Annotated in this window: 51 protein-coding genes and 2 pseudogenes (1 of these 53 cut by a window edge); 17 read left to right on the forward strand and 36 right to left on the reverse strand. The window is 71.2% G+C overall.

Annotated features, from left to right (window positions below):
* Positions 1–406 carry the 3' portion of a TetR/AcrR family transcriptional regulator gene (locus KXC43_RS37890; protein ID WP_221381047.1) on the forward strand. It extends 197 nt beyond the left edge of the window, so 406 of the gene's 603 nt are visible here — the last part of the coding sequence; its start codon lies beyond the left edge, outside the window; its stop codon occupies positions 404–406.
* A gap of 68 nt (positions 407–474) precedes the next feature.
* The gene (locus KXC43_RS37895) at positions 475–1,680 is read left to right on the forward strand and encodes a glycoside hydrolase family 3 N-terminal domain-containing protein (protein WP_255645523.1); all 1,206 of its coding nucleotides are present in this window, start codon (positions 475–477) and stop codon (positions 1,678–1,680) included.
* A gap of 33 nt (positions 1,681–1,713) precedes the next feature.
* Here the strand turns inward: KXC43_RS37895 and ileS are convergent, their stop codons facing one another.
* Both ileS and KXC43_RS37905 read right to left on the reverse strand, forming a co-directional pair.
* Positions 1,714–4,827: an isoleucine--tRNA ligase gene (gene ileS / locus KXC43_RS37900; protein ID WP_221381048.1), complete on the reverse strand. Its 3,114-nt coding sequence runs from the start codon at positions 4,825–4,827 to the stop codon at positions 1,714–1,716.
* A gap of 289 nt (positions 4,828–5,116) precedes the next feature.
* Positions 5,117–6,109: a LacI family DNA-binding transcriptional regulator gene (locus KXC43_RS37905; protein ID WP_221381049.1), complete on the reverse strand. Its 993-nt coding sequence runs from the start codon at positions 6,107–6,109 to the stop codon at positions 5,117–5,119.
* Positions 6,110–6,208: 99 nt separating this feature from the next.
* Between KXC43_RS37905 and KXC43_RS37910 the strand changes: the two genes are divergently transcribed.
* Both KXC43_RS37910 and KXC43_RS37915 read left to right on the forward strand, forming a co-directional pair.
* Complete coding sequence (locus tag KXC43_RS37910; RefSeq protein ID WP_221381050.1) at positions 6,209–7,369, forward strand: Gfo/Idh/MocA family protein; 1,161 nt, start codon at positions 6,209–6,211, stop codon at positions 7,367–7,369.
* A gap of 13 nt (positions 7,370–7,382) precedes the next feature.
* Positions 7,383–8,384: a sugar phosphate isomerase/epimerase family protein gene (locus tag KXC43_RS37915; RefSeq protein ID WP_221381051.1), complete on the forward strand. Its 1,002-nt coding sequence runs from the start codon at positions 7,383–7,385 to the stop codon at positions 8,382–8,384.
* An 18-nt stretch (positions 8,385–8,402) separates the two neighbouring features.
* Here the strand turns inward: KXC43_RS37915 and KXC43_RS37920 are convergent, their stop codons facing one another.
* Both KXC43_RS37920 and KXC43_RS37925 read right to left on the reverse strand, forming a co-directional pair.
* Positions 8,403–9,635, reverse strand: coding sequence for a hypothetical protein (locus KXC43_RS37920; RefSeq protein WP_221381052.1), 1,233 nt, complete (start codon positions 9,633–9,635; stop codon positions 8,403–8,405).
* 76 nt (positions 9,636–9,711) lie between these two features.
* Positions 9,712–10,191 (reverse strand): hypothetical protein, encoded by a 480-nt coding sequence (locus KXC43_RS37925; protein WP_221381053.1) that lies wholly within the window; start codon positions 10,189–10,191, stop codon positions 9,712–9,714.
* A 115-nt stretch (positions 10,192–10,306) separates the two neighbouring features.
* Between KXC43_RS37925 and KXC43_RS37930 the strand changes: the two genes are divergently transcribed.
* The 3 genes from KXC43_RS37930 to KXC43_RS37940 are packed head-to-tail and all read left to right on the forward strand — an operon-like array spanning position 10,307 to position 11,697.
* A complete protein-coding gene (locus KXC43_RS37930; protein ID WP_221381054.1) occupies positions 10,307–10,624 on the forward strand; it encodes an ArsR/SmtB family transcription factor in 318 nt (105 codons plus the stop codon).
* Positions 10,621–11,091: an SRPBCC family protein gene (locus KXC43_RS37935; RefSeq protein ID WP_221381055.1), complete on the forward strand. Its 471-nt coding sequence runs from the start codon at positions 10,621–10,623 to the stop codon at positions 11,089–11,091. The genes KXC43_RS37930 and KXC43_RS37935 overlap by 4 nt, the downstream gene beginning before the upstream one ends.
* A gap of 36 nt (positions 11,092–11,127) precedes the next feature.
* Positions 11,128–11,697 carry an AAA family ATPase gene (locus tag KXC43_RS37940; protein ID WP_221381056.1) on the forward strand — a complete coding sequence of 190 codons (570 nt, stop codon included), beginning with the start codon at positions 11,128–11,130 and terminating at the stop codon, positions 11,695–11,697.
* Between the two features lie 17 nt (positions 11,698–11,714).
* On the opposite strand, the gene KXC43_RS37945 is transcribed toward KXC43_RS37940, so the two are convergent.
* Genes KXC43_RS37945 through iolC form a run of 11 tightly spaced genes read right to left on the reverse strand, consistent with a single transcriptional unit; the run spans position 11,715 to position 23,461 of the window.
* Entirely contained in the window at positions 11,715–12,578 is an 864-nt protein-coding gene (locus tag KXC43_RS37945) for a sugar phosphate isomerase/epimerase family protein (RefSeq protein ID WP_221381057.1), read from the reverse strand.
* Complete coding sequence (locus KXC43_RS37950; protein WP_221381058.1) at positions 12,575–13,591, reverse strand: Gfo/Idh/MocA family protein; 1,017 nt, start codon at positions 13,589–13,591, stop codon at positions 12,575–12,577. Before KXC43_RS37950 ends, KXC43_RS37945 begins: the two co-directional genes overlap by 4 nt.
* A 5-nt stretch (positions 13,592–13,596) precedes the next feature.
* A complete protein-coding gene (locus tag KXC43_RS37955; protein ID WP_221381059.1) occupies positions 13,597–14,412 on the reverse strand; it encodes an ATP-binding cassette domain-containing protein in 816 nt (271 codons plus the stop codon).
* A gap of 3 nt (positions 14,413–14,415) precedes the next feature.
* Complete coding sequence (locus KXC43_RS37960; RefSeq protein ID WP_221381060.1) at positions 14,416–15,483, reverse strand: ABC transporter permease; 1,068 nt, start codon at positions 15,481–15,483, stop codon at positions 14,416–14,418.
* A 13-nt stretch (positions 15,484–15,496) separates the two neighbouring features.
* Positions 15,497–16,489 (reverse strand): sugar ABC transporter substrate-binding protein, encoded by a 993-nt coding sequence (locus KXC43_RS37965; RefSeq protein ID WP_221381061.1) that lies wholly within the window; start codon positions 16,487–16,489, stop codon positions 15,497–15,499.
* The gene (locus KXC43_RS37970) at positions 16,486–17,430 is read right to left on the reverse strand and encodes a TIM barrel protein (protein WP_221381062.1); all 945 of its coding nucleotides are present in this window, start codon (positions 17,428–17,430) and stop codon (positions 16,486–16,488) included. Before KXC43_RS37970 ends, KXC43_RS37965 begins: the two co-directional genes overlap by 4 nt.
* A gap of 12 nt (positions 17,431–17,442) precedes the next feature.
* Positions 17,443–18,939: a CoA-acylating methylmalonate-semialdehyde dehydrogenase gene (locus KXC43_RS37975; protein WP_221381063.1), complete on the reverse strand. Its 1,497-nt coding sequence runs from the start codon at positions 18,937–18,939 to the stop codon at positions 17,443–17,445.
* Positions 18,940–18,947: 8 nt separating this feature from the next.
* Complete coding sequence (iolD, locus tag KXC43_RS37980) at positions 18,948–20,801, reverse strand: 3D-(3,5/4)-trihydroxycyclohexane-1,2-dione acylhydrolase (decyclizing) (RefSeq protein ID WP_221381064.1); 1,854 nt, start codon at positions 20,799–20,801, stop codon at positions 18,948–18,950.
* Positions 20,798–21,688: a 5-deoxy-glucuronate isomerase gene (iolB, locus tag KXC43_RS37985; protein ID WP_308129440.1), complete on the reverse strand. Its 891-nt coding sequence runs from the start codon at positions 21,686–21,688 to the stop codon at positions 20,798–20,800. Before iolB ends, iolD begins: the two co-directional genes overlap by 4 nt.
* The gene (locus KXC43_RS37990; protein ID WP_221381065.1) at positions 21,685–22,542 is read right to left on the reverse strand and encodes a Cgl0159 family (beta/alpha)8-fold protein; all 858 of its coding nucleotides are present in this window, start codon (positions 22,540–22,542) and stop codon (positions 21,685–21,687) included. Before KXC43_RS37990 ends, iolB begins: the two co-directional genes overlap by 4 nt.
* Positions 22,535–23,461 (reverse strand): 5-dehydro-2-deoxygluconokinase, encoded by a 927-nt coding sequence (gene iolC, locus KXC43_RS37995; RefSeq protein WP_255645526.1) that lies wholly within the window; start codon positions 23,459–23,461, stop codon positions 22,535–22,537. Before iolC ends, KXC43_RS37990 begins: the two co-directional genes overlap by 8 nt.
* Before the next feature lie 230 nt (positions 23,462–23,691).
* Here iolC and KXC43_RS38000 point away from each other — a divergent pair, with 230 nt between their 5' ends.
* A complete protein-coding gene (locus tag KXC43_RS38000) occupies positions 23,692–24,447 on the forward strand; it encodes a GntR family transcriptional regulator (protein ID WP_221381067.1) in 756 nt (251 codons plus the stop codon).
* 175 nt (positions 24,448–24,622) lie between these two features.
* Positions 24,623–26,404, forward strand: coding sequence for a serine/threonine-protein kinase (locus KXC43_RS52445; RefSeq protein WP_308129441.1), 1,782 nt, complete (start codon positions 24,623–24,625; stop codon positions 26,402–26,404).
* A gap of 49 nt (positions 26,405–26,453) precedes the next feature.
* Here KXC43_RS52445 and KXC43_RS38015 read toward each other — a convergent pair whose 3' ends face one another.
* From KXC43_RS38015 to KXC43_RS38025, 3 genes are read right to left on the reverse strand one after another with little or no spacing between them, the layout of a single operon-like run.
* On the reverse strand, positions 26,454–27,056 hold the full coding sequence (locus KXC43_RS38015) for a GNAT family N-acetyltransferase (RefSeq protein ID WP_221381068.1): 603 nt from the start codon (positions 27,054–27,056) through the stop codon (positions 26,454–26,456).
* Complete coding sequence (locus tag KXC43_RS38020; RefSeq protein WP_221381069.1) at positions 27,053–28,576, reverse strand: APC family permease; 1,524 nt, start codon at positions 28,574–28,576, stop codon at positions 27,053–27,055. Before KXC43_RS38020 ends, KXC43_RS38015 begins: the two co-directional genes overlap by 4 nt.
* Before the next feature lie 51 nt (positions 28,577–28,627).
* Positions 28,628–29,278, reverse strand: coding sequence for a GOLPH3/VPS74 family protein (locus KXC43_RS38025; RefSeq protein WP_221381070.1), 651 nt, complete (start codon positions 29,276–29,278; stop codon positions 28,628–28,630).
* 543 nt (positions 29,279–29,821) lie between these two features.
* On the opposite strand from KXC43_RS38025, the gene KXC43_RS38030 reads away from it, so the two are divergent.
* Positions 29,822–30,823, forward strand: coding sequence for a TerC family protein (locus tag KXC43_RS38030; protein WP_221381071.1), 1,002 nt, complete (start codon positions 29,822–29,824; stop codon positions 30,821–30,823).
* A gap of 58 nt (positions 30,824–30,881) precedes the next feature.
* On the opposite strand, the gene KXC43_RS38035 is transcribed toward KXC43_RS38030, so the two are convergent.
* The 3 genes from KXC43_RS38035 to KXC43_RS38045 form a co-directional block, all read right to left on the reverse strand.
* Positions 30,882–31,139, reverse strand: a complete 258-nt coding sequence (locus KXC43_RS38035; RefSeq protein ID WP_221381072.1) for a hypothetical protein — start codon at positions 31,137–31,139, stop codon at positions 30,882–30,884.
* Positions 31,140–31,309: 170 nt separating this feature from the next.
* Positions 31,310–34,042: a helix-turn-helix transcriptional regulator gene (locus KXC43_RS38040; RefSeq protein WP_221381073.1), complete on the reverse strand. Its 2,733-nt coding sequence runs from the start codon at positions 34,040–34,042 to the stop codon at positions 31,310–31,312.
* A 115-nt stretch (positions 34,043–34,157) separates the two neighbouring features.
* Positions 34,158–34,349: a hypothetical protein gene (locus KXC43_RS38045; RefSeq protein WP_221381074.1), complete on the reverse strand. Its 192-nt coding sequence runs from the start codon at positions 34,347–34,349 to the stop codon at positions 34,158–34,160.
* Positions 34,350–34,434: 85 nt separating this feature from the next.
* Here KXC43_RS38045 and KXC43_RS38050 point away from each other — a divergent pair, with 85 nt between their 5' ends.
* Positions 34,435–35,139 carry a hypothetical protein gene (locus KXC43_RS38050; RefSeq protein ID WP_221381075.1) on the forward strand — a complete coding sequence of 235 codons (705 nt, stop codon included), beginning with the start codon at positions 34,435–34,437 and terminating at the stop codon, positions 35,137–35,139.
* A gap of 90 nt (positions 35,140–35,229) precedes the next feature.
* On the forward strand, positions 35,230–36,660 hold the full coding sequence (locus KXC43_RS38055) for an epoxide hydrolase family protein (protein ID WP_308129442.1): 1,431 nt from the start codon (positions 35,230–35,232) through the stop codon (positions 36,658–36,660).
* A 134-nt stretch (positions 36,661–36,794) separates the two neighbouring features.
* Here KXC43_RS38055 and KXC43_RS38060 read toward each other — a convergent pair whose 3' ends face one another.
* The gene (locus KXC43_RS38060; RefSeq protein WP_221381076.1) at positions 36,795–37,349 is read right to left on the reverse strand and encodes a helix-turn-helix domain-containing protein; all 555 of its coding nucleotides are present in this window, start codon (positions 37,347–37,349) and stop codon (positions 36,795–36,797) included.
* Positions 37,350–37,614: 265 nt separating this feature from the next.
* Between KXC43_RS38060 and KXC43_RS53355 the strand changes: the two are divergent.
* A pseudogene (locus KXC43_RS53355) lies at positions 37,615–38,058 on the forward strand (cupin domain-containing protein); the annotation flags it as partial.
* 194 nt (positions 38,059–38,252) lie between these two features.
* Complete coding sequence (locus KXC43_RS53360) at positions 38,253–38,519, forward strand: helix-turn-helix transcriptional regulator (protein ID WP_369076974.1); 267 nt, start codon at positions 38,253–38,255, stop codon at positions 38,517–38,519.
* Positions 38,520–38,547: 28 nt separating this feature from the next.
* On the opposite strand, the gene KXC43_RS38070 is transcribed toward KXC43_RS53360, so the two are convergent.
* The 7 genes and pseudogenes from KXC43_RS38070 to KXC43_RS38100 all read right to left on the reverse strand — a co-directional run bounded on the left by KXC43_RS38070 (position 38,548) and on the right by KXC43_RS38100 (position 45,818).
* Entirely contained in the window at positions 38,548–39,075 is a 528-nt protein-coding gene (locus KXC43_RS38070; RefSeq protein ID WP_221381078.1) for a hypothetical protein, read from the reverse strand.
* Positions 39,076–39,084: 9 nt separating this feature from the next.
* A complete protein-coding gene (locus KXC43_RS38075; protein ID WP_221381079.1) occupies positions 39,085–40,272 on the reverse strand; it encodes an ABC transporter permease in 1,188 nt (395 codons plus the stop codon).
* Positions 40,269–40,973 carry an ABC transporter ATP-binding protein gene (locus KXC43_RS38080; RefSeq protein ID WP_221381080.1) on the reverse strand — a complete coding sequence of 235 codons (705 nt, stop codon included), beginning with the start codon at positions 40,971–40,973 and terminating at the stop codon, positions 40,269–40,271. Before KXC43_RS38080 ends, KXC43_RS38075 begins: the two co-directional genes overlap by 4 nt.
* Positions 40,970–42,124 carry an efflux RND transporter periplasmic adaptor subunit gene (locus KXC43_RS38085; protein ID WP_221381081.1) on the reverse strand — a complete coding sequence of 385 codons (1,155 nt, stop codon included), beginning with the start codon at positions 42,122–42,124 and terminating at the stop codon, positions 40,970–40,972. Before KXC43_RS38085 ends, KXC43_RS38080 begins: the two co-directional genes overlap by 4 nt.
* Positions 42,105–43,687: pseudogene (locus tag KXC43_RS38090) on the reverse strand (sensor histidine kinase); the annotation flags it as partial. The gene KXC43_RS38085 and the pseudogene KXC43_RS38090, both read right to left, overlap by 20 nt.
* 1 nt (position 43,688) lies before the next feature.
* Positions 43,689–44,414 (reverse strand): response regulator transcription factor, encoded by a 726-nt coding sequence (locus KXC43_RS38095; protein WP_255645554.1) that lies wholly within the window; start codon positions 44,412–44,414, stop codon positions 43,689–43,691.
* Between the two features lie 63 nt (positions 44,415–44,477).
* Positions 44,478–45,818 (reverse strand): efflux RND transporter periplasmic adaptor subunit, encoded by a 1,341-nt coding sequence (locus KXC43_RS38100; protein ID WP_221381084.1) that lies wholly within the window; start codon positions 45,816–45,818, stop codon positions 44,478–44,480.
* A gap of 183 nt (positions 45,819–46,001) precedes the next feature.
* On the opposite strand from KXC43_RS38100, the gene KXC43_RS38105 reads away from it, so the two are divergent.
* Positions 46,002–46,595 carry a hypothetical protein gene (locus KXC43_RS38105; RefSeq protein WP_308129443.1) on the forward strand — a complete coding sequence of 198 codons (594 nt, stop codon included), beginning with the start codon at positions 46,002–46,004 and terminating at the stop codon, positions 46,593–46,595.
* A 159-nt stretch (positions 46,596–46,754) separates the two neighbouring features.
* Here KXC43_RS38105 and KXC43_RS38110 read toward each other — a convergent pair whose 3' ends face one another.
* The gene (locus KXC43_RS38110) at positions 46,755–47,231 is read right to left on the reverse strand and encodes a hypothetical protein (RefSeq protein ID WP_221381085.1); all 477 of its coding nucleotides are present in this window, start codon (positions 47,229–47,231) and stop codon (positions 46,755–46,757) included.
* Between the two features lie 93 nt (positions 47,232–47,324).
* Positions 47,325–48,320 (reverse strand): LacI family DNA-binding transcriptional regulator, encoded by a 996-nt coding sequence (locus KXC43_RS38115; protein ID WP_221381086.1) that lies wholly within the window; start codon positions 48,318–48,320, stop codon positions 47,325–47,327.
* 33 nt (positions 48,321–48,353) lie between these two features.
* Here KXC43_RS38115 and KXC43_RS38120 point away from each other — a divergent pair, with 33 nt between their 5' ends.
* Together KXC43_RS38120 and KXC43_RS38125 are read left to right on the forward strand one after the other, a co-directional pair.
* Positions 48,354–50,732 (forward strand): beta-glucosidase family protein, encoded by a 2,379-nt coding sequence (locus KXC43_RS38120; RefSeq protein WP_221381087.1) that lies wholly within the window; start codon positions 48,354–48,356, stop codon positions 50,730–50,732.
* Between the two features lie 65 nt (positions 50,733–50,797).
* Positions 50,798–51,460, forward strand: coding sequence for an FHA domain-containing protein (locus KXC43_RS38125; protein ID WP_221381088.1), 663 nt, complete (start codon positions 50,798–50,800; stop codon positions 51,458–51,460).
* Positions 51,461–51,466: 6 nt separating this feature from the next.
* On the opposite strand, the gene KXC43_RS38130 is transcribed toward KXC43_RS38125, so the two are convergent.
* From KXC43_RS38130 to KXC43_RS38150, 5 genes are all read right to left on the reverse strand, one after another.
* A complete protein-coding gene (locus tag KXC43_RS38130; protein WP_221381089.1) occupies positions 51,467–52,561 on the reverse strand; it encodes a hypothetical protein in 1,095 nt (364 codons plus the stop codon).
* Positions 52,558–53,088 carry an RNA polymerase sigma factor gene (locus tag KXC43_RS38135; RefSeq protein ID WP_221381090.1) on the reverse strand — a complete coding sequence of 177 codons (531 nt, stop codon included), beginning with the start codon at positions 53,086–53,088 and terminating at the stop codon, positions 52,558–52,560. The genes KXC43_RS38130 and KXC43_RS38135 overlap by 4 nt, the downstream gene beginning before the upstream one ends.
* A gap of 47 nt (positions 53,089–53,135) precedes the next feature.
* The gene (locus tag KXC43_RS38140) at positions 53,136–53,336 is read right to left on the reverse strand and encodes a hypothetical protein (RefSeq protein WP_221381091.1); all 201 of its coding nucleotides are present in this window, start codon (positions 53,334–53,336) and stop codon (positions 53,136–53,138) included.
* Positions 53,337–53,421: 85 nt separating this feature from the next.
* Complete coding sequence (locus tag KXC43_RS38145) at positions 53,422–53,712, reverse strand: MFS transporter (RefSeq protein WP_221381092.1); 291 nt, start codon at positions 53,710–53,712, stop codon at positions 53,422–53,424.
* A 54-nt stretch (positions 53,713–53,766) separates the two neighbouring features.
* Positions 53,767–55,557, reverse strand: a complete 1,791-nt coding sequence (locus KXC43_RS38150) for a laminin G domain-containing metallophosphoesterase family protein (RefSeq protein WP_221381093.1) — start codon at positions 55,555–55,557, stop codon at positions 53,767–53,769.
* Positions 55,558–55,779: the final 222 nt, after the last annotated feature.

Here is a 55,779-nt window from a genome sequence, read left to right on the forward strand (position 1 = left end):
GATGGCGATGGACCGGGCGCTCGACGGCCTCTTCGAGGCGGCCGACCAGGTGCGGGCGTTGGACACGCCGGCCCTGGAAAGACTCGAGCAGCTGATCCGGCGCAGCGTGCTGGTGCTGTCCGAGCGGTTCGAATACGTGACCGTACTGCTGCGGGTGCGCGGCAACACCGAGGTCGAGCAGCACGCGCTGGCGCGGCGGCGCGAGTTCGACGCCGTGGTCACCGAGCTGGTCAAGCAGGCTCAGGCCGAGGGCGGCGTACGCCCCGACGTCGACCCGGCCACCGCCGCCCGCCTGCTCCTCGGCATGGTCAACTCGCTCACCGAGTGGTACCGCCCCCGCCCCGGCAGCGCCGAGGTGATCGCCGACGCGGTGACCGCCCTGGCCTTCGACGGCCTGCGCACCTGACCCCCTTCACAAGATCTCCCCCGACCGCACACCACCTGACCCGCTTTGATTGGCTAGCGTTGCCGTCGATGAAGCGAAGCCTGGCCGCCGCGACGGTCGCCACCCTCCTGGCCGGCTCGGTGAGCGCATGCACCACCGAAGACTCACCGGTGGCGGCGCCGGCTTCCAGCGCCGCCGCTCCCTCGTCGGCTGCACCCTCGTCGGCTGCCCCTTCGTCGACGGCCCCGTCCTCGTCGCCGCCGCCCGACTGCGTGACGGCGACACTCGACGGCCTCGACCTTCCGGAGCGGGTCGGCCAGTTGCTGATGATCGGCGCCGCGGTGAACGCGCCCAGCGGCCTGGGCGACACGGTCCGCCGCTACCACCTGGGCGGCGTCTTCTTGCGCGGCCGAAGCACCCATTCGGCCGCCGAGCTGAAGTCGGACATCGCCGCCCTGCAGAAACAGGCCCCCATGCCGATGCTGCTGGCCGTCGACCAGGAGGGCGGCAGCGTGCAGACCCTCAAAGGCTCCGACTTCCCGCGGTTGCCGTCGGCTCAACGGCTCGGCGCCGGGCCGGCCGCGAACCTGCGCGACACCACCCGTACCAGCGCCCGCCGCTTGAAGGCGATCGGCGTGAACCTCAACCTGGCCCCGGTGGCCGACACCGTGCCCACCAGCATCGGCACCGGCAACCCGCCGATCGGCGCCTTCCGCCGCGAGTTCGGCTCCGACCCGGCGAAGGTCGCGGCGGCGATCCGTACGGTCGTCCCCGCCTCCCAGGACGCCGGCGTTCTGACCACGCTGAAGCACTTCCCCGGCCTGGGCCGCGTGCGCGTCAACACCGACGTCTCCCGGGGTGCGACCGACACCGTGGCCACGGTCAACGACCCCTACCTGGGCCCGTTCGAAGCCGGCATCGAATCCGGCACGGCGGCCGTGATGATCTCCTCGGCCCGGTATCCCAAGATCGACCCGGACGCGATCGCCGCCTTCTCGAAGCCGATCATCACCGGTCTGCTGCGCGACAAGATCGGCTTCGCGGGCCTGGTGATCTCCGACGACCTGGGCGCGGCCCGCGCGGTCACGTCCGTCTCCCCCGCCCAGCGAGCCGTTCGGTTCGTGGCCGCCGGCGGCGACATGGTGCTCACCATCGTGGCCGCCGACGCCGCCCCCATGGCCGGCGCCCTCATCAACAAGGCCGAAAGTGATCGTTCCTTCCGCGCCCGGGTCGACGAGGCCGCCCGCCACGTCCTGGAGGCCAAGAAGCGAGCCGGCATCCTCCCCTGCCGCTGACCCCGGCGCGGCCCGCGCCGGGGTGCCGTCCGATCAGGCCTTCCGCAGCCAGAACGTCAGGCCGATCGACTCGTCGGTGAACTCGCGGGCGTCGGGCCAGGTCGCCGTCCCGCTCTCGTAGCCCGTGGCCAGCACCTCGTCGGCGACCAGGGTGGCGTGCTCGGCCAGGGCCTGCGCCGTCTCGCCCTCGGCGGACCAGCACAGGTCGATGCGGTCGGAGACCTCGAGGCCGCTCGCCTTGCGGGCCTCCTGGATCTGCCGCACGGCGTCGCGTGCGATGCCGGCCCGTCGCAGCTCCGGCGTGAGCGAGAGGTCGAGCGCCACCGTGCCGCCCGAGTCGGAGGCCACGGCCCAGCCCGCGCGCGGCGTCTCGGTGATCACGACCTCGTCGGGGGTCAGGGTGATCGGCTCGCCGTCGAGGTCGAGCGACGCCGTTCCCGCCGTACGGAGGGCGTCCTTGAGCTCGGCGGCGTCGGCCGCGGCGATCGCCTGGGCCACGAGTTGCACCTTCTTGCCGAAGCGCCTGCCCAGCGTACGGAAATTGGCCTTGGCCGTCGTGTCGACGAAGGAGCCGGCGACCGGGCCGACCTCGCCCACGTTGAGCTCCGCGGCGATCTCGGCCAGCAGGCCGGGCGGCAGGTCGCCGAAGCCGTTGGCCGAGGCCAGCGCGCGCGACAGCGGCTGGCGCACCTTCATGCCGGACTCGGCCCGAGCCGCCCGGCCCAACTCCACCAGCCGCCGGACCAGCGACATCTGCGTCGACAGGGTGGGATCGATCAGCGACTCATCGGGCTCGGGGAAGGCCGCGAGGTGCACCGATTCGGCCGCACCGGGATCGACCGGAGTGACCAGATCGCCCCACACCCGCTCGGTGACGAACGGGGTCAGCGGAGCCATCAGCAACGTGACCGTGCGCAGTGCCTCGTGCAGGGTCGCCAGCGCGGCCGGCTCCCCGCGCCAGAAGCGGCGGCGGCTGCGGCGCACGTACCAGTTGGAAAGGTCGTCGACGAACGCGGCGAGCAGCCGGCCCGCCTCCTGGGTGTCGAACGCCGCGTACGCCGTGTCAACCTTGCCGACCAGGGCGTTCAGCTCGGACAGCACCCAGCGGTCGAGCAGCGGGCGGTCGGCCGGCGCCGGATCCGAAGCGGACGGCTGCCAGCCCGCAGCCCGGCCGTAGAGGGCCTGGAACGCCACCGTGTTCCAGTACGTCAGCAGGGTCTTGCGCACGACCTCCTGCAGCGTGGTGTGGCCGACCCGGCGCGCCGACCAGGGCGAGCCCACGCAGGCCATGAACCAGCGGACGGCGTCGGCGCCGTGCGTGTCCATCAGCGGGATCGGCTCGAGGATGTTGCCGAGGTGCTTGGACATCTTGCGGCCGTCCTCGGCGAGGATGTGGCCCAGGCAGACGACAGCCTCGTACGAGGAACGGTCGAAGACCAGCGTGCTGATCGCCATCAGCGTGTAGAACCAGCCGCGCGTCTGGTCGATCGCCTCGGAGATGAACTGCGCGGGGAACCGCCGCTCGAAGAGCTCCTTGTTCTTGTACGGGTAGCCGAACTGGGCGAACGGCATGGAACCCGAGTCGTACCAGGCGTCGATGACCTCGGGTACGCGGGTGGCCGTCCGCTCGCACTGCGGGCAGGCGAAGGTGACCTCGTCGATGTAGGGGCGGTGCGGGTCGAGCCCGGACAGGTCGCGCCCGGCCTTGTCGCCCAGCTCGGCCAGCGAGCCGATGCAGGTCAGGTGGCCCTCGGGGCACCGCCAGATGGGCAGCGGCGTGCCCCAGTAGCGGTTGCGGGACAGCGCCCAGTCGACGTTGTTGGTGAGCCAGTCGCCGTAGCGGCCGTGCTTGACCGTCTCGGGCTGCCAGGTGGTCTGCTCGTTCTCGCGCAGCATTTTTTCCCGTACGGCGGTGGTGCGCACGTACCAGGAGGGCTGGGCGTAGTAGATCAGCGCGGTGTGACAGCGCCAGCAGTGCGGGTACTGGTGCTCGTACGGGTCCAAGCGGAACAGCAGGCCGGTGCGCCGCAGCTCCTCGACGAGCGGCTCGTTGGCCGTACGGAAGAAAAGGCCGCCCACCAGCGGAACCTCGGGCTCGAAGGTGCCGTCGCGCAGGATGGGGTTGACCATGGGCAGCCCGTACGCGCGGCAGCTCGCCAGGTCGTCGGCGCCGAACGCCGGCGACTGGTGCACGAGGCCGGTGCCGCTGTCGGTGGTGACGTAGCCGGCCAGGATCACGATGTGCGCGTCGGGCACCTCCACCAGCTCGAACGGCGGGCGGTAGGTCCAGCGCTCCATCTGCTTGCCGGTGAACGACTCCCCGGTCGCGCGCCATTGTTCGCCCAGCACCTGGGCCATGAGCGGCTCGGCCACCACCAGCTGCTCGTTGCCGTCGGTCGCCACCACGTACGTCACGTCGGGGTTGACCGCGACGGCCGTGTTGGACACCAGCGTCCACGGCGTGGTCGTCCAGACCAGCAGCGACGCCTGGCCGGCCAGCGGGCCCGAGGTGAGCGGGAAGCGCACGTAGACGGCCGGGTCGACGTCGGTCTCGTAGCCCTGCGCGAGCTCGTGGTCGGAGAGCGTCGTCTGGTCGCGCGGGCACCACGGGGCGACCCGGAAGTCCTCGACCAGCAGGCCCTTGTCGAAGATCTGCTGCAGCGACCACCAGACGGACTCGATGTAGTCCGGGTCCATCGTGCGGTAGGCGTCGGCCGTGTCGACCCAGTAGCCCATGCGCTCGGTGAGCTCGGCGAACGCGTCGGTGTGCCGGGTGACGGAGGCCCGGCAGCGGTCGTTGAAGGCGGCGATGCCGTACGCCTCGATGTCCTGCTTGCCGCTGAAGCCGAGCTCCTTCTCGACGGCGAGCTCGACCGGCAGGCCGTGGCAGTCCCAGCCGGCCTTGCGGGCGACGTGGAAGCCCTTCATCGTGCGGTAGCGCGGGAAGACGTCCTTGAAGACGCGGGCCTCGATGTGGTGGGCGCCGGGCATGCCGTTGGCCGTGGGCGGGCCCTCGTAGAAGACCCATTCGGGGCGGCCCGCGGACTGCTCGAGGCTGCGCGCGAAGATCTTCTGTTCCTGCCAGAACCGCAGGACGTCGTGGTCGAGCGCGGGCAGGTCGACCTGCGCGGGCACCGGGCGATACACCTTGTGTTCCTCCGTCGGACGTTGTTCCGTCATCAACAGAGGGACGAGACCTCATCGGCCCCGCGGTACCACCCTCTTTGGCCGTGAAGCCACGGCCCACTCGAAGTGGGTGCAGTCGGTTCTAATCGGCCCGGGGGCCTTTCCTCCGACGGCTCCGGGGTGATCTTCCGGCCGCGCACGCCCCCGGGCTTCCACCGTCCCCGGGTCTCTCGTGACTGCGTGCGACCGTACTCGTCCCCATCAGCGCCTCGCTCCGACGATGGTACCGGCCTGGGTGCGGCGGCAGCCATCAGGTTTGCGGCGCGGCGGTGCTGCCCCTCACGACCAGGTGCGGCACCAGGACGATCTCGCTCGGGAGCGTACGGCCGTCGTCGAGGCGGGACACGGCGGCGAGCACCGCCTCGCGCGCCTGGGCCGGCGCGTCCTGGTTGACCGACGTCAGATCGATGTGGGCCAGGTGAGCCAGCGTGCTGTCGTCGTAGCCGACCACGGAGACCCGGCCGGGCACGTCGACGCCGGCGCGGACGAACGCGTCCATCAGGCCCACCGCCAGGCGATCGTTGGAAGCCACGACGGCGGTGGGCAGGTCGCCCCCGTCGGCCAGCCGGCGGCCGGCGCGCACGCCGCCCTCTTCGGTGTGGTCGCCCGGCAGCACCACGGCGGCCAGCCCGGCCCGGCGCATCGCCCGGCGGTAGCCCCGGCGGCGGGCAGCGGCCACCGCACCCCGCCCGCCGTCGAGGAAGGCGATGCGGGTGTGACCGAGACAGATCAGATGATCGAGGGCGGCGTCGACCCCGACGTCGTCGGCCGGGCGCACCACGTCGACCGCCACGCCGGGGGCCGTGCGGCCGACCACCACGCAGGGCACCTGGGCCGCCAGCCGGCCGAGCTCGTCGTCGGGCGCGTCGGGGCCGAGCAGGATCAGCGCCTCGCACCGGAAGTCGAGCAGGGTCTCGATGGCGCGGGGCTCGTCGTGACTGCGGGTGAGGGTGGACAGCACGACCTCGTAGCCGGCCCGGTCGGCCTCGACATGGATCTCTTCGGCCAGCTCGGCGTGGAACGGGTTGCGCAAGTCGAGCAGGACGCCCAGCAGGTGGCGCCGGCGGCGGGCGAGCAGGCTGGCCGTGCGGTCGGCCCGGTAGCCCAGCTCGGCCGCGGCCGCCAGCACGCGCTCGCGGGTCTCGGAGCTGGGACCGGGCGCGCCGCGCAGCACGAGGGAGACCGAGGCCGGCGAGACGCCGACGCGGGCGGCCACGTCGGACAGTCGCGGTCGCTGATCCACTCTTTCACTCCTCGTGCACACCTTGACACTCACCGAGATCAACATTGATAGTACAGGAGTTCTTAAAGCGCTTTAAATCCTCGATCGAGGCAGGTCCGCATGACACTTGGAGTCGCCGTGATCGGCGCCGGCATGGTCGGCCGGGCACACGCCAACGCCTACCGCCAGGCCGCCACCGTCTTCGGCCTCGACCAGCCCGCCCCCCGCCTCGTCGCCATCGCGGATGTGCACGAGCCGTTCGCCGCCGACGCCGCCGCGCGCTACGGCTACGCCCGCGCCGAGACCGACTGGCGAGCGGTCGTCGAGGCGCCCGACGTCGACGCGGTGAGCGTCGCCGTCGCCAACAGCCTCCACCGCGAGGTCACCGAGGCCGCCCTCGCCGCCGGCAAACACGTGCTCTGCGAGAAGCCCCTGGCCCCGAACGTCGCCGACGGCGCCGCCATGGCCGCCGCGGCCGCCGCCGCTCCCGGCCTGGTCGGCGCGGTCGGCTTCACGTTCCGCCGCTCCCCCGCCCTCAACGCACTGAAGCAGCAGGTCGAGGGCGCGCTCGGCCCGGTGCGCCACTTCGTCGGCAACTACTGGTGCGACTACGGCTTCGACCCGCAGCGCCCGATGAGCTGGCGCTACCAGGGCGGTCCCGGCTCGGGCGTGCTGGCCGACATCGGCAGCCACCTGACCGACCTGGCCGAGTTCTTCTGCGGCCCCACCAGCGGCGTCCAGGGCACGACGATGGCCACGCTGGTCACCGCACGCCCCCGGCCGCTGGGCGTCGCCGTGGGGCACGCCGGCGGCGTCCAGGTGAGCGACGAGCTCGTGCCGGTCGAGAACGAGGACGTCTGCACGTTCACCACCAGCTACGCGAGTGGGGCGGTGGGCACGTTCTCGCTGTCCCGGGTCGCCTTCGGCCACGCCAACACGCTCCGGGTCGACCTGTTCTGCGAGCGGGGCACCGCCTCGTTCGACATGACCCGTCCGGCCGAGTTCGGCATCATCGACGCGACGCCCGAGGTGTCGGTCAACGGCGCCCGCACTGTCTACATCGGCCCGTGGCACCCCTACGTGGCGCGCGGCCTCCCCATGGATTTCCCCACCGTCGGCCACGGCCAGAACGACTTCTTCGTCTACCAGGCCCGCGCCTTCCTCGACCAGATCGCCGGCGTCAAGGGCCTGCCGCCCTGCCCCGACCTGGCCCACGGCCTGCACAACCTGCGCGTTCTCGAGGCGGTCGTGTCCGCCACCGGCAAACCCACAACCCTCTGAGGAGACCCCTGCCATGCGCCTCGGTGCCTACACGGCGTGCCTGCACGACCGCTCCCTCGACGAAACGCTGAAGATCCTCGGCGAGCTCGGCCTGACCAGTGCCGAGATCAACACCGGCGGCTTCATCGCCGCGCCCCACATCCCCATCGACGACCTGCTGGCCAGCGCCGGCGCCCGCGAGGACTACCTGGGCCGCTACACCCAGGCCGGCATCACGCTGACCGGCCTCAACTGCAACGGCAACCCGCTCAACCCCGACCCGCTCGTCGGCCCGAAGCACGCCGATGACCTGCGGCGCAGCATCGAACTGGCCGCCCTGCTCGGCGTCCGGCGGGTGGTCACCATGTCGGGCCTGCCCGGCAGCGACGCGCGCGCCTCCGTGGCCAACTGGGTGGTGAACCCGTGGGACAGCCAATTTCTCGACGTCCTCGACTATCAGTGGCAAGAGGTGGCCGTGCCGTTCTGGCGCGACATCCAGGCCCGCGCGGCCGACGCCGACGTCAAGGTGTGCATCGAGATGCACCCGCAGAACCTCGTCTTCAACCCGCCCACCCTGCTGCGCCTGATCGAACAGACCAACGCCACCCACGTCGGCGCCGAGATGGACCCGAGCCACCTGTTCTGGCAGGGCATCGACCCCGTGGCCGCCATCAGGCACCTGGGCGACCGGGTGTTCCACGCCGCCGCCAAAGACACCCGCATCAACGACGACAACGTGCGCCTGTTCGGCGTGCTCGACGACCGTTTCACCCGCACCCCCGCCGACCGGAACCCGCTCAGCCTGGGCGGCGACAACACCCTCAACCAGTGGCCCACCCAGCCGTCCTGGCAGTTCGTGGCCGTCGGCCGCGGCCACGGCGACGACTTCTGGGTGCCCTTCCTGCAAGCCCTGCACGAGGTCGACCCCGACATGGCCGTCAACATCGAACACGAGGACACCGAACTCGACCAGATCGAGGGCCTGCGCCTGGCCGCCGAAAACCTCCTCGCCGCCGCCCGGAAAGCCGGCATCTGACCGAGGGACCCGAACCCCTCAACGCGGGCGGGGCGGCTCAGGGCGGGTGAGGGCAGGAAACGCCCGCAGGATCTCCGTTCGGAAGGCTTTGTAGAGGCTGCCATAGGTGCCGGTGGCGGCCCGCATCGCCTCCAGCGCCTGGAGTGCGGCGCGCAGCGGATCCGGGTTACCGGCGGCCCACAGGGCCGGCAGACCCAGAGCCCAGGGATTCAGAGACCGGTCGGCGAGCAACTCACCCGGGTTGCCGGTTCCCTGCGTGAGCACCATCCTCGCGGCGGGGGCGACGGAAGGCTCGTCGGCCAGCCTCGACAGCATCGCGCTGGTGACGGTGAATTCGGCGGGTAGGGGCTCGCCGCGGTCCAGCGCGGCCCACGCGGGTGCCAGCCAGTCGAGGTCCGCGATGCCGCCGGCCGTGAGTGCGCTGCGGGCGGCCCAGATCGCGATCTGCCGCTGGGCAGCATCGCCCGCCTCGACCACGGCGTCGACCAGGTCCCGGTCCTCCAGGGCGAAGCCGCGGACACTGTTGCCGAGCGCGCGCAGACGGTCGCTGGGCAGGCGGCCGCCCCAGCTCCGCAGATCGTCGTTGTGCCTGCGCTCCTTGACGCGGCGCAGACGCTCCTCCTGGACGCGGCTCTCGGCCTCGACCTGTTCCCAGAGGAATGCCGGGGCCGATGTCGAGGCCGCGTACCCGTGCCAATAGGCGGCCGCCTCACTGGTCTGCCGCACGATCACGTCAGGCGGCCGCGGGTCCAGGTCCGTCAGCTTGCCGCCGGCGCCCACCGGCCAGAACGCCAGCAGGTAGCGGTCGGGGCGGTGGTCCGTCTCGGTGTAGTCGCCGTCGGCGGTCTCGTCCGGGCCCCCCGGGTATTGCGCCTCGTCCATGCCGAGAGCGCAGTAGCGCACGCGGAAGGCCGGCAGCACCAGGCCGTCCGGCGCCAGGGACAGCGAGGCCAGGGCGCTGTCAGCCCACGGCACGAGGTCGACGGTGGCGGCTCGCGGGCGAAAGGGTACCTCGACGACCTCCTCCCATGCCGGGCCAGCGGCGGGCGGTTCGCTCTCATGCAGCTCGACCGTGAACCGGACAAATCCGGAGTGCGTTCCGGTCATCAGGAACAGTCCGCCCGGCACGCCGGCCCCGCAGAGCCCGTTCACCTGCCCGGCGAACGCGGCGGTCATGTCCGGCGCCTCGAAGCTCGTCACGTAGGCCTGGCTGTACGCGACCGGAACCAGGCCGTCGAAGAGAACCCGCACCGGCCGATCGTGCCATCAAGTAGTCACCCCGTGCCGGTGAAAGGCTTGACGCCGTCATCAATAGGTCGTGTGGCACTCACGCGGCCGAGTCGTCGAGCGCGGCGCGAGCAGCGTCGAGGAAGGCCAGCCGGGGCGGGTCCAGGCCGTCCCTCAACTCGAGCCCGCTGGGGGCGCCCTCCCAGACCGCGCCGTTCAGCATCAGGAAGTAAGTGCGGGCAGCATCGTGGACGGGTGGCGGGAACAGCAGGCGGATCATGCGCTCGGCCACCCAGAAGCGATTCATCACGTCCTGGGCCAGGGCCGGCCACTCATCTCCGTCCTGCCAGTCGCCGGGCCGCGAGAAGGCGCAGCGTTCTGCTTCGGCGGCCACGCCAACAAAGCGCTCCAGCAAGGCAAGCCGTTCGGCCCGGCGTGCCTCCGTGCGGGCTGTCGCCTGCTTGCCCTCCTCGATGCGGGCCGTCATGCGTTGCGTCGCGCGTTGCACCAGATACGACAGTCCGCCACCGAGAGCCACTCCCCCGAGCGACGTGAGAGCCGTCCATGTCTCCACCGCCATGCGGGCATGATCGCCGACCGTCTTCGTGCCGTCGACCCCAAGTTCGCGCCACGTCCGAGAATCGCCGAGCAGGGAGGGGTTGACGGCTCTATCGGTAAGTCGTAGCTTACCGTTCGTGGCCACTTACCAAGAGCCTGACGGGTGGGAGATTCTGGGGGATCCGAGCCGGCGCGCGATCGTCGAATGTCTGGCTGTGCGGCCGCGTGCCGTGGGTGAGCTCGCGGACGAGCTGCCGATCAGCCGGCCGGCGGTGTCGCAGCATCTGCGCGTGCTCAAGGACGCGGGGCTCGTCGAGGACGAAGCGGCCGGCACCCGGCGGGTCTATCGGCTCAATCCGGCGGGAGTCTCCGCGCTCCGCGACCAGCTCGACATGTTCTGGCGGCGGACCCTGGAGGGTTTTCAAGAGATCGTCGAGGACGAGGGGAAGTCATGACCGAGACAGTTCAGCGAAATGTGGTTGTGCAGGCGCCGCAGGCCAAAGCGTTCGAGGTGTTCACCGGGCGGTTCGGTGACATCAAGCCGCGCGAGCACAACCTGATGAGTTCGCCCATCGTCGAGACGGTGCTCGAGCCCCGGGTCGGCGGCCGCATCTACGACCGTGCCGAGGACGGCAGCGAGTGCGCCTGGGCGCGCGTGCTGGCCTACGACCCGCCGGTTCGGGTGGTCTTCAGCTGGGACATCGGCGTGCAGTGGACCTTGGAGGAGGACCCGCGGAACACCAGCGAGGTCGAGGTCCGCTTCATCGCCGAGGCGCCTGACCGCACCCGGGTCGAGCTCGAACACCGCCACCTCGACCGGCACGGGCCAGGCTGGGAGTCGTTGAACGACTCGCTGGGCAACGACCAGGGATGGCCGCTGTACCTGAGCCGCTTCGCCGCCCTGTTCCCGAGCGAAGCCTGACGGAGACCGAGTACGGGCTGAGGCGGAGGGAGCGGCATGGCGGAGCGCGTCGTTCTGGTCAACGGGTTGCCCGGGTCGGGCAAGACGACTCTGGCGACGGCGCTGGCGGCCGAGCTGGCGGTGCCGCTCATCTCGAAGGACGCGATCAAGGAGGCACTGGCGGCGGCCGTGCCGCAGGTTCCGGCCGCCGCCCTCGGGCGTACGGCGTCCGAGCTCATGTGGACGCTGGCCGCCGCCGTCCCGGGCGGCGTCGTGCTGGAGTCGTGGTGGTTCCGGCCGCGCGACCTGGCATTCGTCCGGGAGGGTCGGGGCCGGACGGGGGCTCGCCAGTTCGTTGAGGTGTGGTGTGACGTCCCGGGCGAGGTCGCGCGGGAGCGGTATGCCCGGCGCGCGCGGCCCGCCTTCTACGAGGACGAGCGGCACTTGGCCGAGTCGTGGGGGCGCTGGGTCGCCGAGGCCGCGCCGCTCGGTCTCAGCCTTGAGGTGCGGGTCCGCACCGACACCGCCGTCGACATCCCCGGACTGGCCCGGGCGGTGACCCGGTTGCACGAGCTGGTGCGCGCGGCAGACGAAGCTCCGGACGAGAGGCCCTCGGCGGCACGGTAGCGCCGGGGGCCTCGTCCTCAGTGGCCGGCGTGTTTCTCGACGTACTGGTTGATCTGGGTCAGGTTGAAGCGGGCGCTCTCCTCGGCTCGCTCCTCCCACGCGAAGACGCACACCGTGGCGATGCCGTCGAAGCCGACCTCGTTCAGCGTCGCGAAGAAGAGGTCCCAGTCGACCTCGCCCTGGCCCATGTCGAGGTGCTGGTGGACGCGGGCCGTGCTGCCGGGCGGGTTGACGATGTAGCGCAGGCCCGACGACGCACGGAAGTCGAACGAGTCGGCTATGTGGAGCTGGGTCAGCAGCGGGCCGGCGTAGCGGATGATCTCGGCCAGGTTGCCGCCCTGGTGGAACGTGTGCGGGCAGCAGTAGAGGAACGAGACCAGCTCGCTGTTGATGCCGCGGATCAGGTTGACCGCTCCGATGCCGTCCTCGAGGAAGTCGTCGGGATGGGGCTCGAGGACCAGGCGTACGCCCTCGCGCTCGAAGATCGGCAGCAGCTCTTCCATCGAGCGCCAGAACTGGGCCTCGCTCTCGGCGGCCAGCGAAGGGCGGCCGTTGAACTCGGAGTTCATGACGTTCACCCCGAGGTCGACGGTGATCTCGATGGCCCGCTTCCAGTAGCGGACCGCCGCCTGCCGCTCGTCCTCGTCCGGGCCGGACCATCGGTAGAGCGGCAGCACCGACGCGACGGACACCTCGGCGGCGGTGAGCTCCTTGCGGAAGGCTGCCACGCCGGCCTTGTCCACGCGTGGGTGCAGGAAGAACGGCAGGAAGTCGTCGCGCGGCGAGAGCTCGATGTGGTGGTAGCCCAGCTCGGCGACCACACGTGGCAACTCGAGCAACGGTGTCCGGCGCAGCATGTACGGGTCGAGAGCGATCTTCACGCGGCTACCTCCATCCCGTACAGCTTCGGGCGCTCCGCCAGAACCACCGGCACTCGTTCCCCGCTCCGCAGGGCGAGCACCCCGGCGTCGGAAACCACGGCGGCGGCGTACCCGTCCCAGGCGCTCGGGCCCACCGGCCGGCCGCCCGACCGCAGCGCGTCGATCCACTCCTGGAACTCCACGTCGTACGCCGCCAGGAACCGTTCGCGCCAGTCGGCCGGCACCGGGTCGGCGGACAGACCGGCCCGCCGCACGTGCACGGGACTCAGGGAACCCAGGGCGGCCGTCCCCTCCTCTCCCACGATCTCGCCGCGGATGTCGTAGCCGTACCGGATGTTGACCGACGTCTCCACGTCGACCAGCACCCCGGAGGAGAGCTCGAACAGCAGCATCAACGGGTCCTGCAGGTCACCGCCGAGACTGCTGCGGCGCGGCGTCAGCACCCGGACCGCCGTGATCTCGTCGTCGAACATCCAGCGGACCATGTCGATCTCGTGCACCGCGGTGTCGGTGATCGCCATTTCCTTCTCGTAGAAGCCGGGCACGCTGGCGTTGCGGTGGGCGCAGTGCATCATGAGCGGCGCCCCGATCTGACCCGTGGCGAGCACCGACTTCAGCGCCCGGTACGACGCGTCGTACCGTCGCATGTAGCCGACCTGCACGAGCCGGCTGCCGTGGGCCGCCTCCGCCTCGAGGATGCGCAGGCACGCCTCCTGCGTGGTGGCCAGCGGCTTCTCGCAGAAGACCGGCTTGCCCGCCGCGATCGCGGCCAGCACGTACTGCTCGTGGGTCGGTCCCCACGAGCAGACCACGACCGCGTCGACGGACGGGTCGGCGATGAGCGCCTCGCCCGACTCGAAGGCGGGCGCGCCGACCCGGGCGCCGACCGAAGCGGCGACGGCTGTGTCCACATCGGCCACGGCCGTCACCCGCACCCCGGCCAGCACCGACGTCATGCGGCGGATGTGGTCCTGCCCGATCATGCCGGTGCCGATGACTCCGACCTGCAGCATTCGCATCACCGCTTCAGCTCGTGGGACAGCTCCGTGAGCTCGTCACCGCCGGCCATCTGCCGGGTCAGCTCGTCCAGGCTGACCTGGCTGCGGTTCTTGTCGAGCGTGGTCGCGCCCAGCTTGAGGATCACGAAGTGGTCGCCGACCAGGTAGGCGTGGTGCGGGTTGTGCGTGATGAAGACGACGCCCAGCCCGGCGTCGCGGGCCGCGGCCACGTACTTGAGCACCACGCCCGACTGCTTGACGCCGAGAGCCGCGGTCGGCTCGTCGAGGATCAGCACCCGCGCGCCGAAATACACCGCCCGGGCGATCGCCACGCACTGGCGCTGGCCGCCGGACAGCGTACCGATGGGCTGGTTGATGTCCTTGACGACGATGCCCATCTTGCGCAGCTCGGCGTCGGCGATCTCCTTCATCTTCTTGATCTTGAGTCCGGCCAGCGGGTACTTGCCCGCGGTCAGCTCGGAGCCGAGGAAGAAGTTGCGCCACACCTCCATCAGCGACACCACGGCCAGGTCTTGATAGACGGTGGCGATGCCGTGGGAGAGCGCCTCGCGCGGCGACGAGAAGGAGACCTCCTTGCCGTCGACCCGCAGGCTGCCGTCGTTGTGCGGGTGCAGGCCCGACATGATCTTGATCAGGGTGGACTTGCCGGCGCCGTTGTCGCCGAGCACGCAGGTCACCTCGCCCGCGTTGACGCGCAGGTTGATGCCGCGCAGGGCACGGATCGCGCCGTACGACTTGCCGACGTCGTCCATCTCGATGAGCGGCTCGCCACGGTTGAGGTCCCGGTCGGCGTGCGAGGCCAGGGTGTCGGTCATCGCCTAACCCACCTTCCTGGTGGTGGACATCTTCTTGACGTAGAGGTTGACCAGCACCGCGAGCAGCAGCATGACGCCGAGGAAGGCCTTGAACCAGTTCGGGTCCCAGCCCGCGTAGATGATGCCCAGGCTGGTCATGCCGAAGATGAACGCGCCGATCGCGACGCCGACCGCGTTGCCGAAGCCGCCGGTGAGCAGCGTGCCGCCCACCACCGCGGCGATGATGTAGAGGAACTCGTTGCCGACGCCGCCGCCGGCCTGCAGCGTGTTGAACCGGAAGAGCTGGTGCATGCCGACGAACCAGCCCAGGAACGACACCGCCATGAAGAGGCCGATTTTCGTACGCACGACAGGCACCCCGACGGCCCGGGCGCTGTCCGGGTTGCCACCCACCGCGAAGATCCAGTTGCCGACGCGGGTGCGTTGCAGGGTCCAGGCCGCGAGCGCGACGAACAGGATCCACCACAGCACCGATGTCCAGACGGTCACCGGGCCGATCTTGAAGCTCGACGCGAAGATCTTGCCGAGGGAGTCGAACCCGTCGATGTTGCTGATGTCGGGCGACGACACCGTGCCGGTGACCAGCTTCGTGACGCCGAGGTTGGCCCCCTGCAACACGAAGAACGTGCCCAGCGTGATCAGGAAGCTCGGGATGCCGGTCCGCATCACCAGGTAGCCGTTGAGGAAGCCGATCAGCAGGCAGAAGACCAGCGACAGCGCCGCGCCGAGCCACAGGTTCACCCCGTAGTACCAGCAGAACATCGAGGCGAACAGGCCGGCCGTGTAGACGATGACGCCGGCCGACAGGTCGAATTCGCCGCCGATCATCAGCAGGCCGACGCCGACCGCGACAATGCCGATCACCGAGGCCTGGTAGAGCACGGTGAAGAACGACTCGGCCGAGCGGAACGACGGCGCGAGGGCCAGGAAGAAGATGAAGATGATGATCGCCGCGACCAGGGCGCCGATCTCGGGCCGGGCCATCAGACGGCTGGCCAGCCCGGCCCGGACACGGCCGGGCGGTTCGGATGAAGGAGCGGGCGCCGGCGCCGCCTCGACTGTCTGACTCATGACGACACCCCCGTCAGCGTGTGTTGTTCTTGGTGAACGGAATGATCTTGTCGATGTTCTCGCTGTCGACGAAGGAGGGGCCGGTCAGCACGGCCTTGCCACCGCCGATGTCGTTGCCGTTCTTCAGGTTCAGGTAGAGCGAGGTGACGGCCATGTAGCCCTGGACGTACGGCTGCTGGTCGATCGAGAACAGGATGTTGCCGTTCTTGATCTCCGTCGCGGCCTGCTCGTTGAGGTCGAAGGTGACCAGCTTGGCCTCGCTGCCGGCCTGCTCCTTGGCCTTGATCGCGTCGAGCGCCTGCGGGGCGCCGAGCGTGACGATGGCGTCGATCGACTTGTCCTGCGCCAGCTTGGCCTGCAGGGTCGAGGTCACGGCGGCGTCGTCGGCCCCGTTGACCTGGATGTTCTCGGTGCCGGCGACGGCCGACTTCACGCCCGCGCACCGCGCCTCGAGCGCCACCGAACCGGTCTGCTGGATCACGCAGAGCGGGTGCTTGGCGCCCTGCTGGGCAAGCCGCTGACCGGCGGTCGTGCCGGCGAGGGTCTCGTCCGAGCCGAAGTACATCAGCGCGCCCAGCTTCTGGTACTGGTCGAGGCCGGAGTTGAAGCCGACCACGGGGATGCCCGCGTCGGTCGCCGCCTTGACCGAGCCGGCCAGCGCGTCCGGGGTGACCAGCGTGGTGGCGATGCCGTTCACCTTGGAGTCGACCGCGTTCTGGATCAGCACGGCCTGCTTGGGCGCCTCGGGGTCGTTCGAGTACTTGAGGGTGACGCCCGTGTCCTTCGCGGCCTGGTTCGCGCCGTTCTTGACCTTGTCCCAGAACGTGTCGCCGGGCGTCTCGTGCGTGATGAAGGCGATCGTGTAGCCCGAGCTTCCGGCCGCGTTGCCGCCGCCGGCGTCGGTATCTTCCTCTTTCGCGCGGCCGCCACCGCTGCATGCCGTGGCGGCGACCAGCACCGCCGCCGAGGCGGCGAGTATCCGGAAGGTGCGTGTCCGAACGGTCATATCTTCTCTCCTGTGGCTGGACGGGGATCGGCGGCGGCCCGGGAGTGGAGGCCGACGGAGTTCAGGTAGGTGCGGGTGCGCTGCGCGATCGGCAGCGGCACGTCGAAGTCGACCGGGTACATGTCCTGCTCGACGACGACGAACAGCTCCGCGTCGAGTTCGCTCAGCGCGCCGAGGACGGCGGGGATGTCGGGCTCGCCGGCCGGGGGTTCGACGCTCGCGCCCTGAGCCACGGCCCGGCCGAACGCCAGGTCCTCCTTGACCGCGCGCTCGGCGATCACGGGGTCCATCTGCTTGATGTGCACGTAGCCGATGCGGTCGGGGTAGGCCCGGATGATGCCCGGCACGTCGGCCTTGCGGTAGGCCAGGTGGCCGGTGTCGAGGCAGAGCGAGACGTACCGGGGATCGGTGTCCTGCAGGAAGCGCTCGGTCTGCGTCTGCGTCTCGACCTGGTAGTCCGCGTGCGGGTGGAAGCGCATGTGGACGCCGTACTCCTCGAGGAGCACGCGGCCGAGCGTGTTGCTGTTGCCGACGAGCGCGCGCCACGCGTCCGGTTCGAGCTCGGCCGGCTCCAGGTAGGCGTTGGTCACGTCGTCGCGGTAGCCCGGCACGGGCACGAACACGACGTTCTTCCCGCCGACCGCGGCCGTCAGCTCGGCGACCTTCCGCGTCTCGGCGAGCACCGTGCCGAAGTCCTTGTGCGGCCCGCCCGCGCCGGCCACCGTGCCTCCGGCCACGGACAGGCCGCGGGCGGCCAGCTCGTCGTTCAGCTGGGCCGGGTCGGTGGGCAGATAGCCGTACGGCCCGAGCTCGAGCCAGGAGTAGCCGGAGGCGACCATCTCGTCGAGGAAACGGTTCCAAGGCGTCTGCTTGGGGTCGTCGGCGAACCAGACGCCCCACGAGTCGGGGCAGCTGCCCAGTTGCAGGTGACGAATCTCCATGAACAGGGGCTCCTAGCTCGCCGTGGGGAATTGCAGGGACGCGTCGTACGCGTGGGAGATGTGCGGCCATCGGGAGGTGACGACCTTGGCGCGGGTGTAGAACGAGACGCCCTCGGGCCCGTGCACGTGCTTGTCGCCGAACAGCGAGTCCTTCCAGCCGCCGAAGGAGTAGTAGGCCATCGGCACCGGGACGGGCACGTTGATGCCGATCATCCCGACCTTGACGCCCCGCTGGAACCGCCGCGCCGCCTCGCCGCTGCTGGTGAAGATCGCGGTCCCGTTCCCGTACGGGTTGCTGTTGATCAGCTCGATGGCCGCGTCCACGGTGTCGGTCCGCACGACCGAGAGCACCGGACCGAAGATCTCCTCCCGGTAGACCTCCATCGACGGTTCCACCTGGTCGATGACGGTCGGCCCGACGAAGAAGCCGTCCTCGAACCCGGGCACGGTCAGCCCGCGGCCGTCGACGGTGACCTTCGCCCCCTCCCGTTCGCCGCTGTCGATCAGGCCCTCGATGCGCTGCTTGGCCGCCGCCGTGACGACCGGTCCCATCTCGCTGGCCGCGTCCCGGCCGCTGCCGACCACCACCTCGCCCGCCTTGCGGTTGACCAGGTCGACCAGCGCGTCGCCGGCGCCCCCGACGGTCACCGCGGCCGAGATCGCCATGCACCGCTCCCCCGCCGACCCGAACGCCGCCGCGGTCAGGTGACCCGCCGCGAACTCGAGGTCGGCGTCGGGCAGGACGATCGCGTGGTTCTTGGCGCCGCCCAGGGCCTGCACCCGTTTGCCGTGCGCGTTGCCCTGCTCGTGGATGTAGCGGGCGATCGGCGTGGAGCCCACGAAGGACACCGCGGCCACGTCCGGGTGGTGCAACAACGCGTCGACGGCGGTCTTGTCGCCGTGCACGACGTTGAACACGCCGTCCGGCAGTCCGGCCTCCTGGAGCAGCCCGGCCACGTAGTTCGACGCCGACGGGTCGCGCTCGCTCGGCTTGAGCACGAACGTGTTGCCGCAGGCGATGGCCACCGGGTACATCCACATCGGCACCATGGCCGGGAAGTTGAACGGCGTGATGCCCACGCACACCCCGAGCGGCTCGCGGAAGCTGAACACGTCCACGCCGGTCGACGCCTGGTCGCTGTACTCGCCCTTGAGCAGTTGCGGGATGCCGCAGGCGAACTCGATCACTTCGAGGCCACGTTGCACCTCTCCCGCCGCGTCGGAGAGCACCTTGCCGTGCTCGTCCGAGATGATCTCGGCGATCTCCGTGACCCGGGCGTTGACCAGCTCGCGGAAATTGAACATGACCTTCGTGCGCTTGCTCAGCGAGGCCTGGCCCCAGCTCTCGAACGCCGCACGGGCCGCGGCCACGGCGGCGTCCACGTCGGCCGAGCCGGCGAGCACGACGTCGTGCTGCTGCCGGCCGGTGGCCGGGTTGAAGACGGGACCGGTCCGGTTGCCGGAGCCGGCGGTGAACTCGCCGCCGATCCAGTGCTCGATGGTTGCCATGACAGTCCTTACAGATAGGGGCGTTGGAGACGCTTGGCGGCCTCGTACACCGTGTGCGCCTCCTGAGTCGAGGACAGAGCGGAGACCTGCGGCACCGGCACGTCCCACCACGATTCGGAGGACGGCACCGGGGCCAGGGGGTCGGTCTCGATGTGCACGACGGTGAGGCGGTCGGCCTCCCGCGCGCGTTTCAGGCCGTCGGCCAGGTCGGCGATCGTCCGGCAGCGGATGACGTTCGCGCCGAGGCTCTCGGCGTTGGCGGCCAGGTCGACGGGCAGGTGGGCGCCGTCGTAGTCACCGTTGGCGCTGCGGTAGCGGTAGCTGGTGCCGAAACGCTGCGAGCCCAGCGACTCCGAGAGCGCGCCGATCGAGGCGAACCCGTGGTTCTGGATCAGGACGACGACGAGCTTGATGCCCTCGGCCACGGCGGTGACGATCTCCTGCGCCATCATCAGGTACGAGCCGTCGCCGACCATCGCGAAGACCTCGCGGCTCGGGTCGGCCAGCTTGATGCCGAGCGCGCCGGCGATCTCGAAGCCCATGCACGAGAAGCCGTACTCAACGTGATACTGCTTCGGGTCCCGCGCCCGCCACAGCATCTGCAGGTCGCCCGGCAGGCTTCCGGCCGCCTGCACGACGACGTCGCGCGCTCCGCACGCCTCGTTCACGGCCCCGATCACCTCGGTCTGGGCGGGCAGGGGTCCATGTCCCAGGTGGTACGCGTGGTCGACGGTGGCCTGCCACGTCACGACATCAGCCTCGAAGTCCGTCTCGAAGCGCCGGCCGTCGAGCGCCGCGAGCAGCGCCGACAGGCCGGACCGGGCGTCGGCCACGATCGGGTACGCCGACTCCTTGGCGGCGTCGAACGCGGCCACGTTGATGTTGACGAACGCGACGTCCGGGTTCTGGAACGCCGTACGCGAAGCAGTGGTGAAGTCGCTGTAGCGCGTGCCGACGCCGATGATCACGTCGGCGTCGCGGGCCAGGCGGTTGGCCACCGGGGTGCCGGTCGAGCCGACGCCGCCCACCGAGTTCGGGTGGTCCCAGCTCAGGGCGCCCTTGCCGGCCTGGGTGTCGGCCACCGGGATGCCGGTCTCGCGGGCGAACTGGTCGAGCTCGCCCGCGGCCTCGGAGTAGACGGCGCCGCCGCCCGCGATGAGCAACGGTCGGCGGGCGTTCCTGAGCACGGCCGCCGCGCGCGCGACGAAGGCCGGCTCGGCCAACGGGCGCGCCACGTGCCAGACGCGCTTGTCGAACAGGGCGTCCGGGAAGTCGTACGCCTCGGCCTGAAGATCCTGCGGCAGGCAGACGGTGACCGCACCGGTCTCGGCCGGGTCGGTCAGCACCCGCATCGCGCCCAGCAGGGCCGACGGCAGCTGCTCGGGACGCCACACGCGGTCGAAGAAGCGGGACAGCGGACGGAACGCGTCGTTGACCGACACGTCGTAGCCGCCCGGATCCTCCAGCTCCTGCAGCACGGGCGAGGCGGCGCGGGTGGCGAAGATGTCGGACGGCAGCAGCAGCACGGGTAGCCGGTTGACCGTCGCCAGTGCGGCGCCGGTCAGCATGTTCGTCGAGCCGGGCCCGATCGAGGCCGTGCACGCGTAGGTCGACAGGCGGTTGCTCATCCGCGCGAAACCGGCCGCGGTGTGCACCATCGCCTGCTCGTTGCGGGCCAGCCGGTACGGCAGGTCGGCCTCGCCGGTGCGCTGGGCCTGCAACAGGGCCTGACCGAGGCCGGCCACGTTGCCGTGCCCGAAGATGCCCAGGCAGCCCGCGACCGCCCGGCGCTCGACGCCGTCCCGCTCGGTCCACTGGTTGGCCAGGAACCGCACCACGGCCTGACCGACGGTGAGTCTCACGAACGCGTCCTCTCGTTGCGGGAAGTCAGCGGCAGTCGCGGGTCCACGGGCACGCCGTTCCAGGAGCCCCGCACCCAGCCGTGCGCCGGGTCATCCCGTACGAGCCATTCGCGCTCGCCGGGACCGGCCATCACGTTGAGGTAGTAGAGGTCGTAGCCGGGCGCGGCCATCGACGGACCGTGCCAGCCGTACGGGATGAGCACGACATCGCCCGTACGCACCTCGGCGCACACCTCGATCGGGCGGTCGGCGTGCCCGTACACCCGTTGGTAGGCGCTGCCCGCGGTGCCCGACGGCGCGGCGGCGACCTCGAAGTAGTAGATCTCCTCCAGTGCGGACTCGCCCTCGCCCTGCTCGTCGTGCTTGTGCGGCGGGTAGGACGACCAGTTGCCGCCCGGCGTCAGCACCTCGCAGGCGATCAGCCGGTCGGCCTCGAACCGCTCCGGCGTGCAGAAGTTGTTGACCTGCCGGCTGGCCTGCCCGGCCCCGCGCAGCTCGACCGCGACGTCCTCGGCCGCGCCGTAGCGGAACGGCAACCGCCGGGTCGCGCGCGCGGCGGGCAGCGCGAACCGCCCGCCGTTGGGCGCCCGCACGGTGACGGTGGAGTCGCGCGGCAGATAGGCGAAGTCGGTCACCCGGGTGAAGACCGAGCGCCGTCCGGTGAGCGTCATCCGCTCGTCGTCGCAGGTCACGTCGCAGCCGCCGGAGAGCGGCAGCACCAGCATCTCGTCGTCGCCGGTCATGAACTTCGCGCGCGAGCCCACCGCCAGGTCGAGGATGCGCAGCCCGCTGTAGCTCCAGCCGGCGTTCTCGGGCGTCACCACCACGTCGAACGGCCTCTCGGCGGTGCTGCCGTGCGGCATGACCGGGTTGACTCGGGTGCTCACAGCAGGCTCACCGCCCGGTCGACCGCGTCGGTCACGGAGCCGCTCGCCGGATAGAGCAGGGAACGGCCGATCACCAGCCCCTGCACGGTCGGCAGGTCAAGAGCCTTGCGCCATTCCGCGTACGCGGCCTCGCCCTCCCCGCCGAGGATGAGCGCCGGCAGCGTCGTCGACGCCATGACCTTGTCCATCTCGCGGACGACCGGCACCTTGAGCCACGTGTAGGCCGAGGTCGTGCCCAGCCCGGCCGCGACCGTCATCGCGCGGATCATCGCCTCGGCCGTCAGCTCGTTGCGGACCCGGCCGTCGACGCGGTGCGAGATGAACGGCTCGACCATCGCCATCCGCCGCCGGGCGGCCAGTTCGCTGACCGCCGCGCCGCACGACTGGAGCGTGGCCACGGTGCCGGCGTCGTCCGGGTCGATGCGCAGCAACATCTTGCCGCCCTCGAAACCGGCCGTGGCGATGCTCTCGGCGTCGTACGCGGTGAACCTGTCGTCGATCTCGAACGACGTGCCGGCCAGCCCGCCCCGGTTCATCGAGCCGATCACGACCTTCTCGTCCAGGGCGCCCAGCAGCAGCAGGTCTTCCAGGATGTCGGGGGTGCCGAGGACGCCGTTGACGCCCGGACGGGCCAGCGCCGTGCGGATGCGGTCGAGCAGATCGACCCGGTTCGCCATGGCCAGGGGATCGTCGCCGGCGCGCAGGGCGCCGCGGGCCGGGTGGTCGGCAGCGATGATCATCAGCTTGCCGTGCGGCCCGAACAGGCTCGTCGGCGGGCGCCGGGCCGACGCGGCGGCGGCGATGGCGGCCGGGCGGCGGGTGCGGATGTCGAGGAGGTCGTCGAGGTCAGGCATGCTTGGCCTCCCCTAGCAGGTCGCGGACTTCGGTCTCGGTCGGCATGGCGTCGGCGCACGACAGTCGCGAGGCGACGATGGCTCCGGCGGCGTTGGCGAAGCGCATCGTCGTCTCGAGCTCCCAGCCGGCGAGCAGGCCGTGGCAGAGGGCTCCGCCGAAGGCGTCCCCCGCTCCCAGTCCGTTGACGACCTCGACGGGAACCGGCGGGACCTCCACCTGGGTGGTGATGTCGGAGGCCAGGACGCCGGCCGGGCCCTGCTTGATCACCGCCAACTCGATGCCGGCGTCGTGCAGCGCCGCGGCTGCCTCTTTCGGACGGCGCTGATCGACCGCCGTGTTCGCCTCGTCCAGGTTGCCCACGGCGACCGTCGCGTACGGCAGCGCGTGGGCGTACCAGTAGCGGGCCTCCTCGCGGGACTGCCAGAACATCGGGCGGTAATCGAGATCGAAGACGGTGATGCCGGACTTCTTGCGATGCCGGAGCGCGTTCAGGGTGGCCGTGCGCGACGGCTCCTGCGACAGGCCGGTGCCGGTGACCCAGAAGATGCCGGCGTCGTGGATCGCGTCGTAGTCCAGTTCCGACGGGTGGATCTCGAGGTCGGGCGCCTTGGGGAACCGGTAGAAGTAGAGCGGGAAGTCGTCCGGCGGGAAGATCTCGCAGAACGTCACCGGCGTCGGCAGGCTGTCGACCGCAGTGACGTAGCGGTCGTCGACCCCGAAGCCGCGCAGCGCGTCGTGCAGGAACTCGCCGAACGGGTCGTCCCCGGTCCTCGTGATCACCGCGGACCGCCGGCCGTAGCGCGCCGCGGCCACGGCGACGTTGGTGGCGCTGCCGCCGAGGAACTTGGCAAAGGTGCGAACCTCCCGCAACGAGGCGCCGATCTGTTGCGGGTACAGGTCGACGCCTATGCGTCCCATTGTCAATACCTCGTCGGCGGGCATGCGTCAGCCTCCGGACCGTGTCTCGTTGGCGCGATGGGGGCACGCTGCCGCGCACCCGATGCCGTGCTCGTTACGGCGCAGTGAAAAGAGGGTGATAGCCGCCGGTAGTCACTGGGCGACTCTAGGTTTGCTGCCTTCGATGTAATAACTTGGAGCCGCGTACGTCAATACTTTGTCATGACAAACTCCAGGAGCGAGGATTCGCGGTGGCGTCCGAACTGCAGGGTCGCGTCCGTCCGCTCGAGGTGGACAGGACCAGTCCCGTACCTCTGTACTTCCAGGTCGCGACGCGGCTGCAAGAGTTGATCGAGAAGGGTGAGATCGGCGTCGGCGCCCGCATCGAGAACGAGGTCGACCTGGCCGAACGTCTCGGCGTCTCGCGCCCGACCACCCGCCGCGCCATCCAGTACCTGGTCGAGCGGGGCATGCTGATCCGCAAGCGCGGCGTCGGCACCCAGGTGGTCCACCCCAAGGTCCGCCGCCCGGTCGAGCTCTCCAGCCTCTACGACGACCTGGTGGCCGGCGACCGGGCGCCCCGCACCGAGGTGCTGCGCCTCGAGGTGCTGCCCGCCCCCGACACGATCGCCAACGCGCTCGAGATCGCCCCCGGCACCGACGTCACCTGGATCGAACGCCTGCGCTACGCCGGCGGCGAGCCCCTGGCCCTGATGCACAACGCCATCCCGCTCGACGTCCTGCCGCTCACCCGCGACGACCTGGCCGCCCACGGCCTCTACGAGCTGCTGCGCCGCAACGGCCTGACCCCTCGCATAGCCACCCAGGTGATCGGCGCCCGCTCAGCCACCCCCGCCGAGGCCCGGACTTTGGACGAGAAGCGCGGCGCCTCCCTGCTGACGATGACCCGCACCGCCTGGGACGCCGGCGGCCGCGCCCTCGAGTACGGAAGCCACGTCTACCGGGCCAGCCGCTACAGCTTCGAACTCAACCTGAGCGCGGGCTGACGCCGAGGTCATTGAGGGGTGAACGAGCCACGCCGGGACGTGGTGACGGGCGGACGGGTGGAGTCGCCTCCTGTGAGAGAACGGGCGGCCCGGTGTTGCTTGTGGAGGAATCGATCGGGACCATCGGCGGCGCGATTCGGGTCAAACAGTCCCCATAGGAAGGTTTCGACTTCACGTGCAGTCTTTCCCCTCCATGACCGGCAGCCCGCCCGGCGAGGCCGCCACCGCCGACCTCAGTGGGCGTTGCGTCGGCAACTCGTACGTCCTGGTCTGCCCGGTCGGGCACGGCGCCACCGGCACGGTGTGGCGCGGCATCGATCGGAGCACCGGCGCCGACGTGGCGATCAAGCTGTTGCACGAAGGGCTGCTGCGCCAGCCGAAGCTGGTCATCCGCTTCGTGCAGGAGCGGACGATCCTGATGATGATGCGGCACGAGAACATCGTCGGCGTGCGGGACCTGTTCAGCGCCGGCGGCTCGCTCGCGCTGGTCATGGACTACGTCGCCGGTGGCAGCCTGCGCACCCATCTGCGCGCCGAGGGCACCCTCGCGCCGGCCGACGCCGCCGACCTGCTGGCTCAGGTGGCCGCCGCGCTGGCCCAGGCGCACGAGCTCGGCGTCGTCCACCGGGATGTCAAGCCCGACAACATCCTGCTGCAGCAGAACGACGGCCGCCTCGAGGTGCGCCTCACCGACTTCGGCATCGCCCGCGTGCTCGACACGGCCGGCCTCACCACCCCGCAAGCCATCGTCGGCACTCCGCACTACATGGCCCCGGAGGCGATCCAGGGCGAGGCCGTGCCCGCGTCCGACGTGTATTCGGCCGGCATCGTCCTCTTCGAACTGCTGACCGGCGCTCCCCCGTACGCCGGGGAGCCGCTCGCCGTCCTGCGGGGTCACCTCGACGAGACCCCGCAACGCCCGGACGGCGTGCCGGAGCCCGTCTGGGACCTGATCGCCTGGTGTCTGGCCAAGGACCCGGAGCAGCGCCCCACCACCGCCGAGCTGGGCGCCGAGCTGCGGGAGCTGGCCCGCGCGACCGCCGGGGTTCCGGCCCTGCCCGCCCCCGGTGACGCCACCGTGGTCACCGGCGGCACCGCGCAGTTCGGCCTCCGGGCGGTGCCCCATCCGTCCGTACGCCCGGTCTCGTCCCGCAAGCGCCCGCGCAACGGGCCGAGGTCGTGGATGTGGCGGCGCCCGTGGGCGATGGCGGCCCTGCTCGCCGGCACCGTGGCGCTCTCCGGGGTGGGTGGCTTCAACGCGTGGCAGCTGCTCGACTCGGGCGACTCCCCGGCCGCCGCCGCGCCGCAGACGTCGGCGTTGCCGAGCGGTGGGAGCACAGCCGGCGTCGGTCCCCGGTCCGGCGTCTCGGCGCCGGCGCTGACGGCCGCGCCGCCGAGTGTGCCGGGAGGACTCTCGCTTCCTGCGGCCGGACCGCCTGGCTTGCCGGGTGGGCCGGTCGACCCGGGAACGGGTGAGGGCGTGGGCGTGGGTGCGGGCGTGGGCCGTCCGGCCGGGCCGACGGCCGGCGCCGGTGTCTCCGCCGGGCCGGTCGGTGTGGGTGCGTCGGTCGGGCCGGGCAGTGGCCGGGTCGAGGCCAAGTTCGGGCCGTGGCGCTGCGGCGACCAGTACGAATGGGATCTCGGCCATCCCGTGCTGGCGCGCCCGTGCCATGCGGTGGGCGGGGCTGTCCGGGTTGTCGGCCAGATGGAGGCCATGCCGGGGCTTCAGCTCGACATCTCGCTGACGCTGCGGGACGCCGCCGGGGACGATGTGGTCGCCGGCCCGTACACCTGCAAGGGTCTGATGTTCACGGACTTCGCGCTCAAGCACAGCTGCGGCCCGGTCGACTTCCGGCCGCCGCGCGGGCGTGAGCTGGTGCTGGTGCAGACGTGGGAGTACACGCAACGACCGCTGATCCCGGGCGGCAAGGCCCGCGGACCCGTGTTCCAGTGGTGAGGGGGCGCGACCGGACGGTGGCCGCGCCCCCTGCTCCCGCGCCCGGGAGCTAGACGGCGCGCCACATCCGGAAGAAGGGCGTGCCGTCGGGAAGCAGCATCTCGAACGGGTCCATGTCGGCGTAACCGCTACGACGGTAGAGGCGCACGTTGTTCTCGTTCGTCGCTTCCAGGTACGCCGGCACCCCGGCCGCCTCGAGCTCGCTGTGCACCGTGCGCATCAGCTCGCCGCCGAGACCGTGGTGCTGGTGGTCGGGGTGGACGGCCAGGAACGCCAGGTGCCAGTGCGCCTCGTGCGGGTGGTGCTTCTCGAAGAGCTGGTCGAGCGCGATGAACCGGTCGATGTAGCCGCCCGCCAGGGCACGCAGCCTCTCGTCGTACGCCTCGGGGTCCGGCGATTCCTTCGTGTAGTCGAACCACACACCGGTCGCGGCCAGGCCGCTGCCGTCGGGCAGGTCGACGACGTCGACCCGGCCGTACTTCTGGGCGTGCTCGGTGAGCAGCGTGAAGAAGTCGGCCATCACCTTCAGGCGGTCCTCGACCGGCGGAACGAGGTAGGCGTTCGCGTCCAGGTGGAAGAACGAGTGGCTGATCAGGTGCCCGACGGCAGGGATCTCCTCGTCACGGGCGGGGCGGATCGGAGGGAAGGTCACTGGTGGCCCTTCTGGTCGTCGGTGGAGGAGAGCGCGGCGGTGAAGCCACCGGTGCCGGCGGCGGTGGAGCTGCGGGCGCCCAGGCCGATGCCGGCGTAGACCTGCGGGCGGCTGCCGCGCAGGATGAGGGCCCAGGCGATGCCGGCGAGCAGCAGGACGGCGAAGGCGAGCGGCACGACCCAGGTCGGCTTGCTGCCGGGTTCGACGCCGAACAGCGTGGCGATGTTGCTCAGCGCCAGGTACGACATGATCACCAGCAGGATGGAGCCGAGCACGGGAGCGCCGAGGCGGTGCCAGAAGTCCTCGCCCTCGGGGTTCCGCACGAAGTAGCCGATGACCGCGAACGAGGTCAGGGTGATCAGCAGCAGAACCCCGATGCCGCCACCGCTGCCGCCCCAGAAGAACAGGTTGACCAGCGGGTCCCAGCCGGCGACGGCGTAGACGACGATGACGAGCAGGCCCAGGGCGCTCTGCACGAGCGAGCCGTTCTTGGGCGCGCCGGTGCCGGGCACGGTGCGGCCGAACGCGCGGGGCAGCACACCTTCGCGGCCCAGCGAGAACATGTACCGGGCGATGATGTTGTGGAACGAGATCATCGCGGCGATCAGCGAGGTCAGGAACAGCGCGTAGCCGAGGTCGACCGCCCGTCCGCCGAGCTGGTCGGAGGCGACGTTGAAGAACAGGTCGGGACCCTCGGCGCCGGCCCGGCCGACGACGTCGTCCCCGGCCGCCGAGATCATCGACCAGGCCGCGAAGCCGTAGAGCACGGCGATGAGGGCGATGGCGATGTAGGTGGCCCGCGGCACCGTGCGGCGCGGGTCGCGGGACTCCTCGCTGAACACCACGGACTGTTCGAAGCCGACGAAGCCGGTGATCGCCATGGCCAGCAGGGCGCCCGAGCCGGCGCCGACCAGGCTGCCCGCGTCGATCGGGGCGGACGACGGCGTGAAGCTCGGTGAGAACAGGTCGGCGAAGCTGAACGCGACGACGACGACGATCTCGGCCACCAGCAGGGTGGCCAGCACCTTGCCGTTGACGGCCACGTCACGTACGCCCAGGATCGCGGTCAGCGCCCAGACCACCAGGGCCAGGACCCACCACTGGATGTCCAGCCCGAACCACTTGTCGAACAGCGGCGACGCGATGGCGCCGAAGCCGCCGTAGGCCGCGATCTGGAACATGTTGTAGGCCAGCAGCGCCACCCACGACGCGCCGACGCCCAGCGGGCGGCCGATTCCCCGCGAGATGTACGCGTAGAAGGCGCCCGCGTTGGCGATGTGCCGGGCCATGGCCACGTACCCGACGGCGAAGATCGCGAGGACGACGGCCACCGCCACGAACGCGATCGAGATGCTGGTCAGGCCCGTGACGGCGATGCCGGTGGGCACGACACCGGCCACCACGGTGAGCGGGGCGGCGGCGGACATGACGAAGAAGACCACCGCGGCGACGCCGAGCCGGTCCTTGGCGAGCGCTGTCGACAGCTGACTCTGCGGGGGTTTTGTTGCGGTCGAAGACACACCGATCTCCAGATAGGGGGTTGAGAAGGGGGTTAGGGGTGGTGAGGGTGCTCAGGCGCGCCGGGCCATCACGGCGTCGCCCACCGCGGCCTCGGCCTGGCTGATCAGCTCGAGCAGCATGGCCGGGAGCCGGCGCTTGAGCTGGTCGAAGAGCTGGCCTCGGCCGCGGGCGTCGAGGGTGAGAAAGACGTGCTGGTCGAGGCCGGTGGCGAGAATCAGACCGGCCAGGACCAGGTCGGGGATGTCGAGCAGCTCACCGCGGCCGACGAACGTGCGGATCCGGGTGGCGGGCCACCCGGCGATCATCGAGTCGGACGGCACGAACGAGACCTTGGATCCGAACAGGCCGCGCTTCTCCTGCCGCTGCACCAGGGCGGAGCGGGCCAGACGGCGTTCGACCAGGTCGGTCGCCACGCCGGTGGCCAGGAACGAGATCCAGTCGCGGACGGCGCGATGATGCCCCTCGCGCAGCAGCTGGTCGAGGACTGCGGTGGCGGCGGGGTCGCCGGTAGGTCGGTCGTCGATGATCTGGATCTTGCCGTCCACGACGTCGACGCGGCGCCAGAGCACCAGTTCGCCGATGAGGGCGGACGCCATGCCCAGCCCCAGCGTCGCCGGGGAGAGCAGGCACTTGCCCTTGACGGAGTCATGGGCGGTGAGAAACAGGTCATCGGCGAGGGGTAGCTGTGCCGATGCGGTCACGGCACCTCTCCTCTCCACTTCGGTATGGGGTTACCTCGGCTCTCCCCGCCCGGCGATTACCGAAAGTGATGCTCGCTGCATCTAGCCAACGTTACGGTGCGCGTCCCCCAGAACGACATCGGGTAGCATGCCAGCGTGGTCAACTGAGCGCAATGTCCTCATCAGACAAAGTTTTAGTCCGATGTGGCGACATCATCGATGCATCCTGCAGCATCGCTCTGACCAGGAGTTTCAGGAAGATTTCGAAAGGCTCGTAAAGCAGTGTTAACGTTTTAATGCACGTCTATCTATGCATTTGGCGTACCTCGATTGAGGGCTGCCGATGACCCTCAGCGGCTATGACACAGAGTGCCTACCCGGTCGCCTATATACGCTGAGTAGTTGCACTGGGCAGCGACCGGGCGAGCAGCGGGAAACGGGCCGCCCGCGGCTCCGTCGCCGGTAAAGTCCCAGGTAGGCGACGGACTGCTCAGCAACCTCCCAGGGTAAGCGGAGAGGATTGATCGGTTGCCGCCCCGCTTATCGCCCGGAGGTTCCTTACCCATGCTTGAGGTCACCGCGCTCGGCTGGACGCTGACCATCGGGGTCATCGTCGCCCTGCTCGCCCTCGATCTGGCCGTCGGTGTGTTCCGTCCGCACGCCGTCGGCTTCCGCGAAGCGGCTGTCTGGTCTGTCTTCTACATCGCCGTCGCGGTTGCGTTCGGTGTGGTCTTCGGCCAGGTGGCCGGCTGGGACTTCGGCGCTCAGTACTTCGCCGGCTACATCGTCGAGAAGAGCCTGTCGGTCGACAACCTCTTCGTCTTCGTGATCATCATGAGCACGTTCGCGGTGCCCGAGAAGTACCAGCAGGAGGTGCTGACCTTCGGCATCATCATCGCGCTGGTCATGCGGGTCATCTTCATCGCCCTCGGCGCGACGCTGCTCAACCTGTTCTCGTTCATGTTCCTGATCTTCGGCCTGCTGCTGATCCTCACGGCGATCCAGCTGTTCCGGCACCGCGACGAGGACCCCGACGTCGAGGACAACGCGCTCGTCAAGGCGACCAAGCGCTTCCTGCCGGTGACCGACGACTACATCGGCGGCAAGATGATCACGCGGGTCGACGGCCGTCGCGTGGTCACCCCGATGTTCGTGGTGCTGATCGCCATCGGCAGCTCCGACCTGCTGTTCGCGCTCGACTCGATCCCGGCCGTCTTCGGCGTCACCGACGAGGCGTTCATCGTGTTCGCGGCCAACGCGTTCGCGCTGCTCGGCCTGCGCGCCCTGTTCTTCCTCGTCAAGGGCCTGCTCGACCGCCTGGTCTACCTGTCCGCGGGCCTGTCGGTCATCCTGGCCTTCATCGGCGTCAAGCTGATCCTGCACTGGCTGCACGTCGACATCAACACGTCGGTGCCCGAGATCCCCACGCCGCTCTCGCTGGTGGTCATCGTCGGCGTCCTGGCCGTCACCACGGTGGCCAGCCTCATGAAGTCCAAGAGGGACCCGGACACCAAGGCCCACGCCGGCAGCCTGCGGGCCCGCTCGGACGACCGTCAGAAACGCTGAGCGGACACGAAGAAGCCGGCCGGGGAACTCCCGGCCGGCTTGTCTGTCACTGTGGGCGTCAGCCCAGGAATCCGCCCATCCCGGCGGTCTGGCGGCTGCTGCTCTGCAGGCGCGCGGTGTCCTGGCGGTAGAGGATCTCGCGGATGAGCTCGGTCTCCTCGCTGCTGTGCCGCGCCAGGAGCTGGTCGAGTTCGGCGCGCTCGGACGTGGTGCGGAACGACGCGAGCTCGTCGGCGAGCCGGCGGTGGGCGACGCGCATGGTGCGGCGGTTCGCCAGCGCCGTGCGGACGTCGCGAAGCTTGGTCGTGAACTGCATGGCCGTCTCCTTAACGGATAGTGATGGCGATAGGCCTCGTCGCCTTCCTTTACAACACTCCACGAGGCGCGCTTCATCCCCAAATCACGCAGGTAAACAGCGAGATACGGAAGTGACGGCGACCACCGCATCCCTGTTGCCGAGGTCACCCTCCGTGGCGAAGTGGCTGGTCAGGCACTCTTGGTGACTTCGGACACCACAGTGGCCATCCGAGACGAAAGTTGCGTCCGCGACCGCACCCCGAGCTTGCGGTAGATCCGGGTCAGGGTGGCCTCCACCGTCTTCACGCTCAGGTAGAGCCGCACGGCGATCTCGCGGTTGCTGGCGCCGTCGCGCACCAGAGCCGCGATCCGCAGCTCGGTCGAGGTCAGACCCAGGTCGACCGGCGTCGTGCCGGCGGCCGACGCGCCGGCCAGGGCACGCTCGGTCTGCTCGGCCCACGGCTTGGCGTCGGCCGCCAGGAAGATCGCGAGCGCGGCCCCGATGGCGAGCCGGGCGGCCGCGTACCGGCGGCGGCGACGCTCGGCGCTGCCCTGCACCAGCAGCGCGTGGGCCTGCTCGATCGGTTGCTGCAACTGCTCGAAGTGCTGCGCCGCGGACGCCGAGAGCCGCACGGCCGAGTCGGCGTGCCCGCTCTCGGAGAGCACCACCGCCGCCGCCCGGTCGAGATAGCCGACCAGCCCCGGGTTGTCACCCAGCCGTCCGGCGGCCGTGCGCGCGGCGGCCAGGATGGCGGCGGCCTCGGCGTGCTCGCCCAGCGCGGCCAGCCCGCCGGCCAGGTCGCCGTGCCAGCGCACGATCATCGGATCGCCCCCGCCCGAGCCGGCCTCGAGGTCGCGCAGCCGGCGCAGTGCCGCCACCCCCTCGCGGGTCCGGCCCGCCCGCAGCTCGGCCTGACCCAGCGCATGCAGGTTGCGCCGCCGGTAGAGGGTGTCGCCCTCCTGCTCGGAGGCCCGCACACCCCGGCCGGCGAACCCGGCTGCCGCGGCCAGGCTGCCCCCGGCGAGCTCGGCGATGGCCGCCGTGTAACAGGTGGGACCGGGGCTTAGCCCGGCGCGCTGCGCGGCCCGCACGGCCTGGTGCGCGTAGTTGAGCGCCTCCCGGCAACGACCGGCCCGGGTGGCCACCTCGGACAGGCTGCGCAGCACGCAGACCCGGGCCTCGCCGACCCTGTCCCGCCCGGCCACGTTGAGCAGGCTGAGCAGCGCCGCACGGGCCTCGTCGAGCCGGTCGTCCATCATGGCGAAGCGGGCGGCGACGTACAGCGGGCCGTAGTGCAGCCAGTCGGGCGCGGGCGTGGCCGGGAGCACGAGCGCCTCGGTCAGCGTGTCGGACCAGCCCGGGTCGCCGCACAGCCGCTGGATCTGGGCCAGCACGCTCAACGCCATCGCCTCGGTGGCCGGATCCCCGGCCCGGCGAGCGGCCAGCGCCGTGCGGGCCGCCTCGTCCCCGGCCCGGTCCGGGTCGCCGGCCAGCAGGGACGCCCACGTCACCCGCAACCGCACCGGCGCCGACAGTGCCGGATCGTCGCCGGCCTCGGCGAGCGCGGCCGCGACCATCTCCCCCATCTCGGCCAGGCCCTGCCCGGCCAGGTCGATCAGCACCAACCGGGCGTGCACCCGGTGGCCGGCCGGCGCGTCGGCCGCGAGCACCGCTTCGGCCGCGCGCCCGGCGAGCGCGGCCGACCCCGCGCTGAGCCCGCTGCGCGCCGCGGCGACCAGCCAGTCCAACCGGTGGGCGGTGCACGTGTGCGGGCAACGGTCGGCGGCCAGCAGGAACAGCTCGGCGGCGGTGCGGCCGGCTCCCCGCGCGGCACAGCGCTGGGCAGCGGCGGCCAGCGAGCGGGCGACCGCCGCGTCCGGCACCGAGCTGCGCAGGGCCCGGTGCCGGAGCGCCTCGACCTCGTCGACGGCGCCGGCCGCCAGCGCGGTGTGAGCCTCGGTGCGGTCACCGGCCGACGCGTCCTCGGCGATGACGGTGGCCAGCAGCGGCGGGGTGAAACGGATCTGATCGCCGTCGACCGCCACCGCACCGGCCGCCGCGGCCAGGCGCAGATCCCGTACGGCATCCTCCCGTCCCGCCCGTAGCAGGACGGCGACCGTGGGTTCGGCGGCCAGCGCGGCCATCAGCAACGTGCGCCGGGTTTCCGCGGGCAGGGGCGCGAGCCGGTCGCGCAGCTGCTCCCGGGCCGGTTCGGGCAGTGGCAAGGGACGCCAGGCCGGGCCGGACGGCAGCGCCGCGCCCAGGGCGAGGGCCAGGAACGGGTTGCCCGCGCTGATCTCGTGCATCCGGCTGGCGGCACGGCACGGCAGGCCCCGGGCCTCGAGCAGCGCGGTCAGGGCGTCCGCCGCCAGCGGCGGAACCTCGATCTCGACGGCGGGCGCGGGGCAGAGCCGGACGGCCCGGCGGCGGCCGGCCGGATCGGGGTGGCGCTGCGCCGCGATCACCCGGACGCGCGGACCGGGCCGGCGGCGCATGGCGAACGCGATCAGCTCGGCCGACTCGGCGTCGAGCCATTGGCAGTCATCGAGCACGAGCAGCACGGGGCGCAGGCGGGCACTGTGCGCGAGCAGCTGCGGCAACACGAGACGGCGGACGAGCGCGGCGGCTCCGGCCCGTGGGGCCAGGCCCTGACGCAGAGCGGCTCGCTGGGCGGGTGGCAGGGCTTCGCGGGCCGCCGGCGGCAGCTGGGCCACCAGGTCGGCAATTCCCGCGTACGGAACCAGTCTCTCGCTGCGCACCGGGCGCAACCACACGACAAGCTCGCCGCGCGCAGCGGCGGCAGAAGCAGCCGCCTCGAGCAGCGCCGTCTTGCCGATGCCGGCCGGCCCGTGCAGGGCCACGCCGCCGCCCGCGACGAGGCGGCTGTCGATCGTCGCCAGAAGCTCGTCGCGCCCGAACATGTTGCCACCCCTAGGTCTGAATCGGCCTCAGCCTAGGAAGTGGCAGACACACATATCAATAGGTTCGCATATGCCAACGGGTACCTATCACCGCGGGGATGGCCCGCCGGCCGCCCTAGTCGTCGTCCCCGCCGTCGTCGTCGTCGCCGTCATCGTCATCGCCGCCGCCACCGCCCGGGCAGCCCGACAGGGTGAGCACAGTGGCCGCGCCGCCCGCCAGCAGCAGAGCCCGGCCGAAGAACGCGCGCCGGTTCAGGCCCGGCTCGCCAGGTACGGAGTCGTCTCGTTCACGAGTCGCTTCGTTCATGCCCCGCATTGTGTCAGCGGGACGACGTATCCGGGAGAGGGTCGCGGGCCCTTCAGCACCGACCCGACCCGATAACACCCGCGAGGTGACCATGCCGACCTGGATCGTCGTGCCCTGCCTGCTGCGGTTGCGAGACGAGTTCGACGACCTCGCCCCGCACCGCGACAAACGCGAGGAGGGCACGATCGGCGACGAGAACCACAACTCGACATCGGACCACACGCCCGACGAGCAGTCGCGGCACCTGAAGCACAAGGACGCCGACAGCCGCAACGAGGTGCACGCCCTGGACATCGACGCCGACCTGCGCCTGCCCGGCCTCGGCATGGAGGCGGCGGTGCAGTTCCTGCTCGCCCGCTGCCGCTCCGGCGCCGAGACACGGCTGCGCTACATCATCTTCAACCGCCGCATCTGGTCGGCCTCCGACGGCTGGCAGCAGAACAGGTACGACGGCCACGACCCGCACACCGGGCACGCGCACTTCTCCGCCCGGTACGACACCCCGAACGAGGCCTCAACGGCTTCCTGGCACCTGGAGGACATTCCCGTGGCACTGACCGCCGACGACAAGAAGTGGCTCTCCGCCGAGATCACCAAGCAGGTGCGTGGCTGCATCAACGACATCTGGGAGCACAACATCGGCCGCGCCACCGGCGGCGCCGACCAGACCGCACAGGGCGCCCTGGTCACGGCCAACATCCGGGCCGGCTCGGTGGCCAACCGCCAGCTCCCCGACCTGGCCGACACCGTCAACCGCGTGGCCGCCCAGCTCAAGACGGTCGTCCACTGACACCTACCCCGCGGTCGGGGCGCGCCCTCGCGTCCCGCCCCGGCCGCGATTCAGGCGCGCGCCGCCGTTGACGGCGCTGCCGCGTCACGGGTGGAATCGCCACCGGCCCTCGGAGACGACGTCCACCTTGTCGCCGACGACGCGGACTGCCGTCTCGTCGTCGATGAAGTAGAGGGGAAAGTCCGCGCGCGCGGCGATGCGATCAGCCCACGCGTCGTCGCGCTCCGGGAAATCGGCCGGGGCAGGCCGTTGAGCTCCAGGACGTCGAACTCTCGCCAGCCGAGGCCGTGCACCCGCACCATGTCTGCGACGTACCATCCATGGTCGCCGGGCTCAGCGCATGTATTGACCGCAGGCAGGGGAGGTTCGATGCCGTTCGACATCAAGCCGTACCAGGTGCAGGTGCCCGAGTCCGGCTTGAGAGATCTGCGAGACAGGCTGGCCCGCACTCGTTGGCCCGAGGCAGCACCCGAGCCTGGGTGGACCCAGGGGATACCGCTGGAGGTGGTGCAGGATCTGTGCCTGTACTGGGCCGACCAGTACGACTGGCGAGCCGCCGAGGCGAGACTGAACGCCGTGCCGCAGTATCTCGTCCGCGTCGACGACATCGAGCTGCACGTGCTGCATGCCCGGTCGCCGCACGCCGGCGCGTTCCCGCTGGTGCTCACGCATGGCTGGCCCGGCTCGGTGCTCGAACTGGTCGACCTGGTCGGTCCGCTGACCGACCCGGAAACCCACGGCGGCGATCCGGCAGATGCCTTCGACGTGGTGATCCCTTCGTTGCCCGGTTACGGCTTCAGCGCCAAGCCGACCGAACCGGGTTGGGGGGTCGAGCGGATCGCAGATGCCTGGGCGCAACTCATGAGCGGGCTCGGCTACGACCGCTACGGCGCTGCGGGCAGCGATTGGGGAACCAGTATCTCCAGTTGCCTCGCCGCACGCGCTCCCGAACATGTAGCAGGCATTCACCTTGTCCCGCCTCTGGCCGGTCCCGACCCGGCCCGGGGCGACGATCTCACCGACGCCGAACGACAGGCGCTCGCCGACCTGCGGCACCGCGGGCGGTCCTCATCGGCTTACTCCGAGGTCCATCGGACCGCCCCGCAGACAATCGGTTACGGCTTGCTCGATTCCCCGGCCGGCTTGTGCGCGTGGATGGCGGAGAAGTTTCTGACCTGGAGCGACCGGGGCCTGGTCGGGCTGTCCGACGACCAGATTCTGGACCAGGTGACGCTGTACTGGCTGACCGGCTCCGCAGCGTCCTCGGCTCGCCTGTACGCCGAGAGCATCGACAAGGTCTCCGACTGGCTCAGTGGCGCCGACACCGATCCGATCCAGGTGCCCGTCGGCGCGTCGATCTTCGCCGCCGAGGTGCCCCGGCCGTCGCGGCGGTGGGCAGCCCGTCGTTACCCCGACATTCGTTACTGGGCCGAACACGAGCAGGGCGGCCACTTCCCCGCCTTGGAGGTACCGGCGCTGCTGATCGCCGACCTAAGAGCCTTTTTCCAACAGTTGCGGTGACACCCGCAGACCGTTGTGGTCGGCGGAGCCAGGCCGACGGGCGACGCCTCGGAAAGCTCGGCGCCCGGTCATTCCGGTTCGAAGGTGGCAGCGAACGCGTCGAGCTGGCCACTGTCCGCCCTGCGGATGGCACTTCACCTCACCTCGGGTACGAAGCCGGCCGAGACAGCTGCCTCGTCGCGGTCGTACGCCGAGCGCTGGGCGGCAACGTACTGGGACGGCGTCACCCCGGTGTGACGTTTGAAGTCCCGGATCAGATGCGCCTGGTCGAACCACCCCAGCACCGTCGCCTTGTCGGCCCAGCCCACCATCGCGTGCACGTCGATGTCCTCCAGCAGCCGGCGCACCCGCAGGACCCGCGCCAGGGTGCGCGGGCTGAGACCGACCTGGTCCGTGAACAGCCGGTCGAGGTAGCCGTGGCTCAGTCCGAGCGCTGCGGCGATGTCGCTGACCGGCCGGTTCGGTTCGTCGATCAGGTTCCGGACCGCGACCTCGCATCGTCCGATCGCATGCCGGTCGTAGGGCTCCGGCGTCACGAGCGTCGCTTCGACGACGTCGAGGGCCGCCACCGTCGAGCCGGTCGGCGCGATGAGCTCACGCGGCTCGGCCATGCGACCACGCGCGAACCAGATCGACTCGACGAAACGGCCGGTCTGCCCCTCGACCGTCCGCGACACGTACTCGGACATCCCCCGAACGTAATGGGCGCACGACGCGCCGCGGACTCCACTGGTCGGTCAGCTACCAGGCATTCGGTGGCCCGGGCTGCGTCCTCGTGTTCGTGTCGGCTACACCCGCGTGGAAGGAGAGGTACCGATTAGAGTGGTGGCGAGGTGATGCCATTTGTCCGGGAATGAAGCCGACAGCAGGGCCCGGGCCGCCACACTGCACAGCTCGGACCTGGATGAGACCCGGTTCGTGCTCGCCGAGCACTTCTACTCCAACTTCATCGACATGCTGGAGCCGTCCAGGAGCCTCGACACCCAGATCCGGGTCGCCAAGCTCGGCCCGGTGACAATCGGTGACCTGCGCTTCGGCACGGACCTCAAGCTGAGGCTGCACGAGCTCGGCGCGTACCACGTCGACGTGCTTCTGTCCGGCCGACTTGAATGGCAGCAGGGCAGGGATGAACCCGAGGTGGCCACCGACACCAGCGGGGCAGTGTTCCAGCCGGCCGGCGACACAGTTCTGCACCGGTGGACCGGCGACTGCCGATTGCTGGCGATCAAGATCGAGCGCGAAGCCCTCGAGTTGCAGCTGGCTCGCATGCTCGACACGCCCGTAAGCTCGCCGATTCCGCTCAGCCGCCGGCTGGACCACTCCCAGGGACCCGGCCGCACCTGGACCAACATGGTCCGGCTGTTCGCCGCGGACGCATTCGGCGAGCACCCAGGCCTGACGCAAGACCCACTCGTGGCCGAGCCCCTTCAGGAGATGCTCCTGCGCGGACTGCTGCTGGCGAACGACCACCCGTACCGGGACCGGCTGGCCACGACCGGCGGACCCTACCCAGCGCCCCGCGCGATACGACAGGCGATCGACGTCCTGCACGACCGGCCCGACCAGGCGATCACGATCGCCAAATCGCGGACATCACCGGTGTCAGCGAACGGGCGCTGCAGGCGGGCTTCCAGCGCTACGTCGGCATCTCCCCCACCACGTACCTGCGTCAAGTCCGCCTTGACCGCGTCCATGAGGAGCTTCGGCAGGCGGACCCCGACCGGACGACGGTGGCAGACGTCGCACAGCGCTGGGGATTCCGACACCTCGGGCGTTTCGCGGGTTGCTACCGTGCGCGGTACGGCGTGTCACCGTCCCAGACTCTCAAAGTCTTCGCAGGCGCCGGCAAGCCTCGGTGAGCTGGTCCTGGGTTGCGGTGGTGGAACGCTATTTCGTGGCGGTCACCGCGGTGGCTGTCACGGTGCCGTCGGAGCCGGTGGCGCCCTGGACCGTAACCGACTGGCCGGCCTTCACGTCGGAGAGCTTGCTCGTGGTCGAGGTCGACACGGTTGTCTTGCCGTCGGTCCTGACGGTCACCACCGAGCCGTCGGACTTCTCGATGTAGATGGTGGCGCCGTTGACGAGCTTGACCTTGCCGGAGGTGGGAGCCGCGGCCGCAGTGGTGGCCTGGCCGCCGAAGGTCGGCAGGGCACCCGCGGTCGCGCCGTAGCCGGCCCGGTTCTGGCCACCGCCGAAGGCGCCGGGCCGGGCGGCCGCGGGCGTGTCCGCCGGACCGTAGTTCTTCTGAACCTGCAGGCCGCCGACGAAGCCGCCGGTCAGAAGGACGATCGCGCCCAGCACGACCGTGCCCTTGTCCCACCAGCGGCGCGGCGCGGCCCGGGCCAGTTCGGCGGCGAGGCCGTCGTCCCGGTCTCCGGGGGCCAGAACTACGGTGTCGTCGTTGGTCGGGGTCACAACGGATCCTTACTCGTAGCGCAGGGCGTCGATGGGACGCAGGCGGGCAGCGCGGGCGGCGGGCAGGCCACCGAAGAACAGACCGATCGCGATCGAGACGCTCAGGGCCAGGGCGACCGAGCTGGGGACGATCACCGGTTGGACGCCGACGATCACGAAGCTGCTGCCGATCAGCGCGGCCACCACGCCGAGGGCGCCGCCGATCACGCTGAGCAGGGTCGCCTCGATGAGGAACTGGGTCAGGATCGTGCGGCGGGGCGCGCCCAGCGCCTTGCGGATGCCGATCTCCCGGGTCCGCTCGGTCACCGTGACCAGCATGATGTTGGTGATGCCGATGCCGCCGACGAGCAGGCTGATCGCGGCCACCGCCCCGAGCAGGGTGGTGAAGGTGTCGGCGGTCTCGGTCTGGGTCTCGAGCAGTTGCGAGGCATTCTGGATCCGGTACGGCGTACTGGTATTGCCGCCTACGTCCAGCTGCTGGTCGAGGATCGCCGACACCTGGGACTGCACGGCGTCGACCTTGGCCGGGCCGGCCGCCTCGACCAGGATCGACGTGAGCGGGCCGTAGCCGGTGAGCACCTGCCGCACGGCGGTCAGTGGGGCCACGGCGGTGTCGTTCGCGTCCTGGAAGCCGGTCGAGCTCTTCTGGTCGAGCACCCCGACCACGGTGAACAGCGCCCCGCCCACGGTGACCTGCTTGTCGATCGGGTCGACGCCGGCGAACAGCTCCTCGGCCACGGTCTGCCCGATCACCACGACGCGCCGGCCCTGCGCCTCGTCGTCCGCGGTGAACGCCGCGCCCCGCCCGACCGGGGTGTTGGACGCGGTGAACCAGCTCGGCGTGGCGCCCACGAATGTGCTGACCTCGTGGTCGGAGCCCTCGTAGGTCACCGTGGCCGACGAGCTGACCACCGGTGACACCGACTTCACGTCGGGGGCGAGCACGGGATCGACCAGCGCGCCGGCCATCTTCTCGGTCAGCGCGGAGCCGGCGCGGCTCGTGCTCAACACGGTGATCGTGTTCGTGCCCAGCGCCTCGATGCGGTCGCTGATCGCCCGGGCCGAGCCGTTGCCGACCGCGACCAGCAGGATCACAGCGGCCACCCCGATGAGGATGCCGAGCATGGTCAGCGACGAACGCAGCTTGTTGGCCGACAGCCCGCGCAGGGCGAAGCGGACGACTTCGGAGAAGGTCATGCGACACCCACCGGGCTCTGGCGGACGTCGTGGACGATCCGGCCGTCGACGAGACGGATCAGGCGTTTGGCGCGCGCGCCGACGTCGGGCTCGTGCGTGATGATCACGATGGTGCGGCCGGCCGCGCTGAGTTGGTCGAACACCTGCAGCACGTCGTCGGTGGAGCGGCTGTCGAGGTTGCCGGTCGGCTCGTCGGCCAGCAGCAGGGCCGGCTCGGTGACCAGCGCCCGGGCCACCGCCACGCGCTGCTGCTGACCACCGGAGAGCTGGTTCGGTTCATGGCGGGCCCGGTCCGCGAGTCCGACCACCTCCAGGGCGGCCAGGGCGCGGCGCCGTCGTTGTTTCGGCTTGATTCCGGCGTACGCGAGGGGAAGCTCGACGTTGGCCAGGGCGCTCGCGCGCGGGATGAGGTTGAACGCCTGGAAGATGAACCCGATCAGCCGGTTACGGGCCAGGGCCAGCTGCCGGTCGGCCAGTTCGCTGACATCCACGCCGTCCAGCAGGTAGGCGCCCGAGGTCGGCACGTCGAGCGCGCCCAGGATGTTCATCAGGGTCGACTTGCCCGAGCCGGACGAACCCATGATCGCCACGTAGTCGCCGCGCCCGACGGTCATCGACACGCCGCGCAGCGCGTGCACGGTGGCCTCGCCCTCGCCGTACCGCTTGGTGAGATTCCGCACGTCGAGGACCGGCCGGCTCATCGCGGGCCCCCGCCGCCCGGAAAGCCCCCGGTGCCGCCGCCCGAAAAGCCACCGGGGAAGCCCCCGCGGTTGCCCGTCTCCCCCGTCGTGGTGGACGTCGTCCGCAGCACGACGCGCTCCCCCGCCGACACCCCCGAGGTGATCTGGGTGGTGCTGTCGCCCTCCAGGCCGATCTCGACCGGGCGGACCTCCTCGGCGGCGCCGTTCAGCACGGTCACCGAGTGCCGATTCCCGACCGTGGTGATCGCCGAGGAGCTGACCATCAGGGCGTTCCGGACGGTGCCGGTGGTCACCGCGACGCTCACCGTCTGCCCGGCCTTGACGCCGGCCGGCACCTTGTCGAGCGAGAGCGTGACGCCGTACGTGACGACGTCTTCGGCGGTCGTGGCGGAGGGGTCGATCGCGCTGACCCGGCCCGTGGCCGACGTGCCGTCGAGCGCGTTCCACGTGATCGTGGCCGGCTGCTTCTCCTTGAGCCTGGTCGCGTCGGCCTCGGCGAAGGCGGCCGTGATCTGCATCTTCGTCAGGTCCTGGATCTCGACGAAGCCGGTGGACGAGGACGACTCGGGCTGCGCGGCCGACGCTTGGCCGCCGCTCCCGCTGGAGCCACCCCCGGACGAACTGCCCAGCGTGCCGTTGACCGCGGTGACCGTGCCGGCCATCGGCGCCGTGAGGACGGTGCCGTCGACCGCCGCCTCGGCCTCGTCCACCGCCAGTTCGGCCTGCTCGACCTCGTTCTCGGCATCGGACGTGTCGGAGCCGGCGTCCTCGGCCCGATCGACCGCGTCCTGGGCCGCGTCGAGGTCGGCGTTCGCCGCGTCCAGCAAGCGCTGCGCGTCGGCCGGGTCCACCCTCGCGAGCACCTGCCCCTTGGCGACCTTCTGACCGACCCGTACGGAGATGGAGGTGACGGTGCCGCCGGTGGCGAAGCTCGCGGTCGCCGTGCCGGCGCTCTCGACCGTCCCATCGGCGGTCACCGTCCTGGTGACTGTTCCCTCCTGCACGGCAACCGTGCGGGTCGAGGCGGCAGCGGCCGGTGTGTCGTCCCCGGCGAGGGTCCGGTAGGCCCAGAAACCCCCGGCCAGCAGGACGACGCCGAGGGCGGTGTTGACCGCCACCGCGGGACGTCGCAGGGTGAGGCGCGCAGGCATGCCGGACACTGTGGCGGCCGGGCCTCGGAGGAGCTTCGGCGCAACCTGGGAGCCACCTCAGAGCGCGGTTGCCGGCAGCACCACCCGGAAGGTCGCGCCCCCGCCGGGCGCCGGATCGAGTTCGACCCAGCCGCCGTGGTCGTGCACCAGCGCGGCCGCGATGGACAGGCCCAGCCCGGAACCGCCGCCCTTGCCGCGGAAACGGCTGGGATCGGCACGGTAGAGCCGCTCGAAGACCCGCGGGGCGTGCTCGGCGGGAATCCCGGGCCCGTTGTCGGTCACCTCGAGCACCGCGACCTCGGCACCGACCGGCGTGACCACCCCGGAGACGACACTGCCGGGCGCCGGCGGCCGGGCGGGCATCACTCCCACCCGTACGGTGATCCGGGCGTTCTTCGGGGTGTGCTGGAGCGCGTTGGCGACCAGGTTGGTGGCGACCTGCCGCAGCGCGTGCTCGTCGCCCAGCACCGTGGCCGGGTCGAACGTGTCGTCGTCGTCGCGCAGGCCGGCCAGCAGCACAGTCCGCGCGGGCGCGCGGGCGTGCGCGTCCCGGATCGTGTCGGCCGCCACCTCGAGCAGGTCGACCGGGCGCCGGGCCAGCGGGCGCTGCTGGTCGAGGCGGGCCAGCATCAGCATGTCCTCGACCAGCACGCTCATCCGGCCCGCCTCCGACTCGATGCGGTCGAGCGCCGGGCCGGGCGTGACACCACCGCGCCGGTACAGCTCGGCGAAGCCGCGGATCGAGGTCAGCGGCGTACGCAGCTCGTGCGAGGCGTCGGCCAGGAACTGGCGCATCCGGCGCTCGGACGCGGTGCGGGCGCCGACCTCGGTCTCGATCCGGCCCAGCATCGAGTTGAGCGCCAGGCCGAGGCGGCCCGGTTCGGTGTGCGGATCCGTGTCGGCCACCCGGCCGCTCAGGTTGCCCGCCGAGATGTCGGCGGCCAGGCGTTCCATGGCGGTCAAGGGCCGCAACCCCAGCCGTACGACGAAAGCCGCGCCCAGACCGAGCAGGCCCAGCACCAGCACGCTCACGCCGAGGTCGATCAGCAGCAGGTGGTCGGTCGTCTGGTCCACTTCGGCCAGTGAGACCCCGGCCACCGTGAAGCCGTCGTCGTTCGCGTTCGCGACGGCGATCATCCGCCACTCGGTGCTGCCGTCGCTGGAGCTGACGGTGTACGGACCGTCGGTGCTCAGCTCGCTCGTCACGGGGATCGGCGGCCGGCCGAGGTCGGCCGACGAGCTGAACTCCGGGATCAGCACGCCGTTGCCGTCGCACCGGTAGATGACCTGGTCGGGGCCGAGGTTCTTCAGCGGCTTGGCGTCGTCGGGACGGGCGTACCGGGAGTAGCGGGCGCCGGGCAGAGTCGGCGAGACGGTGTAGTCGGGCGGCGGCTTGGCCAGCACGCGGGACATGCCGCGCAGCTGGTCGTCGATGCGGGCCTCCAGGTAGGAGCGGATCAGCAGCAACCCGGCGACGTTGGCGCTGAGCAGCGCGACCGCGGTGAGGACTCCCACCACGAGCACGAGGCGGGAACGAAGGGTCCAGTGGGTCCAACGCCGCATGTCAGTCGTCGCTACGCGGCAGGCGCAGCGAGTAGCCGACGCCGCGGACGGTGTGGATGAGCGGCGGGCCGACCTTGTCGATCTTGCGGCGCAGGTAGTAGACGTACGACTCGACGATGCGCCCGTCGCCGCCGAAGTCGTACTTCCACACCCGGTCCAGGATCTGCGCCTTGCTGACCACCCGGCCCGCATTGATCAGCAGGTACTTCAGCAGGTTGAACTCGGTCGGCGAGAGGTCGGCGACGCGGCCCGCCCGGCGCACCTCGTGGGCGTCCTCGTCCATCTCGAGGTCGGCGTAGCGCAGCACCCCACCGGCCGGCGCCGCGTCCGGCTCACCGTGGGTGCGGCGCAGAATGGCGCGGATCCGCAGCACGACCTCTTCCAGGCTGAACGGCTTGGTGACGTAGTCGTCGGCCCCGGCCGAGAGGCCGGCGATGCGGTCCTCCCGGGCGTCGCGCGCGGAGAGGAACAGGACCGGCACCCGCGAGCCGGTGGCCCGCAGCCGCCTGGCCACGTCGAAGCCGTCCAGGTCGGGCAGCATCACGTCGAGGACGACGAGGTCGGGCTCGAACTCCTCGACCACGACCAGGGCGCGGTGGCCGGTCTCGGCCACACGGACGTCGAACTCGACGAGGCGCAGGGTCGCGCTGAGCAGCGCGGAGATGTTGGGCTCGTCGTCGACGACCAGCACCTTGGCGGTGCGCGTCGCGGCGCGGGATTCAGTCAGCACGTCGAAGGAGTACCAACGCCGCCTAGGAATTGCCTATGAACTTGTGTGGAGTCAGCTGTATCACCACGTGCGGGCTATCTCGTCACCCGCCGACAAGCCCTTGATGATCTCGGTGTACTGGTCGCCGCGCAGCCCGATCGTCACCTCGATCGTCGCGTTGCCCTTCCGGACGACGCCCTTGTCGCCGGCCACGTCGTGAACGGCGGCGCTGGGCACGCGCAGCACCCCACTCCTGGCGCCGGTCGTCACGCGGACCGAGGCGCTCCGGCCCACCAGCAGATCCTCGGGTTTGTCGTCGAACGAGAGCACCACGCCGTAGCGAACCATCGTGCCGTCGCTGGTGCCGACGGGGTCGACCTGCACGACGGCGGCGTGGAACTCGGCGCCCGCCCGGTCGGCCAGAGTGACGACGGCCTTCTGCCGCACGGCCAGGCAGTCGGCGTCGGCCTCGGGGAAGTCCGCGCTGATCTGCATGTCGTGGACGTCGGCCAGCGTTATGAAGCTGTTACCGGCGGTGACCTGGCTGCCGACCTTGCCGCTCACGCTGAGGACACGGCCCGCGATGGGCGCCTTGATCGTCGCGCCGGCCAGGGCGTCCTCGGCGTTCTCGAGGCCCGTTCTGGCCTTGGTGACCCGCTGCTCTGCGCTGAGGATGGCGTCGCCGCCACCCTGCTGGGTGCCACCTTGCTGACCGCCGCCTTGCCGGGCACCGCCGCTCGCGGTGCAACTCGCCCCGGAGCCTGGGTTTCCGCTCGGGCTGCCGCCGGCGGACCGTCCGGGTGCCGCGGTTGCGGTCGGGGCGGCGCTTCGCGTGGGCGTGGCGCCTCCCGGGGGCGTGGCGCTTCGTGTTGGCGTGGCGCTTCGTGTCGGTGTGACGCTTCGCGTCGGTGTGGGCGTGCTGCTCGTCGGTTTCGGCATGGCGCCGGGGCTGACCGAGCGCGTCTGCGCCGTGGTGGCAGCAACATACCCTGCGGCTGTGTTCGAGCCGCAGCCGTTGCCGGTTCCGGAGTTCGCGGCATCGTCCCGAGCCTCGGCGAGCGCGTCCTCCGCGTCGTCCAGCGAATCCTGCGCGTCGCCGACCGCCTCGGCCGCGTCCGTGTCGTCGACCTTGGCCAGCACCTGACCCGCGGTGACGCTGGTCCCGGCCCGCACGGCGACACTCTCGACCGTGCCGGCAACCGAGAACGAGAGGCTGCGCGTCTGCGCCGGCTGCACCGTGCCCGTGGTCGCCACCTCGGTCGTCACCGTGCCTTTGTCCACGGCCACGGTCTCGGCCCCCTCCGGTTCGTCGGTGGCATCTGCCGTCACCGCCCGCACCACCCCGAACCCGGCGAGTGCGAGCACAACGACCGCCACCGCACCCCAGATCCAGCGCCGCCGGCCGCCCAGTGCTTCACCCATGGCCGGGAAGTGTCATGTCTCCTCCTCGCCGCCGCCTCCAACCCACCTCGAAGTTCCCTCGGAGAGGGTGGACACAGGACGCGCACATGAGGCTCCGAGGTTGCTCCGAGGCTGCGCCCACGTGGCGGCGAGGTGGGGCGGCTTAGGTCTGTGCGACATCCGCGGCCGAGGAAAGAAGGCATCGTGACCAGAGCCGGTTCTCAGGTGTACCGCCGGGCGGCGGGGCTGATCGTGGCTACTGCTGCTGTCCTGTTCGCCGCGGCCTGCGGGGGCGGGTCGGATTCCGACGGGGCCGGCGGGGGTGCTACCGCGGGCGGCGAGCGGAACAACGCTTTCACCGCGTACACCGAATGTCTGCAGAAGAACGGCGTCACCGTCACCATGCCGCCGGGCGGGTCCCGGACGCGGCCGTCGGGTGGGCCCGATGGCGCCGGCTTCCCGTCGGGGATGCCGCGGCCGGACGGTAGCGCCGGTGCTCCGCGGCCGGAACGCAGCGGCGGCTTCCCGGGCGGGGCAATGTTCGGCAAGCCGGACGGTGTCGACGACGCGACCTGGCAGAAGGCGCAGGAGGCGTGCTCGTCGCTGCGGCCCTCCGGACGGCCCGGCGGCGGCGACGGCAACCGGGGTGACGGGCGGAACGCCGCCTATGAGAACTGCCTCAAGGAGAACGGCGTCACCGACCCGTCCCGGCTGGACACCAGCGATGCCACGGTGAAGAAGGCTGTCGAGACTTGCAAGGTGCTCCGGCCGGCAGCGAGCGCCACGCCGACCGCCTGAGAATGCTCCGCGCCGGCGCTGCCGCAGGCCCCCCGTGACGGCAGCGTCGGCGCGGCCCGTGTTCGCGCTCCCTTCGCAGGCCGGCGCGCTGCCCTCGCAGGCCGGCGCGCTCGTCCCGTCGGCTCTCCCCGAAGCCGAACCGGGCCGGGGCCCGCGGTGTCAGTAGCGGCGGGACTGTTCGTTGAGCTGGGACCAGCGGCCGGCGCGGTCGCGGCGGCGGCAGGCGACCAGGTGGCCGGCGAGGATGGCGGGCTGGCCGCCGCGGACGCAGGCGTCGGCGCCGGCGGTCAGCACACCGGCCACCATTTCGGCCGGGGCCTCCTCGTCGACCAGGGCGACGATCATCGAGCGGCGCGGCAGGACGCGGCGGGCCGTCTCGACGTCGTGGACGTGGCCCGCGGCGATCAGCACGATCTCGTCGGCGCCGATGTCGTCGAGGTCGGCTGCCCGGCGCAGGGACCAGCCGGGCGGCAGGTGCTGGGGCAGGCCGGCCACGCGACCGGGATGACCGAGATAGGCCACGACGGGCAGGGCACCGGCCACGGTGGCGGGCAGGCCGGCCGGGTTGATCGGCAGGTCGGTCGCGGTCGCGGTGAAGTCGCGGTGGCCGGTGTTGCTGTTCAGCGAAACGAGCACGGAGCTCATCCCCCTTTCGGCGGGCTTTCGGTACCCCTTCACCATTCGCCCGCCGGCTGAGTCACCCATGTGCCCTGCCTGTGGGTTCGCTGTTCAGACCGATTCGCGGGCCACCACGCGCACGATGTCGGCCGCGGGCAGCGTCGGCGCGGCCCGGCCGTTCATGGCGGCCACCACCGTGGCCGCCAGGTGGGCGCCGGCCACGGCCTGGTCGGTGGTCACCGTGGTCAGCGGCGGGTCGGACAGGCGGGCCGGCACGATGTCGTCGACGCCGATCACGGCCAGGTCGCCGGGGACGGACCGCCCGGCCCGGCGCGCGCCGGCCAGCACGGCCAGCGCCACCTCGTCGTTGTAGGCGCAGACGGCCGTCACGCCGGTCGCCTGCCACCGCCGTACGGCCTCGGAAGCGGCCGCCGGGTCGAGCGGAACCGTCAGCCCGACCGGCGTCGGCAGGCGGAGGGCGGCGCACGCGGCGCGGACGCCGGCCAGCCGCGGCTCGGCGAAGAACCGCACGCGGGGGTCGTCGGGATAGGCGTAGCCGAGCCGCGTGTGCCCGGCCCGGGCGAGGTGCTCAGCCTGGCGGCGCCCGACGAGCTCCTGCGGCACGGCCAGCTCGCGCCCCCGGTCGCGGCGCGACAGGGCCACCACGAGCGCGACCCCGGCCGAGCGCATGGCCGCCGTCTCGGCGTCCGAGAAGCCGGTGTACGCGATCACAGCGGCGGGCGTGATCGCCTTCCACAGCTCGGACATCGGGCGGTCCTCGCGGTTGCCGGGATGCACGACGAGGGTGAGGCCGTGCCGGGCCAGCGCGGCGGACAGGTGGCCCAGGTTGGAGCCCACCTCGGGGCCGATCGGCCAGTCGGGCAGCAGGCACAGCACCACGTCGGAGCGGCCGGTGCGCAAGGTGCGGGCGGCGGCCGACGGCGAGTAGCCGAGCTGGGCGGCGGCGTCGCGCACCCGATCGCGGGTGCCGGGCGAGATGGTCTGGCGCGGCGTGTCGTTGAGGACATAGCTGACCGTCGCGCGGGACACTCCGGCCAGCCGGGCGACGTCCGCGCTGGTGACTCGTTTGGTGGTGGAGTCGGCCATGACAACCAAACTTACACGTGTAACCATGGGGACATGACGTCCGACCTCGCCGCCCTCGTCAAGTCGCTCGACCTGCCGGCCAAGGTGCGCCTGCTCACCGGCGCTTCGGCATTCACGCTCGCCGATGAGCCGTCGATCGGGCTGCACGAGATGCGCTTCTCCGACGGCCCCACCGGCGTACGCGGCCTGAAGTTCACCGGCGGCCGGGTGGTCACCCTCTTCCCCAACGCGACGCTGCTCGCCTCGGCCTGGGACGAGCAGAGCGCGTACGAGGTCGGCCGGCTCCTCGCCGAGGAGGCGATGGCCCAGCGGATCCACGTCGTGCTCGGCCCGACGATCAACCTGCACCGCACGGCGCTGGGCGGGCGGCTCTTCGAGGCGTACTCGGAGGACCCGCTGCTCACCGGCAGGCTGGCCGCCGCCTACGTGCGCGGCCTGCAGGACAGCGGCGTCGGCGCGTGCCTCAAGCACCTGGTCGCCAACGAGAGCGAGACCGAGCGCAACACCGTGAACTCGGTCGTCGACGCCAAGACGCTGCACGAGCTCTACCTGCTGCCGTTCGAGATCGCGATCGAGGACGCCGGCGCGTGGTCGGTCATGGGCGCGTACAACGACGTCAACGGCGTGGCCTCGACCGAGAACCACCACATCAACAACGAGGTGGTCAAGGGCGCCTGGGGCTACCCGGGCCTGATCATGTCGGACTGGTTCGCCACCAAGACGGTGGCGCCGGCCGCGAACGGCGGGCTCGACCTGGTCATGCCGGGGCCGGACGGGCCGTGGGGCGACGCGCTGACGGCCGCGGTGCGGGCGGGCGAGGTCGACGAGGCGGTGATCGACGACCACGTGACGCGGCTGCTGCGGCTGGCCGAGCGGGTGGGCGCGCTCGACGCCCCGCGCGAGTACCCGGCCGACCTTCCGGCTCCCACTTCCCTCGTACGGCGGGAGCAGTTGACCCGGCTGGCCGCGCGCGGCATCACCGTGCTCAAGAACGACCGCGACCTGCTGCCGCTGGACCGGTCGGCCGGGGTCGCGCTGATCGGGCGGCACGCGGTCGAGACGATCACCATGGGCGGCGGCTCGGCCGGCGTGAACCCGCCGTACCAGGTCAGCGTGGCCGAGGGCCTGAGCGCGCTGCTCGGCGACCGGGTCACCGTGGTCGACGGCGTGGACGTGCGGACGCAGCCCGTGCCGGCCCGGGGCGGTTTCCTGACCGCGCCCTCGAACGGGCAGCCGGGCATCGACGTCATCCTGTACGACGCCGCGGGCGGCGAGCTCGAGCGGCGCTATTGCGCGCAGGCCAAGACGATGATCGGCATGGACGACGACGGCTTCACCGGAACCGTCGCCTCGGCCCGCCTGGTGGCCGACGTGCACAGCGACGGGCCGGCCGAACTGGGCGTGATGGGTGTCGGCGACTGGACGGTGTCCGACGGGACGTCGTTCCCGCTGCGCGCCTCGGGCAGCGGCATCGGCGAGGAGGTGCTCACCCCGCCCACCCACACGTTCGTCCCGTCGACGGCGCCGGACCGCCTCGAGGCTCAGGTGACGATCGACGGCATGGGGCTGTACGGGCTGATCGGCAACGCGGCGTCGCGCGAGACGGTCGACGTGATCGACGACGCCGTGCGGGCGGCCGCGGGCGCCGACGTGGCCGTGGTCGTGGTCGGCCTCACCGAGGAGCAGGAGACGGAGTCGGTCGACAAGACCACCCTGCGGCTGCCCGGCGCCCAGGACGCGCTGGTCGAAGCGGTGGCCGGGGCGGCCCGGCGTACGGTCGTGGTCGTCAACGCGGCCACGCCGGTGCTCATGCCGTGGCTGCCCCGGGTCGACGCCGTGCTTTGGGCCGGGCTGCCCGGTCAGGAGGGCGGTCACGCCGTGGCCGCGGCCCTGCTGGGCGACATCGAACCGGCCGGCCGGCTGGTCACCACGTTCCCGGCGGCCGACGGTGCGGCCCCGGCGTGGTCGGTGACGCCGGTCGACGGCCGGCTCGAGTACGGCGAGGGCACCTTCATCGGCTACCGCGGCCACTTCGCGGGCCGCGCCCCCGAGCCGGCGTTCTGGCTGGGACACGGGCTCGGTTACGGCGAGTGGGAGTACAGCGACGTGCGGCTGGTGACCGGCGACGCGCCCTCGCTCACGGTGACCGTGAAGAACGTCGGGCGGCGCGAGAGCCGCGAGGTCGTGCAGGTCTACCTGCGCCCGGTGGAGCCGGACGAGCCCGTACGCCTGGTCGGCTGGACGGCCGTGACCGTCGAGCCCGGCAAGTCGGCCCGGGTGACCGTCCACACCGACCGCCGGCTGTGGCGCCGGTGGGACACCACGGCGCAAACCTGGTCGGACCGGCTGGCCGACGGCGGCAAGTTCCTCGTCGCCCGGGGCCTGGGAGACATCCGCGCGACAGTCTCCTGATCGTGGCGGCGCCCGCCTGGCATACTCGTCAGCTGCCGTGACGTACGAACCGTCTGGATGACGCCGTGACCGCTGCGCCCGAACGTGTGGGGCTCGAGAGGCTCGAGCCCTCTTCAGCGGTGCGCCCGGACGTCATCCTGGACGCCATGCGCCGCGAGGCCGAGCGGCACAAGGCGCTGCTGGCGGGCGGCCGCACGATGGTGCCCAACCACTACACGGTCGGCCTCTCCGCCTACGACCACCGGCGCTGGGCCCCGCACGCCGCCCGGCTGGCGCAGGAGCTGGCCACCCATCAGGCGGCGCTGATCGCCGAGCAGGCCTGGATCGTCTACGGCGACGTCTCGGTCGAGGTCTTCCAGGGCGACGACCTCGACACCGGTACGTTCCGGGTGGCCGCGCTGCTCGAACCGGACCCGCCGCCCCCGCGCCCCGCTCCGGCCCCCGACGACGCGGTCGCGACGCTGGTCAGCGCCGAGGGTCTGGCCTGGGGCCTGCCGTCGGGCCTGACCGTGCTCGGCCGCGACCGCGAGGCCGGCGTGCGCCTGCGCGACCCCGGCGTCTCCCGCCGCCACCTGATCATCGAGGTCCACGACGACCGGATCACCCTGACCGACCTCGGCTCGCACAACGGCACCCGGGTCAACGGCCACCCCATCGCCACCGTCGACCTGCGCCCCGGCGACACGATCGAGATCGGCGGCACGGTCCTCACGCTGCGCCTGCGCTGAGCGGCCTCACCCTCGCTCCCCGATGTTCTCCACCAGGCTGAAGTGGTAGAGGTCGCGCCGGATCAGGGCCGGATCCACCGTGCCGGGCGGCATGGGCGACCGACCGCCCAGAACTCCAGTCGACCTCGACGGTTCCGGGACCGCACCGTCCGCCGCGCGCGGCGCCCAGGCCGGGTCGGCGGCGTCCGACAGCACCTGGGTCCCCGCGAACCGGCCGGTCGCCGGGTCGATCAGCAGGTCGTACGACTTGCCGCCGCCCTGGCCGCCGGCGAAGGCCCCGATCAGCGCGGCGAAGCGGACGATCACCAGGCGGCGACCGTCCACCCCCGTTTCGCCGACGCTGACCGGGAGCTCCCCCAGCACCCGGTAGAGCGCGACGCGCCGCTCCACCGGAATCAGCGGGTCGAGGACTGCCATCTCGTAGATCGCGCCCCAGACCTGCTCGTCCTCGGACACCCCGGCGTAGGTCGTGATGCGGTCGATGAAGTCGCGCCGCGCCGCCGTCGGCTCGGTGGGACCGGCCACCAGCGACGTCAGCTCGAGAAAGGGCCGCTTGCCGGGCGGCGTGGAGCGATGGGGATCCTTCGCGTTCTCCGACGCCCAGGCCGGCGGAATCGGATCGGCCGGGGACAGGCTGCCGCGGGCCGAGGCGACATAGGCCGTCGTGGCCGGTTCGATCCACGTCTCCGCGCGTTCCCGGTACGGCCTCCCGTCGGCCAGGTCGATGTCGATCATCCAGCTCTCCTGGTAGATCAACTGCCCGGCCCGCGGCCGGTACGGCGTGGCGTTCCCGGCCGCGGCGATCAGGTCGTCGAACACGCGCCGCACCTCGGCCGGATCCGACGACAGCGGATGCGGCTGCGGCTGCGAGATGGTGCGCGGCCGCAGGAAGTAGAGCCCGACGCCGACCACGAGCAGCACCGCCGCGGCCGCCGCGACCGGCACCCAGATCCGCCGCATCGTCAGCTGCCAGGCGAGGCGCCGGGGCGCCGGCCGGGCGAACACCCGCTCCCGGACCCGGGCCAGCGCTTCGTCGGACGGCTCGGCGATCCCCGGGGGAAGGTCGCGGACGGCCACCAGGTCGTGATCCATGGGCTTCATCGCGCACCGTCCTCGTCGAGAGCCGCCCGCACCTTGGCCCGCGCCCGGTGCAGCGCCGACTGCACCGATCCGAGCGGAATTCCCAGCGCTTCGGCGATCTCCCCGTACTCCAGCTCCGCCACGGCGAAAAGCATCAGCACGTCGCGCTGGCGGCTCGGCAGCTTCGCGAGTACGGCGGAGAGCCGCGCCACCGACCGCTGCGCGTCGACCCGCTGCGCGGCCGCCTCGTCGTGTCCCGCCTCGTCGGCCGCCACCGCCCGCATGTTGTCCCGCAGGGCCTGGATCTCGATACGCCGGTGCCGCCGCAGAATGTTGGTCGCGATCCCGTACAGCCACGGCAGCCATTCGCCCCGTTCCGGATCGAACCTCGCCCGCCGCTCATGCGCGACCAGGAACGTCTCGGCCACCACATCCTCGGCGACCTGAGCCCCCACCCGCCGCGTGCAATAGCGCAGCAACTCGCGGGCATGCCGCTCGAACACCCCGGCAAGCTCATCGGGCGGCGCAGCGGCCCGGGTCGGCGTCATACCCGTACTTGTCGATTCACGACAGTCATGTTCCCGTACGGTCGCTGTCAGTCGCCGTTGAAACCCCATCGCCTGTCGTTCGGTCGTCGCGGAGCCGGCAGGAGCAACTCGGCCACGGCGCGGAATACGGAGCCGCCCAGGGCGGTCACGCGGTAGGTGGGTATGCGCAGGACGCTCAGGTCGACCAGGGGTTTCGGGGTGCGCCGCAGGTAGTGGACGGTGACGATCAGGGTCGCGGCCGCCGCCACCAGCAGGGCTGTCGCCAGGGGCCAGCGGGGTGCTGTTCGGCCACGCCTTCCAGGCCGGCGATCAGGGCCGCCGTGCCCGCGGCGATTAGCAGGAAGCCTCGCCAGTCGAGGCGGCTGGGGGCGTCGGGACGTCGGGGAACAGGCGGCGGGCCACGACCAGGGCGGCCAGGCCGAGCGGGATGTTGACGAGGAAAATCAGGCGCCAGGACGCGTACGTGCTCAGGACACCGCCGAGGGCGGGCGCGAGCAACGAGGCTGTGAGCGCCGGCCAGGTCAGGTACGCGATGGCGCGTACCTGACCTGCTTTGGGCGTTGTCCTGATCACCACCAGGCGGTCGACCGGCACCATGAGGGCGCCGCCGAGGCCCTGCAGCATCCGGGGCCCCCGGGCCTTCCTGTCCGTCCCCCGATCATCGGCCCTGCCCCAAGATCAGCGGAAGTGACCTCCGGGCAGGAACTGCTCCGGGCGCAGGGCCCGTCCGGTGATCCGCACATCGCCGATCCAGCCGTAGAAGCCCTGCCCGTACTTCAGGTCGAACGACGTCGCGCCGATCACGAACGGCCGGCCGAGCGTGGCGATGCCGCGCGCGGGCTGGGTGGGGTTGCGGGCGATCTTCGAGCCGTTGACGTAGACGATCGAGCGCCGGCCGTCGTTGACGACCGCCAGGTGCTGCCAGACGCCGGTCGGCAGGGCGTGGCTCCACGAGGTCGGGTTGTGGTCGCCGACCTCGGAGTAGAGCACGTACTGCAGGAACCGCTCGCCCGAGACGTTCAGGCTGCACGTGGGCTCGAGATCGGACCAGCCGCTGTGCTTGCCCGCGTCGCCGGCCCGGCCCTCCCAGCTGAGGATGCCCATCCAGGCGTGGTCGCCCTCGAACGGCTCGGGCAGCTTGACGAACGCCTCGATCGTGTAGCCGTCGAGGAACTTGGCCGTGGTGATCGGGGCGCCGGCCGCGGTCTGCAGGGTGGCGCCGCGGTCAGGACCCTTGCCGCCGTCGAAGCGCAGGCTCGCGTGAGCGGGGGCGCCGGCGTGATGCTCGGCCGAGACGGTGAGCGTCTGGTCGGTGCTGTTCGCGAGACGCCGTACGGTGAGATGGTTGCCGCGACCGCTGAGGTCCCTGATCGTGGCGCCGTCGGCTACCGACTGGCCCTTCTCGTCGAACCGCCAGTAGGCGGCGGTGTGCCGGTCGACCACCTGGGCGGCCGGCCGCGGAGCGGGCTGAGCCTGCGGGAAGCGCGCGCCGAAGTCGAAGTCGAGGCTGAACCGGTCGACGTCGCTGGTCAGCTCGATCGTCTCGGCCTCGAGCGGGGTGCGCCGGGCGGGGTCGCGGGCGAGGAACCACGGCGCGAACGTCTCGACGTCGATGCGGTTGCGCACCAGGTCGAAGCGGTAGAGCCGGATCATGCCGGCGCCGCCGTAGTACCTGTCCTGGTAGTTCGTGATGTGGACGTGCACGTCGTGGCCGGCGTCGTTCTTCAGGACCGTGCGGCCGGGCGGCCAGTAGTGCCCGTTGAGCGTCAGGAAGATCTGGTCGTTGCCCTTGATGAGCTGGTCCCAGAGGCGTTGCCCGTTGCCCGAGAGGTACGCCTGTCCCCCGTCGTCCGCGTAGGCGAGGTCATGGGTCGTGACGATCGTCGGAACGCGGTGCTTGGTGAGCGTTTCGCGCGCCCAGGCCAGGCCGCTGTCCGAGATGCGCCAATCGAGCGCCAGAATCAGCCACTTCCGGCCGGCCGCTTCGAGCAGATGGGCGCTGTTGTAGCCGTCCTTCGAGGCGCCCAGGAACGTTTTCGACCGGCGCTGCCGCTGCGGCCCGAAGGTCGACAGGTACGCGCTGGGCCCGCGCTGGTCGTCCTTGGAGCCGTCGATGTCGTGGTTGCCGGCCAGCACGCTGTACGGCAGCTTGCCGTCGATCCTGGTGAACGTCTGCCCGGCCAGCACGATCTCCTGCTCGGTGCCGTGCTCGGTGACGTCGCCCAGGTGGGTCAGGAAGGCGATGTTGTCCTCGGCGCGCTGCTCCAGCAGGTAGCCGAACGTCTCGCGCAGGGGCGCGGGGTCGGCGCTGTCGGCGTCGAACAGGTATTGGGTGTCGGGCAGCACCGCGACCGCGAAGCGGGGACTGTCCTGGTCGAACCGGGCCGGCGTGGCCTGCGCGGGGGCAGCCGTGACAAGGGTCGCGGCGGGCGCGGCGACGGCGGCCCGCAGAAGATTTCTTCGTTCCACACCGGTCAATATGTCGGCCGCATCGCAACATCAGGCGGCGTCAATCCAAACCCTGCGTGATCATCCGAAGCTGATCTTCCGGAGTGCCACCGCCTCCCCCACCCACAGAGAGGATGTTGGTGAGCACCTCCCGCCGGGGTGTGACCCCACCCTCCCACTGACTTCGGGTCCTGCATGGGATTTGTCGGCTCCGGACGGGAGGTGCTCGTGCACTCACCGGAC

Origin of the sequence: Paractinoplanes polyasparticus (assembly GCF_019710575.1) — a bacterium.
GTDB classification, from domain to species: domain Bacteria; phylum Actinomycetota; class Actinomycetes; order Mycobacteriales; family Micromonosporaceae; genus Actinoplanes; species Actinoplanes polyasparticus.

Excerpts from the sequence above, each read along its gene's own strand:
- KXC43_RS37895 (WP_255645523.1), top strand. The coding sequence starts at position 475 with ATGAAGCGAAGCCTGGCCGCCGCGACGGTCGCCACCCTCCTGGCCGGC.
- KXC43_RS37910 (WP_221381050.1), top strand. The coding sequence starts at position 6,209 with ATGACACTTGGAGTCGCCGTGATCGGCGCCGGCATGGTCGGCCGGGCA.
- KXC43_RS37915 (WP_221381051.1), top strand. The coding sequence starts at position 7,383 with ATGCGCCTCGGTGCCTACACGGCGTGCCTGCACGACCGCTCCCTCGAC.
- KXC43_RS37925 (WP_221381053.1), bottom strand. The coding sequence starts at position 10,191 with ATGGCGGTGGAGACATGGACGGCTCTCACGTCGCTCGGGGGAGTGGCT.
- KXC43_RS37935 (WP_221381055.1), top strand. The coding sequence starts at position 10,621 with ATGACCGAGACAGTTCAGCGAAATGTGGTTGTGCAGGCGCCGCAGGCC.
- KXC43_RS37940 (WP_221381056.1), top strand. The coding sequence starts at position 11,128 with ATGGCGGAGCGCGTCGTTCTGGTCAACGGGTTGCCCGGGTCGGGCAAG.
- KXC43_RS37950 (WP_221381058.1), bottom strand. The coding sequence starts at position 13,591 with ATGCTGCAGGTCGGAGTCATCGGCACCGGCATGATCGGGCAGGACCAC.
- KXC43_RS37955 (WP_221381059.1), bottom strand. The coding sequence starts at position 14,412 with ATGACCGACACCCTGGCCTCGCACGCCGACCGGGACCTCAACCGTGGC.
- KXC43_RS37960 (WP_221381060.1), bottom strand. The coding sequence starts at position 15,483 with ATGAGTCAGACAGTCGAGGCGGCGCCGGCGCCCGCTCCTTCATCCGAA.
- KXC43_RS37965 (WP_221381061.1), bottom strand. The coding sequence starts at position 16,489 with ATGACCGTTCGGACACGCACCTTCCGGATACTCGCCGCCTCGGCGGCG.
- KXC43_RS37970 (WP_221381062.1), bottom strand. The coding sequence starts at position 17,430 with ATGGAGATTCGTCACCTGCAACTGGGCAGCTGCCCCGACTCGTGGGGC.
- KXC43_RS37975 (WP_221381063.1), bottom strand. The coding sequence starts at position 18,939 with ATGGCAACCATCGAGCACTGGATCGGCGGCGAGTTCACCGCCGGCTCC.
- KXC43_RS37990 (WP_221381065.1), bottom strand. The coding sequence starts at position 22,542 with ATGCCTGACCTCGACGACCTCCTCGACATCCGCACCCGCCGCCCGGCC.
- iolC (WP_255645526.1), bottom strand. The coding sequence starts at position 23,461 with ATGGGACGCATAGGCGTCGACCTGTACCCGCAACAGATCGGCGCCTCG.
- KXC43_RS38030 (WP_221381071.1), top strand. The coding sequence starts at position 29,822 with ATGCTTGAGGTCACCGCGCTCGGCTGGACGCTGACCATCGGGGTCATC.
- KXC43_RS38035 (WP_221381072.1), bottom strand. The coding sequence starts at position 31,139 with ATGCAGTTCACGACCAAGCTTCGCGACGTCCGCACGGCGCTGGCGAAC.
- KXC43_RS38040 (WP_221381073.1), bottom strand. The coding sequence starts at position 34,042 with ATGTTCGGGCGCGACGAGCTTCTGGCGACGATCGACAGCCGCCTCGTC.
- KXC43_RS38045 (WP_221381074.1), bottom strand. The coding sequence starts at position 34,349 with ATGAACGAAGCGACTCGTGAACGAGACGACTCCGTACCTGGCGAGCCG.
- KXC43_RS38060 (WP_221381076.1), bottom strand. The coding sequence starts at position 37,349 with ATGTCCGAGTACGTGTCGCGGACGGTCGAGGGGCAGACCGGCCGTTTC.
- KXC43_RS38075 (WP_221381079.1), bottom strand. The coding sequence starts at position 40,272 with ATGACCTTCTCCGAAGTCGTCCGCTTCGCCCTGCGCGGGCTGTCGGCC.
- KXC43_RS38080 (WP_221381080.1), bottom strand. The coding sequence starts at position 40,973 with ATGAGCCGGCCGGTCCTCGACGTGCGGAATCTCACCAAGCGGTACGGC.
- KXC43_RS38085 (WP_221381081.1), bottom strand. The coding sequence starts at position 42,124 with ATGCCTGCGCGCCTCACCCTGCGACGTCCCGCGGTGGCGGTCAACACC.
- KXC43_RS38100 (WP_221381084.1), bottom strand. The coding sequence starts at position 45,818 with ATGGGTGAAGCACTGGGCGGCCGGCGGCGCTGGATCTGGGGTGCGGTG.
- KXC43_RS38115 (WP_221381086.1), bottom strand. The coding sequence starts at position 48,320 with ATGGCCGACTCCACCACCAAACGAGTCACCAGCGCGGACGTCGCCCGG.
- KXC43_RS38120 (WP_221381087.1), top strand. The coding sequence starts at position 48,354 with ATGACGTCCGACCTCGCCGCCCTCGTCAAGTCGCTCGACCTGCCGGCC.
- KXC43_RS38130 (WP_221381089.1), bottom strand. The coding sequence starts at position 52,561 with ATGAAGCCCATGGATCACGACCTGGTGGCCGTCCGCGACCTTCCCCCG.
- KXC43_RS38135 (WP_221381090.1), bottom strand. The coding sequence starts at position 53,088 with ATGACGCCGACCCGGGCCGCTGCGCCGCCCGATGAGCTTGCCGGGGTG.
- KXC43_RS38145 (WP_221381092.1), bottom strand. The coding sequence starts at position 53,712 with ATGCTGCAGGGCCTCGGCGGCGCCCTCATGGTGCCGGTCGACCGCCTG.